General features: G+C 68.9%; 60 protein-coding genes, 1 tRNA gene and 1 pseudogene (2 of these 62 only partly in view). 43 read left to right on the forward strand and 19 right to left on the reverse strand.

The window, feature by feature from the left end; genetic code table 11:
* Positions 1–598, reverse strand: partial view of a PhoH family protein gene (locus tag LG388_RS15580; RefSeq protein WP_225783663.1) — the 5' portion only. It extends 341 nt beyond the left edge of the window; the window shows 598 of its 939 coding nt (coding positions 1–598); its start codon is at positions 596–598; its stop codon lies off the left edge, out of view.
* Between the two features lie 41 nt (positions 599–639).
* Between LG388_RS15580 and ruvA the strand changes: the two genes are divergently transcribed.
* The gene (gene ruvA / locus LG388_RS15585) at positions 640–1,221 is read left to right on the forward strand and encodes a Holliday junction branch migration protein RuvA (protein ID WP_225783664.1); all 582 of its coding nucleotides are present in this window, start codon (positions 640–642) and stop codon (positions 1,219–1,221) included.
* 21 nt (positions 1,222–1,242) lie between these two features.
* Here ruvA and LG388_RS15590 read toward each other — a convergent pair whose 3' ends face one another.
* Genes LG388_RS15590 through LG388_RS15615 form a run of 6 tightly spaced genes read right to left on the reverse strand, consistent with a single transcriptional unit; the run spans position 1,243 to position 7,333 of the window.
* Entirely contained in the window at positions 1,243–2,190 is a 948-nt protein-coding gene (locus LG388_RS15590) for a phosphatidate cytidylyltransferase (protein ID WP_225783665.1), read from the reverse strand.
* Positions 2,187–2,924, reverse strand: a complete 738-nt coding sequence (locus tag LG388_RS15595; RefSeq protein WP_225783666.1) for a 1-acyl-sn-glycerol-3-phosphate acyltransferase — start codon at positions 2,922–2,924, stop codon at positions 2,187–2,189. Before LG388_RS15595 ends, LG388_RS15590 begins: the two co-directional genes overlap by 4 nt.
* Before the next feature lie 36 nt (positions 2,925–2,960).
* Positions 2,961–3,395 carry a hypothetical protein gene (locus tag LG388_RS15600; RefSeq protein WP_225783667.1) on the reverse strand — a complete coding sequence of 145 codons (435 nt, stop codon included), beginning with the start codon at positions 3,393–3,395 and terminating at the stop codon, positions 2,961–2,963.
* A complete protein-coding gene (locus LG388_RS15605) occupies positions 3,392–4,762 on the reverse strand; it encodes a phosphatase PAP2/dual specificity phosphatase family protein (RefSeq protein WP_225783668.1) in 1,371 nt (456 codons plus the stop codon). The genes LG388_RS15600 and LG388_RS15605 overlap by 4 nt, the downstream gene beginning before the upstream one ends.
* Positions 4,759–6,690: a bifunctional alpha/beta hydrolase/class I SAM-dependent methyltransferase gene (locus tag LG388_RS15610; RefSeq protein ID WP_225783669.1), complete on the reverse strand. Its 1,932-nt coding sequence runs from the start codon at positions 6,688–6,690 to the stop codon at positions 4,759–4,761. Before LG388_RS15610 ends, LG388_RS15605 begins: the two co-directional genes overlap by 4 nt.
* Before the next feature lie 37 nt (positions 6,691–6,727).
* Positions 6,728–7,333: a CDP-alcohol phosphatidyltransferase family protein gene (locus LG388_RS15615; protein ID WP_225783670.1), complete on the reverse strand. Its 606-nt coding sequence runs from the start codon at positions 7,331–7,333 to the stop codon at positions 6,728–6,730.
* Positions 7,334–7,575: 242 nt separating this feature from the next.
* Between LG388_RS15615 and LG388_RS15620 the strand changes: the two genes are divergently transcribed.
* The 15 genes from LG388_RS15620 (at position 7,576) to LG388_RS15690 (ending at position 21,435) form a co-directional block, all read left to right on the forward strand.
* Complete coding sequence (locus tag LG388_RS15620) at positions 7,576–8,664, forward strand: IS5-like element ISCte5 family transposase (RefSeq protein ID WP_225781276.1); 1,089 nt, start codon at positions 7,576–7,578, stop codon at positions 8,662–8,664.
* Between the two features lie 182 nt (positions 8,665–8,846).
* The gene (ruvB, locus tag LG388_RS15625) at positions 8,847–9,914 is read left to right on the forward strand and encodes a Holliday junction branch migration DNA helicase RuvB (protein ID WP_225783671.1); all 1,068 of its coding nucleotides are present in this window, start codon (positions 8,847–8,849) and stop codon (positions 9,912–9,914) included.
* A 67-nt stretch (positions 9,915–9,981) separates the two neighbouring features.
* The gene (dmeF, locus tag LG388_RS15630; protein WP_225783672.1) at positions 9,982–10,944 is read left to right on the forward strand and encodes a CDF family Co(II)/Ni(II) efflux transporter DmeF; all 963 of its coding nucleotides are present in this window, start codon (positions 9,982–9,984) and stop codon (positions 10,942–10,944) included.
* 121 nt (positions 10,945–11,065) lie between these two features.
* Entirely contained in the window at positions 11,066–11,944 is an 879-nt protein-coding gene (locus tag LG388_RS15635) for a UDP-2,3-diacylglucosamine diphosphatase (RefSeq protein WP_225783673.1), read from the forward strand.
* 372 nt (positions 11,945–12,316) lie between these two features.
* Entirely contained in the window at positions 12,317–13,366 is a 1,050-nt protein-coding gene (locus tag LG388_RS15640; protein WP_225783674.1) for a hypothetical protein, read from the forward strand.
* A gap of 409 nt (positions 13,367–13,775) precedes the next feature.
* Complete coding sequence (locus tag LG388_RS15645; protein WP_225783675.1) at positions 13,776–15,212, forward strand: integrase family protein; 1,437 nt, start codon at positions 13,776–13,778, stop codon at positions 15,210–15,212.
* Positions 15,209–15,811, forward strand: a complete 603-nt coding sequence (locus tag LG388_RS15650) for a hypothetical protein (RefSeq protein WP_225783676.1) — start codon at positions 15,209–15,211, stop codon at positions 15,809–15,811. Before LG388_RS15645 ends, LG388_RS15650 begins: the two co-directional genes overlap by 4 nt.
* 99 nt (positions 15,812–15,910) lie before the next feature.
* A complete protein-coding gene (locus LG388_RS15655) occupies positions 15,911–16,129 on the forward strand; it encodes a helix-turn-helix domain-containing protein (RefSeq protein ID WP_225783677.1) in 219 nt (72 codons plus the stop codon).
* Entirely contained in the window at positions 16,126–16,371 is a 246-nt protein-coding gene (locus tag LG388_RS15660; protein ID WP_225783678.1) for a hypothetical protein, read from the forward strand. The genes LG388_RS15655 and LG388_RS15660 overlap by 4 nt, the downstream gene beginning before the upstream one ends.
* Complete coding sequence (locus LG388_RS15665; protein WP_225783679.1) at positions 16,368–17,186, forward strand: hypothetical protein; 819 nt, start codon at positions 16,368–16,370, stop codon at positions 17,184–17,186. Before LG388_RS15660 ends, LG388_RS15665 begins: the two co-directional genes overlap by 4 nt.
* Complete coding sequence (locus LG388_RS15670) at positions 17,183–17,428, forward strand: hypothetical protein (RefSeq protein ID WP_225783680.1); 246 nt, start codon at positions 17,183–17,185, stop codon at positions 17,426–17,428. The genes LG388_RS15665 and LG388_RS15670 overlap by 4 nt, the downstream gene beginning before the upstream one ends.
* The gene (locus tag LG388_RS15675; RefSeq protein ID WP_225783681.1) at positions 17,376–17,720 is read left to right on the forward strand and encodes a hypothetical protein; all 345 of its coding nucleotides are present in this window, start codon (positions 17,376–17,378) and stop codon (positions 17,718–17,720) included. The genes LG388_RS15670 and LG388_RS15675 overlap by 53 nt, the downstream gene beginning before the upstream one ends.
* Before the next feature lie 30 nt (positions 17,721–17,750).
* On the forward strand, positions 17,751–18,839 hold the full coding sequence (locus LG388_RS15680; RefSeq protein WP_225781276.1) for an IS5-like element ISCte5 family transposase: 1,089 nt from the start codon (positions 17,751–17,753) through the stop codon (positions 18,837–18,839).
* Positions 18,840–19,039: 200 nt separating this feature from the next.
* Positions 19,040–21,169: a toprim domain-containing protein gene (locus LG388_RS15685; RefSeq protein ID WP_225783682.1), complete on the forward strand. Its 2,130-nt coding sequence runs from the start codon at positions 19,040–19,042 to the stop codon at positions 21,167–21,169.
* On the forward strand, positions 21,166–21,435 hold the full coding sequence (locus LG388_RS15690; protein ID WP_225783683.1) for a hypothetical protein: 270 nt from the start codon (positions 21,166–21,168) through the stop codon (positions 21,433–21,435). The genes LG388_RS15685 and LG388_RS15690 overlap by 4 nt, the downstream gene beginning before the upstream one ends.
* A gap of 5 nt (positions 21,436–21,440) precedes the next feature.
* Here LG388_RS15690 and LG388_RS15695 read toward each other — a convergent pair whose 3' ends face one another.
* Positions 21,441–22,802, reverse strand: coding sequence for an IS5 family transposase (locus tag LG388_RS15695; RefSeq protein ID WP_225781640.1), 1,362 nt, complete (start codon positions 22,800–22,802; stop codon positions 21,441–21,443).
* A gap of 183 nt (positions 22,803–22,985) precedes the next feature.
* Here LG388_RS15695 and LG388_RS15700 point away from each other — a divergent pair, with 183 nt between their 5' ends.
* The 7 genes from LG388_RS15700 to LG388_RS15730 all read left to right on the forward strand — a co-directional run bounded on the left by LG388_RS15700 (position 22,986) and on the right by LG388_RS15730 (position 26,543).
* Complete coding sequence (locus LG388_RS15700) at positions 22,986–23,390, forward strand: MerR family transcriptional regulator (protein WP_225783684.1); 405 nt, start codon at positions 22,986–22,988, stop codon at positions 23,388–23,390.
* A 94-nt stretch (positions 23,391–23,484) separates the two neighbouring features.
* Positions 23,485–24,567 carry a phage major capsid protein gene (locus LG388_RS15705; RefSeq protein ID WP_225783685.1) on the forward strand — a complete coding sequence of 361 codons (1,083 nt, stop codon included), beginning with the start codon at positions 23,485–23,487 and terminating at the stop codon, positions 24,565–24,567.
* Positions 24,568–24,579: 12 nt separating this feature from the next.
* Positions 24,580–25,335 carry an HK97 family phage prohead protease gene (locus tag LG388_RS15710; protein WP_225783686.1) on the forward strand — a complete coding sequence of 252 codons (756 nt, stop codon included), beginning with the start codon at positions 24,580–24,582 and terminating at the stop codon, positions 25,333–25,335.
* An 11-nt stretch (positions 25,336–25,346) separates the two neighbouring features.
* Positions 25,347–25,610: a hypothetical protein gene (locus LG388_RS15715; RefSeq protein ID WP_225783687.1), complete on the forward strand. Its 264-nt coding sequence runs from the start codon at positions 25,347–25,349 to the stop codon at positions 25,608–25,610.
* A complete protein-coding gene (locus tag LG388_RS15720) occupies positions 25,610–25,810 on the forward strand; it encodes a hypothetical protein (RefSeq protein WP_225783688.1) in 201 nt (66 codons plus the stop codon). Before LG388_RS15715 ends, LG388_RS15720 begins: the two co-directional genes overlap by 1 nt.
* 137 nt (positions 25,811–25,947) lie before the next feature.
* On the forward strand, positions 25,948–26,154 hold the full coding sequence (locus LG388_RS15725; RefSeq protein ID WP_225783689.1) for a hypothetical protein: 207 nt from the start codon (positions 25,948–25,950) through the stop codon (positions 26,152–26,154).
* A 71-nt stretch (positions 26,155–26,225) separates the two neighbouring features.
* A complete protein-coding gene (locus tag LG388_RS15730) occupies positions 26,226–26,543 on the forward strand; it encodes a terminase small subunit (RefSeq protein WP_225783690.1) in 318 nt (105 codons plus the stop codon).
* A gap of 230 nt (positions 26,544–26,773) precedes the next feature.
* On the opposite strand, the gene LG388_RS15735 is transcribed toward LG388_RS15730, so the two are convergent.
* A tRNA-Met gene (locus LG388_RS15735) sits at positions 26,774–26,850 on the reverse strand.
* 148 nt (positions 26,851–26,998) lie between these two features.
* Here LG388_RS15735 and LG388_RS15740 point away from each other — a divergent pair.
* On the forward strand, positions 26,999–27,643 hold the full coding sequence (locus LG388_RS15740; protein WP_225783691.1) for a sigma-70 family RNA polymerase sigma factor: 645 nt from the start codon (positions 26,999–27,001) through the stop codon (positions 27,641–27,643).
* Positions 27,640–28,968, forward strand: coding sequence for a hypothetical protein (locus tag LG388_RS15745; protein WP_225783692.1), 1,329 nt, complete (start codon positions 27,640–27,642; stop codon positions 28,966–28,968). The genes LG388_RS15740 and LG388_RS15745 overlap by 4 nt, the downstream gene beginning before the upstream one ends.
* 122 nt (positions 28,969–29,090) lie before the next feature.
* Here LG388_RS15745 and LG388_RS15750 read toward each other — a convergent pair whose 3' ends face one another.
* Positions 29,091–29,870, reverse strand: a complete 780-nt coding sequence (locus LG388_RS15750; RefSeq protein ID WP_225783693.1) for an enoyl-CoA hydratase — start codon at positions 29,868–29,870, stop codon at positions 29,091–29,093.
* A 301-nt stretch (positions 29,871–30,171) separates the two neighbouring features.
* Between LG388_RS15750 and LG388_RS15755 the strand changes: the two are divergent.
* Positions 30,172–30,402 (forward strand): annotated as a pseudogene (locus LG388_RS15755) (DUF2325 domain-containing protein); the annotation flags it as partial.
* Between the two features lie 21 nt (positions 30,403–30,423).
* Here LG388_RS15755 and LG388_RS15760 read toward each other — a convergent pair.
* The 3 genes from LG388_RS15760 to LG388_RS15770 all read right to left on the reverse strand — a co-directional run bounded on the left by LG388_RS15760 (position 30,424) and on the right by LG388_RS15770 (position 34,247).
* The gene (locus tag LG388_RS15760) at positions 30,424–32,286 is read right to left on the reverse strand and encodes a M61 family metallopeptidase (RefSeq protein ID WP_225783694.1); all 1,863 of its coding nucleotides are present in this window, start codon (positions 32,284–32,286) and stop codon (positions 30,424–30,426) included.
* Positions 32,286–32,993 carry a DsbC family protein gene (locus tag LG388_RS15765; protein ID WP_225784397.1) on the reverse strand — a complete coding sequence of 236 codons (708 nt, stop codon included), beginning with the start codon at positions 32,991–32,993 and terminating at the stop codon, positions 32,286–32,288. The genes LG388_RS15760 and LG388_RS15765 overlap by 1 nt, the downstream gene beginning before the upstream one ends.
* Before the next feature lie 123 nt (positions 32,994–33,116).
* Complete coding sequence (locus LG388_RS15770) at positions 33,117–34,247, reverse strand: FAD-dependent monooxygenase (protein ID WP_225783695.1); 1,131 nt, start codon at positions 34,245–34,247, stop codon at positions 33,117–33,119.
* 134 nt (positions 34,248–34,381) lie between these two features.
* Between LG388_RS15770 and LG388_RS15775 the strand changes: the two genes are divergently transcribed.
* Together LG388_RS15775 and ychF are read left to right on the forward strand one after the other, a co-directional pair.
* The gene (locus LG388_RS15775; RefSeq protein ID WP_225783696.1) at positions 34,382–35,281 is read left to right on the forward strand and encodes an MOSC domain-containing protein; all 900 of its coding nucleotides are present in this window, start codon (positions 34,382–34,384) and stop codon (positions 35,279–35,281) included.
* Between the two features lie 80 nt (positions 35,282–35,361).
* The gene (gene ychF / locus LG388_RS15780) at positions 35,362–36,453 is read left to right on the forward strand and encodes a redox-regulated ATPase YchF (RefSeq protein WP_225783697.1); all 1,092 of its coding nucleotides are present in this window, start codon (positions 35,362–35,364) and stop codon (positions 36,451–36,453) included.
* A 28-nt stretch (positions 36,454–36,481) separates the two neighbouring features.
* Here ychF and LG388_RS15785 read toward each other — a convergent pair whose 3' ends face one another.
* Positions 36,482–37,201 carry a ComF family protein gene (locus LG388_RS15785; protein ID WP_225783698.1) on the reverse strand — a complete coding sequence of 240 codons (720 nt, stop codon included), beginning with the start codon at positions 37,199–37,201 and terminating at the stop codon, positions 36,482–36,484.
* Positions 37,202–37,333: 132 nt separating this feature from the next.
* Between LG388_RS15785 and LG388_RS15790 the strand changes: the two genes are divergently transcribed.
* From LG388_RS15790 to LG388_RS15825, 8 genes are all read left to right on the forward strand, one after another.
* Positions 37,334–38,251, forward strand: coding sequence for a biotin synthase (locus tag LG388_RS15790; RefSeq protein WP_225783699.1), 918 nt, complete (start codon positions 37,334–37,336; stop codon positions 38,249–38,251).
* Between the two features lie 258 nt (positions 38,252–38,509).
* Entirely contained in the window at positions 38,510–38,986 is a 477-nt protein-coding gene (locus tag LG388_RS15795) for a DUF2244 domain-containing protein (protein ID WP_225783700.1), read from the forward strand.
* Between the two features lie 66 nt (positions 38,987–39,052).
* On the forward strand, positions 39,053–40,222 hold the full coding sequence (gene coxB / locus LG388_RS15800) for a cytochrome c oxidase subunit II (protein ID WP_225783701.1): 1,170 nt from the start codon (positions 39,053–39,055) through the stop codon (positions 40,220–40,222).
* 39 nt (positions 40,223–40,261) lie between these two features.
* On the forward strand, positions 40,262–41,896 hold the full coding sequence (gene ctaD, locus LG388_RS15805) for a cytochrome c oxidase subunit I (protein WP_225783702.1): 1,635 nt from the start codon (positions 40,262–40,264) through the stop codon (positions 41,894–41,896).
* Between the two features lie 23 nt (positions 41,897–41,919).
* Positions 41,920–42,030 (forward strand): cytochrome oxidase small assembly protein, encoded by a 111-nt coding sequence (locus LG388_RS15810; protein WP_225783703.1) that lies wholly within the window; start codon positions 41,920–41,922, stop codon positions 42,028–42,030.
* Positions 42,031–42,043: 13 nt separating this feature from the next.
* Positions 42,044–42,670 carry a cytochrome c oxidase assembly protein gene (locus LG388_RS15815; RefSeq protein ID WP_225783704.1) on the forward strand — a complete coding sequence of 209 codons (627 nt, stop codon included), beginning with the start codon at positions 42,044–42,046 and terminating at the stop codon, positions 42,668–42,670.
* Positions 42,667–42,897, forward strand: a complete 231-nt coding sequence (locus LG388_RS15820; RefSeq protein ID WP_225783705.1) for a DUF2970 domain-containing protein — start codon at positions 42,667–42,669, stop codon at positions 42,895–42,897. Before LG388_RS15815 ends, LG388_RS15820 begins: the two co-directional genes overlap by 4 nt.
* Positions 42,898–42,959: 62 nt before the next feature.
* Entirely contained in the window at positions 42,960–43,841 is an 882-nt protein-coding gene (locus LG388_RS15825) for a cytochrome c oxidase subunit 3 (protein WP_225783706.1), read from the forward strand.
* A gap of 116 nt (positions 43,842–43,957) precedes the next feature.
* Here the strand turns inward: LG388_RS15825 and LG388_RS15830 are convergent, their stop codons facing one another.
* On the reverse strand, positions 43,958–44,182 hold the full coding sequence (locus LG388_RS15830; RefSeq protein WP_225783707.1) for a twin transmembrane helix small protein: 225 nt from the start codon (positions 44,180–44,182) through the stop codon (positions 43,958–43,960).
* A 53-nt stretch (positions 44,183–44,235) separates the two neighbouring features.
* Here LG388_RS15830 and LG388_RS15835 point away from each other — a divergent pair, with 53 nt between their 5' ends.
* From LG388_RS15835 to LG388_RS15860, 6 genes are read left to right on the forward strand one after another with little or no spacing between them, the layout of a single operon-like run.
* Entirely contained in the window at positions 44,236–45,108 is an 873-nt protein-coding gene (locus tag LG388_RS15835) for an SURF1 family protein (RefSeq protein ID WP_225783708.1), read from the forward strand.
* Positions 45,065–45,778 (forward strand): hypothetical protein, encoded by a 714-nt coding sequence (locus tag LG388_RS15840; protein WP_225783709.1) that lies wholly within the window; start codon positions 45,065–45,067, stop codon positions 45,776–45,778. Before LG388_RS15835 ends, LG388_RS15840 begins: the two co-directional genes overlap by 44 nt.
* The gene (locus LG388_RS15845; RefSeq protein WP_225783710.1) at positions 45,775–46,992 is read left to right on the forward strand and encodes a heme A synthase; all 1,218 of its coding nucleotides are present in this window, start codon (positions 45,775–45,777) and stop codon (positions 46,990–46,992) included. The genes LG388_RS15840 and LG388_RS15845 overlap by 4 nt, the downstream gene beginning before the upstream one ends.
* A complete protein-coding gene (gene cyoE / locus LG388_RS15850) occupies positions 46,989–47,885 on the forward strand; it encodes a heme o synthase (protein ID WP_225783711.1) in 897 nt (298 codons plus the stop codon). Before LG388_RS15845 ends, cyoE begins: the two co-directional genes overlap by 4 nt.
* Positions 47,882–48,580, forward strand: coding sequence for an SCO family protein (locus tag LG388_RS15855; RefSeq protein WP_225783712.1), 699 nt, complete (start codon positions 47,882–47,884; stop codon positions 48,578–48,580). The genes cyoE and LG388_RS15855 overlap by 4 nt, the downstream gene beginning before the upstream one ends.
* Before the next feature lie 16 nt (positions 48,581–48,596).
* Entirely contained in the window at positions 48,597–49,445 is an 849-nt protein-coding gene (locus tag LG388_RS15860) for a DNA alkylation repair protein (protein WP_225783713.1), read from the forward strand.
* 72 nt (positions 49,446–49,517) lie between these two features.
* On the opposite strand, the gene rpoH is transcribed toward LG388_RS15860, so the two are convergent.
* Complete coding sequence (gene rpoH, locus LG388_RS15865; RefSeq protein ID WP_225783714.1) at positions 49,518–50,462, reverse strand: RNA polymerase sigma factor RpoH; 945 nt, start codon at positions 50,460–50,462, stop codon at positions 49,518–49,520.
* Positions 50,463–50,828: 366 nt separating this feature from the next.
* Positions 50,829–51,872 (reverse strand): SDR family oxidoreductase, encoded by a 1,044-nt coding sequence (locus LG388_RS15870; protein ID WP_225783715.1) that lies wholly within the window; start codon positions 51,870–51,872, stop codon positions 50,829–50,831.
* 421 nt (positions 51,873–52,293) lie between these two features.
* Here LG388_RS15870 and LG388_RS15875 point away from each other — a divergent pair, with 421 nt between their 5' ends.
* Positions 52,294–52,614, forward strand: a complete 321-nt coding sequence (locus LG388_RS15875; protein WP_225784441.1) for a hypothetical protein — start codon at positions 52,294–52,296, stop codon at positions 52,612–52,614.
* Positions 52,615–52,691: 77 nt separating this feature from the next.
* Here the strand turns inward: LG388_RS15875 and LG388_RS15880 are convergent, their stop codons facing one another.
* Positions 52,692–53,258: a diguanylate cyclase gene (locus tag LG388_RS15880; protein ID WP_225783716.1), complete on the reverse strand. Its 567-nt coding sequence runs from the start codon at positions 53,256–53,258 to the stop codon at positions 52,692–52,694.
* A gap of 39 nt (positions 53,259–53,297) precedes the next feature.
* On the reverse strand, positions 53,298–53,363 hold the 3' portion of the coding sequence (locus tag LG388_RS15885; RefSeq protein ID WP_225783717.1) for a DUF2474 family protein. It continues 84 nt past the right edge of the window; 66 of the gene's 150 nt are visible here — the last part of the coding sequence; its start codon lies beyond the right edge, outside the window; the stop codon is at positions 53,298–53,300.

Here is a 53,363-nt window from a genome sequence, read left to right on the forward strand (position 1 = left end):
CCTTGTTCACCTTCTCGAAACCCATCAGGTCGTAGAGCGCGTCGTACAGCGGTCGCAGGTACGGGTCCACCTTCTGCGTCAGGTCGCCGGGCAGGAAACCCAGGCGCTCGCCGGCCTCCACGGCCGGACGCGTGAGCACGATGCGCTGCACGGCCGAGCGCTCCAGCGCGTCGACGGCGCAGGCCACGGCCAGGTAGGTCTTGCCGGTGCCGGCGGGGCCGATGCCGAAGGTGATGTCGTGGTCGGCGATGTTCTGCAGGTACACGCTCTGGTTGGGCGTGCGTGCGCGCAGGTCGTTGCGGCGCGTGCTCAGCACCAGGGCGCCGTCGGCGTCTTCGGCCAGCATGCTGTCGCCCGCCAGCGTGAGCTGCACCATGGCCGCGTCCAGCGGTCGCTGCGCCATCTCGTAGAGCGCCTGCAGCGTTTCCATCGCGCGCGTGGCCCGGGCCTTGGGCCCGTCGACCTTGAAGACTTCGTTGCGGTGGGCGATCTTCACCTCCAGCGCCTCCTCGATGCGGCGCAGGTGCGCGTCCATGGGGCCGCACAGGTGCGCCAGGCGGGTGTTGTTCGGGGGGGTGAAGCTGTGGCGGAGAATCACGCGGTTTTCGTCCAGAGGCCGGAAGACGGCCAGAAGCTTCGATGATAGGCAAACTCACCGGCACGCTTGCCGAGCGCAACCCGCCGCAGATCGTGATCGACTGCCATGGCGTCGGCTACGAAGTCGATGTGCCGATGAGCACCTTCTACAACCTGCCGCAGCTGGGCGAGAAGGTGTCGCTGCTCACGCATTTCGTGGTGCGCGAGGACGCGCAGATCCTCTACGGCTTCGGCACCGCCGGCGAGCGCGCGGCTTTTCGCGAACTCATCAAGATCAGCGGCGTGGGGCCGCGCACGGCCCTGAGCGTGCTCTCGGGCATGAGCGTCAACGAACTGTCGCAGGCCATCACGCTGCAGCAGGCCGGCCGGCTGGTCAAGGTGCCGGGCATCGGCAAGAAGACGGCCGAGCGCCTGCTGCTGGAGCTGAAAGGCAAGCTCGGCGATGCGCTGGGCGGGCCGGCTGGCGCCGCCCAGCCCGCCAGCGACGTGCAGGCCGACATCCTGCAGGCACTGCTGGCGCTGGGCTACAGCGACAAGGAAGCCGCCGCTTCGCTCAAGGCCCTGCCCCAGGACGTGGGCGTGAGCGAAGGCATCAAGCTCGCGCTCAAGGCGCTGGCCAAGTAGCCGTTGCGCGGCCCCTGGCCGCTACGGCACCCACCAGAAGCGCAGCGCGTGGAAGTAGATCGGCGCGGCGAAGATGACCGAGTCGAGCCGGTCCAGCATGCCGCCGTGGCCCTCGATCAGGGTGCCCCAGTCCTTCACGCCGCGGTCGCGCTTGATGGCCGACATCACCAAACCGCCGAAGAAACCCATGACGCAGAGGGTCAGCGCCATCAGCGCCGCCTGCCAGAAGGTGAAGGGCGTGGCCCAGGCCAGCAGCGCGCCCAGCAGCGTGGCGCTGGCCACGCCGCCGATCAGGCCTTCCCAGGTCTTGGACGGCGACAGTTCGGGCGCCACTTTGCGTTTGCCGATGAGCTTGCCCCAGATGTACTGCAGCACGTCGCTGCCCTGCACGACGATGACGAGAAAGGCGATCAGCAGCAGGTTGCGCCCTTCGAAGCCCGGAATCTGCAGCGTGAGCAGCGCCGGCACGTGGCTGATGCAGAACACGCAGACCATCAGGCCCCACTGCACCTTGGCCGTGCGTTCCAGGAAGCGCTTGGTGTCGCCGCCCACGGCCGACAGGATGGGCAGCACGAGGAAGGCGTAGACCGGGATGAAGATCGAATAGAGGCCGTACCACTCGATCCACACCAGGAAGTACTGCACCGGCAGCCCGATGTAGAACGCCGCTGCGATGGCGTGGTGGTCACCGCGGCGCGTGTAGGCCAGGCTGATGAACTCGCGCAGCGCGTAGAAGGAGATCAGGTAGAACAGCAGGATCACGCCGCCCTTGCCGAAGGCGAAGGCCAGGCCGATCACGGCCACCATCACCCACCAGGCGTTGACGCGCGCGTTGAGGTTGTCGATGACGCTGTGCGGCGCACCGTGCGCCACCTGCCGCTTGAGCAGCCAGCCGATGGCCGAGGCGAGGATCAGCACCCCCGCGACGCCGCCGAACAGCATCAGCGTGGTCTGCGTCTGCGGGCTCATGGCCGGCCCTCCGGCGCGCCCGGGGCCGCGGGCGCGGGGTCGGCCACGGGCTCGTCGCGGTCATGCTCGGGCCGCAGGTCCAGCATGGCCTGGCGCGCCCGGGCCAGGAAGGCGGCCTTGTCCTCGCCGTCGGCCAGCGCGATGGGCGCGCCGTAGCGCACCGAGCAGGCCAGCGGAATGGGCACCAGCGTGCCCTTGGGCAGCACGCGCTTGAGGTTCTCGATCCACACCGGCACCAGCCGCACCTGTGGACAGGCCTTGGCGATGTGGAACAGCCCGCTCTTGAGCGGCAACATGATTTCGTCGCCCGTGTTGCGCGTGCCTTCGGGGAACATGATCAGCGAATCGCCGCCATTGAGCGCCTCGGTCATCTGCTCGACCGGGTTGGGGCCACCGGCCGAGCCGTCGCGCTTGATCATCAGCGCGTTGAACACGTCCTGCCCCACAAACTGCCGGGCTTTGGATGCCATCCAGTAATCCTGCCCCGCCACCGGCCGCGTGACGGCCCGCAGGTCGGGCGGCAGCGTGGCCCACAGCAGCACGAAGTCGCCGTGGCTGGTGTGGTTGGCAAAGTACAGCGTCTGCTCGGCCTTGGGCGTGGTGCCGGCCCACACGGCGCGCACGCCCGTGAGCAGGCCGGCCGCGCCGATGATCAGCCGCCCCACGCAAGAGGCCAGGAAGCGGCGCGCCAGCACGCGCAGCGGCGGCGCGTCGGAGCGGAGGGCGTCTTTCATGTCATTCATGCGGGGCGTCCTGCCGCGCGCCGCGCGTCATTTCAGCGTCTCCGTGATCAGCGCCAGCACGAACATCGCGCTCTGGCAGGCCACCAGCACGCCATGCCGTTGCAGCAGTTGGCGCGTGGCACGCATGCGTTCCTCCAGGCCGCGCTCGGGGCGCGGCGCGGTGCGCAGGCCCAGGCGCTCCAGGGCCACGTCCAGCGACAGCAGAGACACCACGCGGCCCTGGGCCAGCCCGTCGAAGAGGCGCTCGTCGAAGCGCAGGCGGAAGGCGAAATAGCGCTCCAGCAGGCCCAGCAGGGCCGTGGCGCCGAAGCACAGCGTGGCCGTGAAGCCCAGGTCGGGCAGCACCAGGGCCAGCACGGCGGCCGAGATGGCGCTGAGCGCGAAGCCCCACAGCGCCAGCAGGGCGGCGGCATGCAGCAGGGCGGCCAGGGTTGCGCATTGGGTGCGCTCGTGTTCGGTCATCTTCGCGGGTGCTCCTCCGCCCCCGAGCTTAGCGCGGCCAGCGCGGCCAGCCAGCGCTCGCGCAGCACGACCTGCGGGCGCGCGGCGCGCACCAGCGCCTCGGCGGCCTGCGGCGCACGGCCCTGCAGCACCAGCAGGGCGATCAGCGCCGCGGCGCTGCGCGAAAAGCCCAGCGCGCAGCAGACCCACACCTCGCCGCTCGCGGCGCCTTGCGCCTGCGCGCGGCGGCGCTGCGCCTCGATCAGCGCGGCCGCGCGGCGCAAACGCCCGGGCGGCGGAACGACCAGGTCGAGCAGCGGCAGGCCACGCGCGCGGCCGGCCTGGCGCGCCCGTGCGGGCGGCTGCAGCTCGGCGCTCAGGCTCAGCAGGTGCGGGCGGCCGGCGGCCTGCCATTCGGCCGTGCTGGGCAGGCGGCCCAGGCGCAGGCCGGGCGCCACTTCCACGCTGGCGGGCAGGCGGCGCGTCCACAGCCAGGCGTTGATCGCTGCGCCGGCCCGGTACGGCGCATACAGCCAGCGCGCGGCCCAGGCCATGCGGCCCTGGCTGTCCATGGCGAAGCCACGCGCACCGAAGCCCAGGTAGTTGAGCGCCACCAGCGCCAGCGACGCGGTGGGCCAGGCCAGCCACAGGCCGGCGCCGCCAAGCCACAGCGCCAGCGCCAGGCACAGCGCCGCGCCCACGCCATAGAAGCCGGCCAGCTTCAGCCGCTGCGGATCGCGCGCCAGCCGCCACGCGCGCGGCAATGCCACCTGGCGTTCCAGCGGCCACAGCCACACGCAGACCAGGCCCAGCAGTGCGCCGGTCGGGATGTCGATGAAATGGTGCTGGTAGGTGGTCAGCACCGAGCCGCAGATGGCCAGCGCCCACACATGCAGCACCGCGCGCGCCCAGCGCGCGTGGATCAGGCGCCGGTACCAGTCCCACAGGATCACGGCCAGCGCGATGTGCAGCGAGGGGGCCTGGTTGTAGGGCTGGTCGAAGCCGCGCAGCGCGTTGAACAGAAAGGCCGGCGCGCCGCTGACCTCGGGCTGGCCGAAGCTGAAATGCAGCGGCCACAGCGCGAAGCAGCTGACGGCGATCAGCTGGGCCGTGAGCAGGCGCGCCGCATGCCGGTCGACGAGGTGCTTCGTGCGGGCCAGGAACGGCGACAGCGCATAGAACGCGTTGATGGACCAGTACGGAAAGATGGTCCAGGCCCAGAAGGGCATGCCGCGCTCCCAGTCGAACACGACCGAAGGCACGTGGGCGCGCGTGCCGGCCCACCAGTTGGCCAGTCCGTAGCTCAGGTAGAACAGCGGCCCGAGCAGCGCCAGCCAGGCGGCGGCGCGCTTCCACGGCCGGCCCGGCGGCCTTGGGCGGGCACTCATCGCACGACGCGCTGCGCCAGGGAGACCGTGAAGATGCCCCAGCGGTCGATGCGCTGGGTGATCTTGCGAAAGCCGGCCTCTTCGACCAACTGGTCCATCTCGGCCTGCGTGCGCCGGCGCATCACCCAGGCCAAGGGCGGCCCTTCGGGGGGTGTCGCGACGCGGGCATCTGCGGGCTCGGGCGGGCTGCTGCGTTGCAAATGCTCGCCATGGCTGGGGCCATGGCTGTGCTTTGCGCCTTGCATCCCATCCCGATCCGCAGCGCCCGCTTTCCGCTCACCCCCCGAAGGGCCGCCCGTGCCCCGCCGGTGACTGGTGAGCGCGCGCGCGATCATTTCCAGCTGCGGGTGCCAGGGCTGGCCCGTGTAGACCAGGTAGCCGCCGTCTTCCACCGCATCGCCCACGCCGGCCAGCGAGCGCCGCACCATTTCGTTGTCGGGGAAGAGCTCGTACAGGCCCGACACCACGGCCAGCGTGGGCCGCGGCATCACGCTGGCCAGGCTCACGCGGTCGAAGGCGTCGGCCTGCACGAACTGGGCGCGGTCCTGCAGCTCGCGCTCGGCGATCAGTTTCTGTCCGTCGCGCACGTTGATGTCGCTGTAATCGCGCAGCAGGATGGAGTGCGCCTTCACGGGGCTGGCGGCCACGGCGTCGAGCACGTAGCGGCCGTGGCCGGCCGCGATGTCCATCAGCCGCACTTCGCGGTGCGCGGCGGCCAGGCGCTCCATTGCGTCGCGCAGCAGCTCTTCCACATGCAGCTTGCGCTGGCGGATGCCGCGCCATCCGATGGAGTCGAGGTACGTGCGGTCGATGGCCTTGCCGATCAGCGGTGCGCCGGCGGGCTCGTTGCGGTACACATAGTCCAGCGTGCTGCCCGAATCGAAGCCGGTTTCATGCCCCAGTGCCACGCCGCGCGACAGCGCGCCGCCCAGCCTGAGCCCGGCGCGCGTCGCGGCCCAGTACAGCCCGCGCGGTGACAGCGGATGCAGCGGGGCGGCCAGCGCGCGCGACTCCTCGGCCGTGGCGCCCTGCTGGTCGGCGCCGCGCAGGTCCACCGGCGCGGCCGGCGTGTCGAAACCCTGCAGGATGAAGCGGCGCACCGAGCTCACGGCGCCCGCGCGGTCCTTCTCGCCCAGCGTGTCGTGGAAGAAGCCGGGCAGCTCGATCTTCTCCTTCACCGCGCTGCCCAGGCGCTGGAAGAACTGGTGCTGCGGCTTGGAGTGCACCACCCAGTCAGCGCCCGAGATGAGCAGCTGCGTGGGCAGCACGATGGCGTTCGCGTCCTGCACCACGCGTTCGGCGGCCTCGTACAGGTCGAGCAGGATGTTGACGGCGATGGGGCGGCTGATGAGCGGGTCGCTGTCGTAGCTGGCGATGCGTTCCGGGTCGTGCGTGAGGAACTTGGCCTTCACGTAGCTGTTGACGAAGAACAGCCCGCGCAGCTTGTGCATCAGGGCCAGCCCCGGTCGCGCGAAGGGCACGTAGAGCTTGACCTTGAAAGCCGGCGAGGCCAGCGTGAGGCCGCGCACCTTGGGCGCGTAGTCGTGCGCCCAGGTGCTGATGAGCACGGCGCCCACGCTCTGCGCGACGACGTGCATGTCTTCTTCCCGCACGCCGTGGCGGCGCGTGATGTGCTCGACGAAGGTCTGCACGTCGCGCACCGAATGCGCGAAGCTGGGGCTGTGGCCGCGCTCGCCGGGCGAGCGGCCGTGGCCGCGCGCGTCCCAGGCGTAGAAGTCGAAGTCCGGCAGGTCGAGTTCGTCGACCAGGTGCGCCATGCGCGCGCCATGCTCGTGGCCGCGGTGGAACAGCAGCACCGCGCCCCGCCGCTGCGCGCCCGGTGCCGGCACGGCCGGCCAGTGGCGGTAGAAGAGCGACACGCCGTCGTGCGTGTCGAAATGCAGTTCCTGCGCGGTACGAGAGGTCATGAAGGGGACGGTGTGTGACAGGCTCGGAAAAAGGGGCTCAGGCACCGGCCTCGGCCAGCGCACGGCGCACGCGGTTGACCGTGGTCCAGGCCACGAGCACCGTCAGCAGCGGCATCAGCAGCGCGGTGAAGCCGGGCAGCGGGCCGCCCAGCGCAACGTAGAGCCCCAGCGCGCCGAAGGCGAAGGCGCGGTCGCTCTTGCCCATCGGGCCGTCATAGCGGCGGCTGGCGCCCACGGTGGGCCCGAGCGCGCCCGCGAACTCGCTGAGGCCCGCGGCCACGATCAGCGCGCCCACCCAGAAGGCGCCCAACGGCTCGACCAGCGCAAAAGGCGCGTAGAGGGCGGCGTCGGACACCACGTCCGTCAGTTCGTTCAGGAAGGCGCCCAGCCGGCTCTGCTGGCCGTGTTCGCGCGCCAGCATGCCGTCGATGGCGTTGAAAGCCATGCGCAGCAGCATCCACAGCGGCACCAGTGCGAAGGCCCAGCGCCCCGGCGCGGCAAAGAAGAGCCACAGGCCCAGCGCCACGGACACCACACAGGCGGTCACCGTGACCTGGTTGGCCGTCACGCCGGCCCTGGCCAGGCGCCGCACCCCCGGGCGCAGCAGGGCCTGGAAACGGGGCTTGAGTTCGTAGATGGACATGCGCAGGCGGTCAGGCGAACGAGCCGAAGCAGCGGTGGCGGGCGATTCTGCCAGCCGGCCGGCCCGGCCTTGGCGCCAGGATGTACCGGTTTGCAAGCGCGAGGCCGAGGGTATCTTGGGACGCTACCGCGCGCCCGGCAGGGAATGCGGCAGGCTCTAGCAGGCCGTTGAAAAATCCCCTGCGAGCGTCCGCGTCGGCCGCTACGATCTGAAGCCATCCCGGAACAACTGCGACAAGAAAGATGAGAGGCAACCAAGACTTCCAGGGGGCGATGTTTAGCTACATCAGCCTTGAAGAAAGAGTGCCAGCGGCACACCCGCTGCGCAAGTTGCGCGCCGTGGTGGATGCGCTGCTGTCGAGCATGAACAGCGAGTTCGAAGCGGTGTACGCCCGCCGTGGCCGCCCCTCGGTGCCGCCGGAGATGCTGCTCAAGGCCTTGCTGCTGCAAATCCTGTTCTCCATCCGCAGCGAACGCCAGCTGGTCGAGGCGGTCAACTACAACCTGCTGTACCGCTGGTTCGTGGGCCTGAACATTGAAGACAAGGTCTGGGACCACTCCACCTTCAGCGCCAACCGCGAACGCCTCTTCAACGAAGACCTGGCGCGCGCCTTCTTCGAGCGCGTCAAGCTCAGCGCCCAGTGGGGCCGGCTTGCCAGCGACGAACACTTCAGCGTGGACGGCACGCTGATTGAGGCCTGGGCCTCGCACAAGAGTTTCAAACGCAAAGACGACGACAGCGGCACGCCACCCGGACGCAACCCCGAGGTGAACTTCAAAGGGCAGGAGCGCTGCAACGACACCCACGCCAGCACCACCGATGCCGATGCCCGGCTGTTCAAGAAGAGCGCGGGCGACAAATCTCGCCTGTGCCACATGGGGCACATCCTCATGGAGAACCGCAACGGGCTGATCGTGGATGTGGAGATCACACATGCCAGTGGCACCGCCGAGCGCGAGGCGGCGCTGGCGATGCTCAAACGCCGGGGAAACAAGAACAAGCGGGCCACGGTCGGGGCCGACAAAGGTTACGACAGCCAGGCCTTCATCAAGGGCTGCCGAAAGCTCAAAGTCACGCCACACGTGGCGGCCAAGGACAAGCACTCGGCGGTCGATGGCCGCATCCGGCGCCACGAGGGCTACAAGACCAGCCTCAAAGTGCGCAAGCGCATCGAGGAGGCCTTTGGCTGGATCAAGACAGTGGGTGGTCTGGCCAAGACCAAATTGATCGGTCAGGCCAAGCTCGCGGGCCAGGCGCTGCTGTGCTTTGCCACCTACAACCTGGTGCGCATGGGCAGTCTGGGCGGCTGGTGGGACGCGCATCATGCGTGAACCATGGGATACGTGCGCCCGGAACGGGCAAAACGGCCTGCAAACAGGCCGAAATGGCCGCTCCAATCGCTGCGCAGGCCAGTTTGGGCGATCCGTTTCTTCGAAATCCACGACCCTGGCGCGTTCGATGAGCATTTTTTCAACGGCCTGCTAGACTCAGTGCTGACTTACTGTGGCCTCGCATGAGCATCCAGACCGACGATTTCGACCCCCCCGCACGTCCGCGCGTGGTGTCTGCCGCGCCCGCCTCGCCGCAGGAAGAGGCCATCGAGCGCGCCCTGCGCCCCAAGCTGCTCGACGAGTACGTGGGCCAGGCCAAGGTACGCGAGCAGCTGGAAATCTTCATCGGCGCGGCCAAGAAGCGCGGCGAGCCGCTGGACCATGTGCTGCTCTTCGGCCCGCCCGGGCTGGGCAAGACCACGCTCTCGCACATCGTCGCGGCCGAACTGGGCGTGAGCCTGCGCCAGACCAGCGGCCCGGTGCTCGAAAAGCCCAAGGATCTGGCCGCGCTGCTGACCAACCTGGAAGCGCACGACGTGCTCTTCATCGACGAGATTCACCGCCTCTCGCCCGTGGTCGAGGAAATCCTCTATCCCGCGCTGGAGGACTACCAGATTGACATCATGATCGGCGAAGGCCCGGCCGCGCGCAGCATCAAGCTGGACCTGCAGCCCTTCACGCTGGTGGGCGCCACCACGCGCGCGGGCATGCTGACCAACCCGCTGCGCGACCGCTTCGGCATCGTGGCGCGGCTGGAGTTCTACACGGCCGAGGAACTGACGCGCATCGTCACCCGCAGCGCCGGCCTGCTCAATGCGCCCATCGATCCGGACGGCGCTTTCGAGATCGCGCGCCGCTCGCGCGGCACGCCGCGCATCGCCAACCGGCTGCTGCGCCGCGTGCGCGACTATGCCGACGTGAAGGGCGACGGGCGAATCACGAAGGACATCGCGCATCTGGCGCTGGCCATGCTCGACGTCGACCCGCAGGGCTTCGACCTGATGGACCGCAAGCTGCTCGAAGCGGTGATCCACCGGTTCGACGGCGGCCCGGTGGGACTGGACAACGTGGCGGCCGCGATCGGCGAGGAGAGCGGCACCATCGAGGACGTGATCGAGCCCTACCTGATCCAGCAGGGCTACCTGCAGCGCACGCCGCGCGGGCGCATCGCCACCTTGGCGGCCTACCGCCACGTGGGCGTGGCGCCGCCGGCCGGGCGGCAAGGCGAGGGGGATCTTTTCGGGGCCTGAGCCCCGGCGCTGCCGGCCGCCCATGCCGGCGCCGGAGCCGTGCGCCCTTGCTTACACTGGGTCGACCATGCACACGAGCGACCTGCGCCCCTGGCAGCACAGCCACCAGTTCGACACCGGCAACGCGTCGGCCGAGCGCAGCACCCGCGTGGTGCTGGCAATCACCGCCGTGGCGATGCTCGTGGAGATCGGCGCTGGCGCATGGTTCAACTCCATGGCGCTGCTGGCCGACGGCTGGCACATGAGTTCGCATGCGGTGGCCATCGGGCTGAGCGCCTTCGCCTATGCGGCGGCGCGGCGCTACGCCCGCGACCCCCGCTTCGCCTTCGGCACCTGGAAGATCGAAGTCCTGGGCGGCTTCGCCAGTGCGCTCTTCCTGCTGGGCGTGGCCGCGCTGATGGTGGTGGGCTCGCTGGAGCGCTTGTGGTCGCCGGCGCCGATCCATTACCGCGAGGCGATCGTGGTGGCCGTGCTGGGCCTGGTGGTCAACCTGGCCTGCGCACGACTGCTGCATGCGGGGCACGGGCATGAGCATGGGCACGATCACCACCACGGGCATGGCCATGCGCACGGCCACGGCCATGACGACCACCACCACGACCTCAACCTGCGCTCGGCCTACCTGCACGTGGTGGCCGATGCGGCCACCTCGGTGCTGGCCATCGGCGCGTTGCTGGGCGGCTGGTTCTTCGGCTGGGCCTGGCTCGACCCGGCGATGGGGCTGGTGGGCGCCGCGCTGGTGGCGCTGTGGGCCAGGGGCCTGCTGCAGGAGACGGCCAAGGTGCTGCTGGACCGCGAGATGGACCACCCGGTGACCGATGAAATCCGCGAAGGCATCGAGACCGCGCTGGCCGATTCCGAAACCCGTGTGGCCGACCTGCATGTGTGGCGCGTGGGCCGTGCGGCCTACGCCTGTGCCGTCACGGTGGTCACGCATTCGCCCACGCTGACGGCCGACCAGGTGCGCGCGACCTTCGCCATGCACGAGGAGATCCGCCATTCGACGGTGGAGATCCAGCGCTGCGGCTGAGCCGCCGCGGGCCGGCCCGCCGGGGCGCCGCCTGTTCGGCGCTCGGGCCGTGGGGCCATGTCACGGCCCCGTCATGACGCCGACATGACGCCGTCACGGCCGGCGCCGAAGCTGCCGGCTCATGCAACGCGACGACGCCTTCCTGCGCGCATGGCGCGACACGGCCGGACGGCCGCCGGAGCCGGATGAAGCGGCGGGCGGGCCGCCGCCACTGCGCTTTCGCACGCTCTGGATCTCGGACCTGCACCTGGGCACACCCGGCTGCCAGGCGCGGGCGCTGCTCGACTTCCTGAAGAACACCGAATGCGACACGCTGTTCCTGGTCAGCGACATCATCGACGGCTGGCAGCTCAAGCGGCACTGGTACTGGCCGCAGGCGCACAACGACGTGATCCAGAAGCTGCTGCGCAAGGCGCGCAAGGGCACGCGCGTGATCTTCATCCCGGGCAACCATGACGAGTTTGCGCGCAAGTACCTGCACCACAACTTCGGCGGCATCGACGTGGCCGAGGAATGGATCCACGAGACCGCCGACGGCCGCAAGCTGTGGGTCATGCACGGCGACCTGTTCGACGGCGTGATCCAGTGCGCCAAGTGGCTGGCCTACGTGGGCGATTCGCTCTACGAGTTCACGCTCAAGCTCAACCGGCACCTCAACAGCCTGCGTGCGCGCCTGGGGCTGCCGTACTGGTCGCTCTCCAAGTACCTCAAGGGCAAGGTCAAGCGCGCCGTGAGCTACGTGGGCGACTTCGAAGCGGCCGTGGCGCGCGAGGCGCACAAGCGCGGCGTGCAGGGCGTGGTGTGCGGCCACATCCACCATGCCGAGATGCGCGACATCGACGGCATCCTGTACTGCAACGACGGCGACTGGGTGGAAAGCCTCACCGCCTTGGCCGAGCAGGCCGACGGCACGCTGCAGATCCTCGACTGGGCGCAGCACATGCGCGCCGCAGCCGGCGCGGCGGCCCGGCGCACCCCTGTCGTCCAGGCGGCGGGCTGAGGCCCGGCCTGCCCCTGCGGAGCTGCGCGGGAGCGCGCGCCGGCCGATTGGTGAGCGGATGTGAACAGCCGATGGCCCGATTGACCCCAGATGCAGAAGGGGCGCGGGTCTGCCGGCGTCTTCCTCGGCCGGTGCGCCGCCGGTCCGCTGGCGTGCGCCCAGGCGTCGCCGGCCTTCTCGCGCTTGCCGCCGCGCGGCTAGCGAGGCGCAGGGGCGCGGCCTGTAGGTCGAGGCCGCACCTACCAAATCCAACGCCCCGAAACATGCGGCGCCGCACGAGCGCCCTAGCATGGGCTTTCCCCTGTGCCATGTTCGTGGCTCGCCCAGCGAAGCACGGCATGGCATTCCACTTTTCAGACGGAGAGCCTTGTTTTGACCGATCTTGCACAGAACCCGACGCTGGCCATCTACGACACGCGGCTGGACCAGAACAACCTGCCCTTCAAGGTGGGCGGCACCCCCTCGACCGCCGTGCGCACCGACACGAGCTGGATCGTGAACACCACCGAAGGCGAACTGGGCTACACCACCACGGTTTCCGGTGAAGGCCTGACCTACGACCTGGCCGGCAACCTGAGTGGCGGCACCATCACCGGCATCCAGGTGATCGAGAAAGAGCCCGGTGAACTGATTGGCGACCTGCTGTACCGCGTGGGCGACGGGTTCTCCGTGAACGTCGCGGACATCGACCCCGAAGCCGGCCTGGCCGGCGTGCTGGCACAGGGACTGGCGCAGGGAGCGAACGTCGCGGTGCCGGTGGGCGCCGTGGGCACGACGGCAGCGGTGCACGGCTACGCGGGCGATGACTACTTCGTGGCCGGCGGGCTGGACCTGGAGACCTTCAACGTGGACGGCGGCGATGGCATCGACACCATGGGGCTGGTGCATGGGCAGAACCTGCCCTCGCTGACCCAGACGCCCTTCGGCTGGTCGCTGCAGAACTTCGACACGCAGATCAACCTGGCCAACGTGGAGCGCGTGCAGGGCATCGACCCCTTGAACCCGAGCAACAACATCAGCCGGGCGCTGGATCTGGATGGCAATGCCGGTGACGCCGCACGGCTGATCGGCACCTTGCTGGGCGACGAAGTGCTGCAGAACGAGGCGCTGGTGGGGGAAGTGATCAGCTATGTGGACCAGTTCGGCCTGTCGGGCACCACCCAGCAGCTGGTGGATCTCGGCGTGGTCGATGCCATCGTGGGCGGTGCCGATTCCCAGTCCTTCATCCGCACGGCCTACGAAAACGTCATCGGCACCGAGCCGTCCCAGGCAGAGCTGGCCGAGTTGGCGGGGCTGATCGACAACGGCATGTACACCAAGGCCCAGGCGCTCGACGCCATTGCCGGCCTGGACCAGACGGCGCAGGCCATCGACCTGGTTGGCCTGAGCCAGACGGGGCTGGAGTTCACGCCTTTCGGTTGACGAAGCACTGCAGGCCCGGGAAGCCGGGCCGGCATTCATCTCATGTTTGCGCAGGTGCGGCATGAGGCGAACCGGTTCAGTGCCTACGATGCCTTTGCCCTTGACTCCCTCAAGTGCCGTTCATCGGCCCCGGCGACGGCTCCAAAGAAAAACCCGCCGGACGCATCGCGTGACGGCGGGTTGATCAAGTCCTGACGGACGATGTCTGGTGGCGCTTCACGGACTCGAACCGCGGACCTGTGGATTATGATTCCCTGAATGTAACAATTCACCCGTGTTGATTGATGTAGATAGAATCTATGCAAATCAATACGTTAGGAGAGTGATGCTGGATGTTTAGCCAGCCGATGTGTTGATCGGCGTTGCTCTTTTATGGGGTAATTCTCTTACATCCGCCGTTACATCGAGTATGGCCAAGGTCGCGTTCACGGCTCCCCGGGTGGCTGGCTTCAAGTGCCCGGCCGACAAGCAGCAGGCGTTCCTATGGGATGCCACGGCCCCGGGCCTGGGGTTGCGCGCCACGCCCGCCGGCAAGCCTTCTTATGTCTTCCAGGGGCTGTGCCAAGGCAAGACCATTCGCATCACCATCGGCAGTCCGGCAGCGTGGACGATCCCCAATGCCCAGGCCAAGGCTCGCGAGCTGCAGCGTCAGATTGATGAGGGGCTCGACCCCCGGGAGGTGCGGCGCGAGGCCCAGGCAGCTCAAGAGCAGAAGAGGGCGGCCGAAGCTGCCGCCGCCGAGCAGGCGCGTAAGGACGCGGCCGCTGCGGCCTTGACCGTTGGCGAGGTGTGGGCCGTCTACCTGGAGGCTCGGAAAGAGCACTGGGGCGAGACGCACTACAAGGATCACGTCAAACTGGCGCGGGGCGGCGGCGAGGTCGCCAAGCGCGGCACTCGGGGTAAGGGCCTGACCATCCCCATGCCGCTGCATCCGCTCATGGCTCTGCCGCTGGGCACCCTGGATGCGCCCACCATCGAGGCATGGGCCGCCTGCGAGGCGAAGACCCGCCCGACCAGCGCGCGCCTGTCTTGGCGGCTGCTGAAGGTATTCCTGAACTGGTGCGCTGAGCAGCCGGAATATGCCGGCTTACTGCCCGTGAAGAACGCGGCGGCCACGCGCAAGACCCGCGAGGCGCTGGGCAAGCCCAAGGCGAAGAAAGACACCCTGCTACGTGAGCAGTTGCCGGCCTGGTTCGCGGCGGTGCGCGGCATCAGTAACCCGACCATCGCGGCATCGTTGCAGGTCATGCTGCTGACGGGCGCGCGTCTTGGCGAGGTACTGACCATGCGCTGGGCGGACGTGAACGTGAAGTGGCGCGGGCTGACGATCAGGGACAAGGTAGAAGGCGAGCGAGTCATCCCCCTGACGCCCTACGTGCAGGCGCTGCTGGCTGGCCTGCCGCGCCGAAATGAGTGGGTCTTCGCCAGCACGCGCACCGTGGACATGGACCCGAAGAACGTTCGCCGCCGTGCACGGCGAGCCGAGGCTGGCGGTGTCGAGCCTGCGGCAGGCGATGTGAAAGAGGCCAGCGAGTCGGGCCACATCAGCGAGCCGCGCAGCCATCACAACTGCGCATGCCAGACTGCCGGCATTGACGGGCTCACGCTGCACGGCCTGCGCCGCAGTTTCAAGAGCCTGACCGAGTGGCTGGAGATACCGGCCGGCGTGGTTGCGCAGATCATGGGCCACAAGCCCAGCGCCACGGCGGAGAGGCATTACACCGTGCGCCCGCTGGACCTGCTGCGAGTGCATCACGAGCGCATCGAGGCGTGGATATTGGAGCAGGCGAGGGTGACTATCGACGCCAAGGCCGAGCCCGGCAAAGCGCACTTGGTGGTCGCATGAGCCGTGTAACGCTGACCAGCGTCAGCGGCAAATTCCGCTCCGTAATCGACACGGCACCCATTGCGTCCATAGTCGTGGACCTGAATATCGACGGTACGGAATTTGCAAAGTGGGTAGGTTCAATGGCTTGCGAATACCATGCAGGGGAGCATTACAAAGCGCCGGCTACAAAGGCGGCCGACCGAGAGCTTGCAAGCTATATCGGCGCGCTGGACAAGATGGAGAAAATCCTTTCCGGCCATAGCTTCGGGTCCGAGGCCGAGGCTGGATTTATTCATCTACTGCTATCGAATGGCGCGGGCCTTCAAGAAGCCGTCAACTCTCGCAAGGTGCTGCGCGGCACCATCAAACAAGAACTTGCGGCTGCGCTTCGGGTTCAGGAACTTGCAGGCCGGCAGCAGTCGGCTGGAGGAAGGCCAGCCGCAACCCGCCGCAACGGCATCTTGAACGAGATTGTGAAAGTCCTGCGTGGCGCCGGAGCATCGGCCCGCGACGCACGAGGCCGGGCCGAGCGCATATTGATCGCCTGCCGCATCCCGGTCCCGACCGGCGAGCGCGCGGTTCGACGGGTGGAGCCGAAGCCGGGGGACAAAAACTAGGCTTTTTTCTGCCCGGTTTTTGTCCATTACGAAAGAGCGGCGCATCCAAATAATTCGGAACCTTCACAAACAACTGCCGCACGGCAGGGAAGGTCCCGAATGTTCGTCAACGCTGAGTTTCCGCCGCTGGGGTCGGTAACGCGCCCCACAGTCCCCACGCCGCAAGCGGCGCACTACGTCAACCGCAAGCCACAAACCTTGCGCGGCTGGGCTTGCTTGGAAAACGGCCCCATCCGTCCTATCCGTATCAATGGTCGCCTGGCCTGGCGCGTCGCCGACATCAAACGCCTGTTGGGCGTCGAAACGGAGGCAGCATGAAAAACGCCCGACGGACCGAAGTCACGTCGAGCGCTACCGTGGAAGGCGCGCACATTGTCGCCGACGGCGGCGCCGAAAACAAGGCTGAGTACACGGTCAAAGCGCAGGCCGCACTGGCTGGCATCGCGGTGTACGCGCTGAGTAGCGGGGGCTACGTTGTCGGCCGCTGGGGCTGGGGCCGCGAACTGCCCGACCTGCGCGCCGTGGTGCAGTTCCTGAAGATGCAAGGGGTGACGCTGTGATCACCTGGACCCTTGCCATCAGCGCCGAGCGCGCTACACTGCCCGCAAGCCTTTCCGAAGGCCCGGTGCCTGAGAAACACCATTGGTTCAGCGGTTGCAAGCCCCACCGACAAGCGGGCTTTTATCACGTCCATTTTCTGGGGACTGGTGCGCTTGCATCTGTCCCTCATGGTTTCGGACGGGATGGGCAAAAGGGCAACCTGCGCCGCACGGCTGAACCCGTGTTTTTCACATCCCGTCCACCTTCTACTGCGATGAAAACGCGGCAGGCGGTGGCTTCTAGTCTCGTTCAGGAGCTTGAAACCATGTCCCGTACCACGCCCAAGAAGGGCAAGTCCACCCGCGCCCAGTCCATCACTACCATCGAGCGCAACCCTGCGCTGCCGTTCGTTGTCACGCATCGCGGCCTGCGCGGTGCGTGCGTCGGCTTCGACTACTTCCACGTCGAGCCCGGCCGACACTATTTCGAAGGCTATCAGCAGGGCCTTGACGCGGCGGCGGCGATGTTGGCCGAGGTCAAGGCCGGTGGCGAGGGCGCCAGGTACTTGGCCGCCGTGTTGAAGACGGCGGCCAAACGCGCCGACGACAAGAACCCGGCTGTCGATGGTGCTGCCCATGGCTTCATGGCCGTCGTTTGTGAAGCAGTCCGTTTCACCGCCAAGCGCGGCGCGTGGGAGGGCTACTTCGAGGACAAGACCCGCGAGAACGCCCGCTGGGTCGAGATCGAGAACCGCCACCACGCCGAGCGCACTGCCCGCGCCATCGCAGCCCGCAAGGCCAAGAAGGCTGCCAAGGTCGAAGGAGGTGCGCAATGACCGCCGTCTTCAAGCCCAACAAGCACCGCTTGCCCGGCGTCAGCCACGACAGCACGGCCACCCTGGAGAACGGCGTCAATTTGAGCGTGCGCGCAACCGCCGAGCTGGACGAAGTGGAGGTGGCCCGCGCCACCGGCGACAGCTACATCGTGATCCGCCTCGCAGCGGCCGACGCTCGCGCCCTGGCGCATGAACTGCTGGCCGCTGCTGACGCGCAAGGAGGTGCTGATGGCGCAGCCTAATCTCGCCCACCTCATCGAGCCCGTGGCCCGCCAGCTTTGGGGCGAGCCCAACGAACTGCACTCCAAGCCGGGCAATCCGCGCTGGGGCACCAACGGCAGCAAGCATGTCGAAGTCGCCAAGGGCTTCTTCGCCGACTACGAGGTCGGCGTCCGTGGTGGCGTGCTCAAGCTCATCGGCCACGTGCTGGGCAGCACCGACCGCAAGGTGCAAATGCAGTGGCTGCGCGACAAGGGCTTTATCAGGCCGTTGAAAAATCCCCTGCGAGCGTCCGCGTCGGCCGCTACGATCTGAAGCCATCCCGGAACAACTGCGACAAGAAAGATGAGAGGCAACCAAGACTTCCAGGGGGCGATGTTTAGCTACATCAGCCTTGAAGAAAGAGTGCCAGCGGCACACCCGCTGCGCAAGTTGCGCGCCGTGGTGGATGCGCTGCTGTCGAGCATGAACAGCGAGTTCGAAGCGGTGTACGCCCGCCGTGGCCGCCCCTCGGTGCCGCCGGAGATGCTGCTCAAGGCCTTGCTGCTGCAAATCCTGTTCTCCATCCGCAGCGAACGCCAGCTGGTCGAGGCGGTCAACTACAACCTGCTGTACCGCTGGTTCGTGGGCCTGAACATTGAAGACAAGGTCTGGGACCACTCCACCTTCAGCGCCAACCGCGAACGCCTCTTCAACGAAGACCTGGCGCGCGCCTTCTTCGAGCGCGTCAAGCTCAGCGCCCAGTGGGGCCGGCTTGCCAGCGACGAACACTTCAGCGTGGACGGCACGCTGATTGAGGCCTGGGCCTCGCACAAGAGTTTCAAACGCAAAGACGACGACAGCGGCACGCCACCCGGACGCAACCCCGAGGTGAACTTCAAAGGGCAGGAGCGCTGCAACGACACCCACGCCAGCACCACCGATGCCGATGCCCGGCTGTTCAAGAAGAGCGCGGGCGACAAATCTCGCCTGTGCCACATGGGGCACATCCTCATGGAGAACCGCAACGGGCTGATCGTGGATGTGGAGATCACACATGCCAGTGGCACCGCCGAGCGCGAGGCGGCGCTGGCGATGCTCAAACGCCGGGGAAACAAGAACAAGCGGGCCACGGTCGGGGCCGACAAAGGTTACGACAGCCAGGCCTTCATCAAGGGCTGCCGAAAGCTCAAAGTCACGCCACACGTGGCGGCCAAGGACAAGCACTCGGCGGTCGATGGCCGCATCCGGCGCCACGAGGGCTACAAGACCAGCCTCAAAGTGCGCAAGCGCATCGAGGAGGCCTTTGGCTGGATCAAGACAGTGGGTGGTCTGGCCAAGACCAAATTGATCGGTCAGGCCAAGCTCGCGGGCCAGGCGCTGCTGTGCTTTGCCACCTACAACCTGGTGCGCATGGGCAGTCTGGGCGGCTGGTGGGACGCGCATCATGCGTGAACCATGGGATACGTGCGCCCGGAACGGGCAAAACGGCCTGCAAACAGGCCGAAATGGCCGCTCCAATCGCTGCGCAGGCCAGTTTGGGCGATCCGTTTCTTCGAAATCCACGACCCTGGCGCGTTCGATGAGCATTTTTTCAACGGCCTGTTATTGCAGACAGCGACAAGCTCGGCAAGAAAACTTCCCGGACCAAAGTCATGGAAGTCATGCAAGTCATGGCCGAGCCCAAAGCGGCGCCCACCAAGGCCGCGCCGAAGCTCAAGACCGCCAGCAAGATCGTCGCCACCTACGACTACCGCGCCGAGGACGGCACCGTCCTGTTCCAGGTGGTTCGCATGGAGCCCAAGACCTTCCGTCAGCGGCGCCCGGATGGCGATGGCTGGAGCTGGACCGTGAAGGGTGTGCGGGTGGTGCCCTACAACCTGCCGTTCATGCAGTCCCGGCCAAGCGCCCCCGTTTTCGTGGTCGAGGGCGAGAAGGACGTGGACCGGCTCACCAAGCTGGGCGTGGTCGCCACCTGCAATGCGGCCGGCGCCGGTAAGTGGACCGACGAGCACGCGCAGTTCCTCAAGGGCCGCCGCGTCGTGATCCTGCCCGACAACGACGACGCCGGCCGCAAGCATGCGCAGAAGGTGGCCAAGTCGCTGCGCGGCATTGCCGAGGTCAGCATCGTGGAGCTGCCCTGCCTGCCTGAGAAAGGCGACATCAGCGACTGGCTGGACGCTGGCGGCACCGTCGAGGCCCTGGCCCAGCTGATCAGCGAGGCGCCGAAGGCACCCGAGGTGCAGGGTGATGACGACGCGCCGGAAAAGGAGCGGGAGAGCCAGGCCGACCAGGTGGTGAAGTTCGCGCAGGCACGCTATGAACTGCTGCACGACGACCAGAAGAACGTCTACGCCCGCAGCATGTCCAGCGGCATCGTGTGCAGGGTGACCAGCCGCGCCTTCCGGGATGACATCTATGCCGCGTTCTTCGAGGCCCGCGGCAAGGGCATCAAGGCTGCCTCGTTCAGTGAAGCGCTGGACACGCTGACGGCCCTGGGCGTGAACAGCGGCGAGCCGGAGAAAGTCTTCCTGCGCACCGCCCACCACGACAGCGGGTACTACATCGACCTTTGCCAACCGAACAACTCGCAGGCCATCCACCTGAGCGCGGCCGGCTGGCGGGTGGTCGCCAAGCCTCCCGTGGTGTTCGTGCGCGGCGAGGCCATGCAACCCCTGCCGCATCCAGTGGCCGGCGGCACGCTGGGCATGCTGTGGGAGCTGCTGAACGTGCCCGAAGACGCCCGCCTGCTGGTGGTCGCGTTCATCGTGGACGCCTACCGCACGGACGGCCCGTATGCTGGCCTGGAACTTTTGGGCGAACAGGGCAGCGGTAAGAGTCTCACGGCGAAGTTCATCCGGCGCTTGATCGACCCGAACGCATGCGATCTGCGCGGCGCGCCCCGAAGCGTCGAGGACATTTTTGTGGTGGCAGGCCACTCCCACCTGGTGACCTTCGAGAACATCAGCCACCTGCACGGCACCATGCAGGACGCGCTGTGCATCTTGTCCACGGGCGGTGGCATCGCCAAGCGCACGCTGTACTCCAACGATGAGGAAAGCATCATCAGCGTGCAGCGGCCCTGGATCATCAACGGCATCTCGGCAGCCGTCACGCAGCAGGACTTGCTGGATCGCGCCGTCACCATCGACTGCCCCGTGATCGAGGAGCGAGGCACCGCCACCGGCCTGAACGCCACGTTCGAGAAGAACCACGCCATGCTGCTGGGCGCACTCATGGACGTGGCCGCCAAGGCGCTGGAAATCCTGCCCCGCATCCGGCTGTCGCCCAAGGACCGCCCGCGCTTGGCCGAGTTCGCCATGCTGGGGATGGCTGTGGCGCAGGCGATGGGCCACGAGCCGCAGGAGTTCATGCGCCAGTTCACTGCATCGCGCCGTGAGTCCATCGCCCGCGTGCTCGATGCATCGCCGGTCGCCAGCGCCGTGCTGGAGTACGTGGACAAGAACCCCAGTGGCATCGAGGCCAGCGCGAAGGACATCTTGTCGCGGCTGGAGGACTTCAAGCCCGTGGGCGCTGACGCCTGGCCCCGCAGCCCCAAGGGCCTGGGCGATGCACTGCGGCGTGCAGCGCCTGCACTGCGGCAGATGGATGTGGAGTGCAAGAGCCTGGGCAACACGGGCGGCAAAGTCCGGTGGTCCATCAAAAAGAAGCCGATTGCAAGTCATGGAAGTCATGAAGTCATGGCATCGCCCGATTCAGGCCATGACATTGATGACATGCATGACTTTGGTTCGGCAACTTTTGTTGATGAGGTGCCACTGTGAGCGCCGCCGATACGTTGATTCGTGCGCGTGCGGCCGGTGTTGAGATCGTGGTGCGCGACGGTGAGCTGAAGGCACGCGGCCCCGCCGAAGCCTTGGCAACCTGGGCACCTGCGCTACGCCCGCACAAACACGAGCTGCTGGCCCTACTGACGGCCGAGCCCGAACCCCGGCCCGACTGGCGCCTGCTGGACATGGCTTATCAGCAGCATCACTTCAACTGCCCGCAGTGCATCGCGGCCGGCAAGGGCTACGGTAGTCAGCCCTGAACAATTCAGTTGTCAGCTACAGATAGGCTGACGTCGCCAGGAGCGGCCAGCAGTGCGGCGATGACCGCCTGCATCGATAACCCGAATCGGGCGCAATAAAGCCGCAGCGCGGCCAGGATCAGGCGCAGGTTATGCCCGGCACCGCACATCACCGCGTGCAGCGCATCGCCCAGCGCACCCTTGAGCGGGTTGCGGCCCAGCCGCCCGTCCATCTTCATGTGCCCAATGGCCGGTTCGATGGCGCTGCGCCGCTTGATCATGGCCCTGAGCGTTCGGGTGATGCCCCGCTTTTGGCCCGACATCAGGATGCGCACACCTTCAACTTTCACACCCCGGTAGCCCTTGTCCACGATTGCCGTGGCGGGCGGCCTGTCCGTGCCAGTGAGGATGCCCACCTGCTCCAGTGTCTCAGCCAGGGTGTGGCCGTCGTAGGGGTTGCCCGGCATGGAGCGCATGCCCACCACCAGGCCTTCCTTCAACGTGGTAGCGATGCTGACCTTCACGCCGAACTCGTACGGTGTCCTGGCTTTGCCTTTGCTGATGCATTCGACCTCGGGCGCGTGCAGGGCGTACAGCTTGTTCTTGTCCTTCGTGCGTTGACTGAGGATGCGGCCGGTGCGCTGCAGCAGGTCTTGGACCTTGGCCTGGGCCGCTTCGGGCAGCATGTGCAGTTGGCGGGCCACCTCGCGGTGCACGCGGCCAACCCGGGTGCGCAGTGTGCGAACGGCCTTGTTCATGCGCTTGAACTGCTTGGCGTGGGCGTAGCGCCCGATCTGCGCGGCCAGCCGTGGGGCGATGCGGTTGTAGTTCTGGCGCAGTTTCAGCCCATTGCCCTCGGCCACCTTGACCAGGTGCTGGCGGCTTCGCTCCAGCAGGCGGCTGTCGGTGGGGTGAGCGATAGCCTTGGGCATCACCGTGGTGTCCACGATCACTTGCTGCACGCTGGCTTTCTTGATGACGCCACCACGCCGGGCGGCATCGATGCTGGCCGCCAGCAGCATCTCCACGCCTTCTTCCCCAACGCGCTTTCTCCAGCGCGTCAGGCTGGACGGGTCAATGGGCAGCTCGGTCTGCAGGTAGGTCTCGCCGCAGAAGAACTGCCAGTATGGGTTCTCCACCCAGGTGTTGACCACCGCCTCGTCGGAGGCATCGAAGGTGTGCTGCAGGTACAGCAGCCCGGCGACCAGGCGCGGCGCCAAGGCGGGCCGCCCGCGCCCCGAAGTGAACGACACCGCGAACGTGCGCTCGATCTCGGCCCAGTCGATCAGCGCGCCCAGCCTGACCAGCGGATGCTTCATGTTGATCTGCTCGTCCAGTCGTGGACGAAACAACTCGCCCGTTTGCGGCTGCGAAGGCTTCGGACCCATCGGACTCCCCGGAGAAATTTGCAAGAAAACAGGCACTGGCAAGACCATACCTTGCAAATCCCGCGCCCATCAACTCGAAGAACAACCAGTCAGATCAAGGGCTTGCGAGTTGTTCAGGGCGGACTACGGTAGTCGCTGCGCGGTGGGCCTGATGTTGTGGAGCACGTATCAGGAGGCCATCAAATGATGCCGCTTGCTGATGCCGCCCGCGAGCTGGGCGTGGCGCCGGTCACGCTGAAACGCTGGCGCAAGCTGGGCTGCCCCTGTGTGCCTGGCCGGCGCGGGCGTGGGCATGCCGCGCTGTACGACCCCGATGCCATCAGAACCTGGCGCGCTGCCCATGGGCGAGAGGCTGCGATGCTGGAGATCGCCGCCGCCGCGCCTGGCGTACTCGCTGATGCCACGCTGGACGCCTTCAACCAGATCGACGCGCCGGACAAGCGCCGCCAAGCTGGACTGCTGGCCGGGACGTGGTACGTCCTGACCACCGCCCTGCTGGACCACTTGCGCACTACCTGTGCCGAAGTGCCCGAGCTTGCAGGTGTCCCCGGGCCCGTCGAGCGCCTGCGAAAAATCGCCGCGGCCTGATCCATTTAGGCCCGCTTCTTCATGCTGGTGGCACATCAACCCGCCGCCCGGCACCCGTCCGCCTGGTGGCACATCCTGAGAAAGGAGCCCTCCCATGGACGCACTTCAACAAGCTGCACTGATCCGCGCCCGCAGCGCCCTGGACCTTGCCGCTGGCAGTCCTGTTCGCCAGCCCGGCCTGCTGGCATCGCGCTATCTCAAAAGCATGGCCGGCGCCGACGCGCCCGGCCAGGCCGCACGGTTCGCCGAGGAACGCCGCTATGGCGACACCATCGTCAAGGCCGCACTTGGCGCAGCATCCACATCCAGCGCACCAGCCCTGCAAGAAATTCATGCCGACTTTCTGGCCGCTGTTCGCGCCCGCAGCCTAGTGGGTCGCCTGCTGCCCCGCCTGCGCAAGCTGCCACCGAAAACCCCGACGATCCGGCAGACTGGCGGCACCAGCGCAACATGGGTGCCCGAGGGTGCATCTATCCCGTTGACGGCAGGCACGTTCGCCAAGGATGCCCAGCTTCAGGCGCTGAAGGTGGCAGGTATCGCGGCCACTACTCGCGAGTTGGCCCGCGCTGGCATCGCTGACACCCTCATCGGCGACGACCTGATCCGGGCGTGCGCCGCTGCCGTTGATAGCAAGTTCGCCAGCACCGATGCGGCCGTGACCGGCACATCGCCCGCAGGTGTCTTCAACGGGGCAAGCGCTGGCGCATCGGCAGGCCCTGGTGCAGACGGTGCCCGTGCCGACGTGGACACCCTGCTGGCCGCCCTGGTTGGCAACATCGATAGCGTCGTGTTCATCACCAACACCCGCTGCGCCGCGCAGCTCGCCATGCTCGATCTGGCCGCTATCAATCCGAGCGGCGAAAGCACCCTGGCCGGCCTGCCGCTGTACTTCAGCGATGCCGTCCCGGCCGTGCTGGGCCTGGTGGACTGCGCCCGCATTGAGCTGGTGGGCTTTGACGAGGCCGAGCTGGACGTGTCGCGGGAAGGCGCCCTGCAGATGGACACCGCACCGACCGGCAGCAGCATCGGCACGCCCGTTGCCACGCAGCAGGTTAGCCTGTGGCAGACGGGCACGGTCGGCCTGCGTGGCGAGATCGGCGTGAACTGGCGTGCCGCGCCTGGTGCCGCTGCCTTCGTCAGTGGTGTGGACTACAGCCCCGTGCCGGCGTCGAGCTGATCGGAGGTCGGCATGCAGCAAGAAACGCTACTGCGCCTGAAGTCCGCCGGCGACCCTTGGAGCTTCACCGGCTGGGCATCAACGCCAGACGTTGATCTGGTCGGCGACATCGTGGAGCCGAGCGGCGCCCGCTATGAACTGCCGCTGCCGCTGCTGTGGCAGCACAAGCATGACGAGCCTGTCGGGGCCGTGCGTGACGCGCACGTCTCGCACGCGGGCATCCGCGTCACCGGCAGGATCACCCCGGAAGCGCAGCGCGGCACCGAAGCGCAGGCCCTGCTGCGCGATGGTGCCTTGGCCTTGTCAGTGGGCTTCATGGCCGAGAAGTCCGAGCCGCTGCCGACTGGCGGCCGTCGCTTCACCGCCTGGCGCTGGACGGAGCTGTCGCTGGTCAGCGTGCCCGCTAACCCACAAGCCAGGATCGGCAAGGGCCTGGTGCTGGGCAGCAAGCCCGAGGCCAAGGCAGTACCGGCGCCCCGGCCCGCAGTTCAGGCAGTGGGCGACGTCGTGACCACGCAGGCGCTGGAGCTGTTTGGCGCGGCTGTCGGCCAGGCTATCAACGAAGCCACGCGGGCGCTGCATGAGCGCATCAAGGCGCTGGAGTCACAGAAGGCCCTGCACTTTGCGGGCGTGTTCCAGCGTGCGATGAGTTACCCGGCTGGCGCGACCGTGAAATCAGGCGATGGTGTGTTCGTCGCCTTGCGCAACATCGAAGCAGGCAAAGCCGAGCCGCAACGCCAGGGCAGCGGCTGGGATCGACTGGCATGAAGGGAGAACCGATGACTGAGAACATGACCGCCATCGTCCTGTTCAAGCTGGCCCTGGCTGCTGGCGCAGGGGACTATCCCCATGATGCCGTGGCCCGCCTGCGCTTCGAGATCGAGCAACGCGCCACCGCCATCGGCCTGACCTGCATCGATGTCGAGTTGCGCCAGGACGGTAACGACCTGCTGGCCGAGTGCATCTTCGACATGCAGGACGACGAGGGCAGGCCCTGGGCGCAAGCGCTGTCGGTGTCGTTGGACGACGGAGGGCTGCGCTGATGGTCCAGCGTCACGACGATCGCAAGGTCTTCTGGATGTGCCGTGACCGCCGCTTGTTCGCCCGGAAGCCAGCAGACCCGGCAGGCGCATGGGTCATCGAGGATCACGGCCGCGTGGTGTTCGATGGCACCGCAGCCGAGTGCATCCGCTGGCTGGCGGCCGCGCCCTTGCCTGACCCCTTCAGGGCGCTGAAGGCTTGATGACCTTCGGGGGGGCCTCTGGCATTTCAGCGGCATCGACCATGGAAACCGGACGGCTCCAGTCGCTTCAACGCTAACCCGGATTTTTGCCCCTGTTTTGTGTGCGCCCGCCTGCGCATGCGCGAGAGGAACAGACTATGACTGCACCGGCAACTTTGCCCAAACCGCTGAAGACCCGCATCAACCGCTTGGCGCACCTGCTGGGCACCCAGCACGCCGAGCGCGAGAGGGCCGCGATCATCGCCCGCCTGGTCGCCCTGCGCAAGAGCGGCGCCGGGTTTGCAGAGCTTGATGCCGAGCTATCCCGCCTGGAGGCAGCGAGCCAGGGGGCGGGCGCTTCCTGATTCTGGACGAACCGACCCGGGAAACCTCACCGGTTCCCCACGCGCAGAACATTTCTCCCGCCACGAACAAAATGATGACGCCCACCAGCCTCAAGCCCCGCCAACGCGCCTTCGTAGATGGTGTTCACCGTGGCCTGTCCCTGGCGGCGGCAGCCCGTCAAGCCGGCTACGCGGCCGGCAGCGCCAGGCAGACCGGCAGCAGGCTCATGCAGCACCCCGCCATCATCGAGGCCCTGGAGCGCCGCAGGGCGGGCTACACCGGCATGCCGCCCGTCACCGACGATCCCCGCGAGTTCTTGATCTGGTGCATGTACGACCTCGAGCTTTTGGGCATGCGTGAGCGCATCGGTGTGGCCGCGTTCCTCATGGCGTACCCCACGCGCGCCTGATGGCTTATCTTGAGGTGGCGCAGCTTGCGCCACTTTATCGAAGCCACCCCGAGGAACGCATCGGCCTGCGGATGCAGGCGGCCAAGGCGCTGTTGCCGTTCTGGCATAGGTGCGTCCACTAAAAACTCTCTTACATCCGCCGTTACATCGAGTGAAGGTAGGGCCTGAAAAGAGAAAAGCCCGCTACCGTTTGGATAGCGGGCTTTCCAGCAGCCATGCGGCTTTTTGTCTGGTGGCGCTTCACGGACTCGAACCGCGGACCTGTGGATTATGATTCCATCGCTCTAACCGACTGAGCTAAAGCGCCGAGCCCGCCATTATAGGCAGATTTTTGCGGGTTGTGGCAACGGGTTGGTTTGAAGCGCAGTCCCGCAGGTTGCGCGCCGATGCCGGGCGCCTGAGGCAGCCCCGCCTGCCGCTTTCGTTCGTACAAGGCTGGTGACAATGCACGCACCATGCAATTGCCGCCCGCCTTCGCCGATGCCGGCCGCCAGACCCTGGCGGACGACCAGCTGATGCTGGCCTATGCGGCCGGCGATACGGCCGCCTTCGACCTCCTGTACGCGCGCCACGAAGGCGCCTTGCTGCGCTTCGTGCGCCGGCTGCTCGGACCGCGGCTGGCGGCGCAGGCCGACGAGGTGTTCCAGGACACCTGGTTGCGCATCATCTCGGCGCGCGCCTCCTTTTCGCCGCAGGGCGCCAGCTGGCGCACCTGGGCTTTCACCATCGCCCACAACCTGGCCATGGACCGGCTGCGCGTGAGCGGGCGTGAGGTGACGATGGAGACCCACGGTGACGACGACGAGGAGGCGCCCGCACCCTGGCTGCGCGCAGCGGCCGGCGCCGCGGCGCAGCCCTCCGCCGAAGACCTGGCTTTCTGGCGTGCGGCGGGCCGCCGCCTGCTGGCCTGCCTGGACGAATTGCCGGCCGAGCAGCGCGCGGCCTTCCTGCTGCAGCACGAGGAAGGCCTGAGCGTGGACGCCTTGGCCCGGCAGCTGGGCCTGGGCTTCGAGACTGCCAAGAGCCGGTTGCGCTACGCCCTGCAGAAGCTGCGACCCTGCATGGCGCGCTACCTGTCGGTGCTGGAGGCCCACGCATGACGCCCGCCCCGCACAGCGGCGATCTGGCGCCCGACCCGCATCTGCGCCGCATGCTGGCCCATGCGCCCGATGCGCACGCCGATGCGAAGCCGGCTGCGGCCACGCGGGCGGCGATCCTTGCGGCGGCGCACCGCGCCGTGGCCCCAACCGGCGGGGCGGCACGGCCGGCCGCGGGCCTGTCGGCCTGGCTGCTGCATGGGCTGGACCGCCTGCTGCCGCGCGCTTCCGTGGCCTGGACGGGGGCACTGGCCACGGTCGTGCTGGCCACCTTCATCACGCTGATGTGGCAGGGCGAGCCGGTGCCGCAGGCGCAGCCGGACGCCGACCCCGGCTCGATGAGGAGCCGGGCGCCGACGACCGAGCGAGCGCCGGCGCCCGCAGCCGTGCCAGTGCCAGCGCCAGCGCCAGCGCCAGCGCCAGCGCCAGGACGGCCTTTGGCGCCGCCCGTGCCATCGACCGCACCCGCTGCGCCGCCTGGGGCCGAAATGACGGAGGCCGCGCAGGCCGAGCGGCGCGCGGCGGCAAGGACCGAGGCCGAAGCGGTGCGGGCCCCCTCGCGTGCGGATGCGGCGCCGTCCGCAGCGCCGCCGGCGCGTTCGCGCGCCCCCACACCCGCGCCTGCCCCAGAGGCCCCGGAGCGAGCGGGTGCAGCGGAAGGCCGAACGGCGGAGCGCGCCGAAGCACGCGCCAGCGCCGCCGCCCCGGCCGCGCCACCGCCGCCCGCCGCCCTTCAGGTGCCTCGAATGGCCGGGGCGCCGCCGCCTGCTGCCATCGCCGAGGCTGAACGCCGCGCGGCCGCATTGCCTCCTGGACTTGCCGCCCCTGCGCCTGCACCGGCTCCGGCTCCGGCTCCGCCAATTGCCCGTGCGCCCGAAGCGCCCCTGTCGAGGCGCGCCGAGCTGGCGCCCGCCGCGCCGCCTGTGGTCGGGGGCGCCGCGCGGGGCGCGCAGGAGTCCCTCGCCAGCGGACCGGCCGCAGCGTCCCGGGGCTCCCAGCCCTGGCAGCGCTGGACCCAGGTGCGTCTGGCCGACGCGCAGGGCCGGGCGCTGACGCTGGACCGGGCGCAGGCCGAGGACCTCACCGACCTGCTGTCGGCCGTGCTGCCGGCCGCCGCTGCGCCGGCGCGCGATGCCGCCTTGCCCGCAGCGGCCGACGGCCGGCTCACGCTGCTGCAGGACGGCCGGCCGCTGGGCACGCTGGAGCTGGGCGGCGCCGGCCTACGCTGGCACGCAGCCGGTGCAGCGCCCGTGTTCGCCGAGCCGCCGGCCGCGGCGCTGCAGGCCCTGCGTGCCTGGCTGGCGCAGGCGGCGAGCCGCGCGCGCTGAGCTTCGTCGCGCCGTCCGTCGCCCGCGCCGCGGTGCTCGACGAAAAAGGCCGCGCCCCCTAGGGTGCGCGGCCTTGGCAGAAGCGCGTCGGGCGGACTCGTCCAGAGGCCGCCCCCGCGCTTTCACTGGTGCTTGAAATCCGCCTTGCGCTTGTTCACGAAGGCGTCCATGCCTTCCTTCTGGTCGGCGGTGGCGAAGAGCGCGTGGAACAGCCGGCGCTCGAACATCACGCCGTCCGACAGGCCGCTCTCGAAGGCGCGGTTCACCGATTCCTTGGCCGCCATCACGGCGATCTGCGAGAAGTCGGCGATCGTGAGGGCCGCGCCCAGGGCCTCGTCCATCAGCTTGTCATAAGGCACCACGCGGCTCACCAGCCCGGCGCGCTCGGCCTCGGCGGCGTCCATCATGCGGCCCGTGAGCGCCATGTCCATGGCCTTGCTCTTGCCCACCGCGCGCGGCAGGCGCTGCGTGCCGCCGGCGCCGGGGATCACGCCCAGCTTGATCTCGGGCTGGCCGAACTTGGCGTTGTCGGCGGCGATGATGAAGTCGCACATCATGGCCAGCTCGCAGCCGCCGCCCAGGGCGAAGCCGCTCACTGCGGCGATCACCGGCTTGCGGATGGAGCGGATGGTTTCCCAGTTGCGCGTGATGTAGTCGCCCTTGTAGGCGTCGACGAAGCTGTACTTGGCCATGGCCCCGATGTCGGCGCCGGCGGCGAAGGCGCGTTCGCTGCCCGTGACGATGATGCAGCCGATGGCCTCGTCGGCGTCGAAGGCCTTCAGGGCCGCGCCCAGTTCGTCCATCAGTGCGTTGTTCAGCGCGTTCAGCGCCTTGGGGCGGTTGAGCGTGACGATGCCGACCTTGCCGGCTTCGGTGCGCACTTCGATGTTTTCGTAGCTCATGCGGTCTCCGGGGGGAAGAAAAACGGGAGGAGGGTCAGGGTGGGCGCTGCCGCCGGGGCAGGCGCCAAGCGGGCCCACTATACCCAGCACGGGGGTGCGTGCATCGACCATCATTTGAGAATTGTTCTTATCTAGAATGCCGCGCAGATGGAGTCGCCAATGGAAGAGCATGCCGTGTTGATGGGCGCCTATGCCAGGGCGCAGGAGCGCTGTTCGCGCCTGCTGGCCGAGCAGGCGTCGCAGAGTCGAAATCGCCGGCGGTCGCTACCTGCACCAGCGTGCCGACCTGCTCGAAACGGCCGACGAGGCGGCCATCGAGGCCAGCCTGCGCGCCGCCGACCTGGTGATCTGCCAGACCGGCTGTGTGAGCCACGGCGCCTGGTGGCGGGTGCAGGACCATTGCCGCCGCACGGGCAAGCCCTGCGTGATGGTCGGCGCCGAGGCACCGGCGGGGCAGGCCGCGCAGAAAGTGAAGTGGCTGCGCCGCGCGGATGAAGACGCGGCGCCGGCACCGGTCGGGAACGCGGGCTGAGCCCGGCCGCGCCGGCGGGGCTCAGCGCCGGTTGAGCAGCCAGGCCGAAAGCTTGGGCGCGTCCTGCGGCGCCAGGCGCAGCGTGTGCTGGGGCGCGGGCAGCGCGAGCGGCAGGCGCAGCAGGCGGCGGTCGCGGGCCACCAGCGCCGTGGCTTTCTTCGCGTCACCCAGGTACAGCCCCAGGTCGTCGAGCCTGCGCAGCCGCCAGCCCTCGGCCGCGCGGCCGCGGCCCGCGGGCAGTTCCACGCCCAGCCATTCGTCGCCGGCCGCGAAGCCCGCCTTCTCGGCCGCGCCGCCGCGCAGCACCACCTTGACCTGCACGCCGCCCGCGTCCTCGTCCACCCGCAGGCCCAGCGCCTGGGCGCGCTGCGCGGGTTCGTCGAGGGCGGCCACGCCGTGCGCCTGCAGCAGTTCGCGCAGCGGCAGTTCGTCGGTGCCATGCACCCATTGCGCCAGCTCGGGCGCGAAGGAGCGGCCGCCGACATCGGCCAGGGCCTGCGCGATGGCGGTCTCGTCGATGGGGCCGCCCTCGCTGCGCTTCCACAGCAGGCGCATCACGTCGTCCAGCGTGCCCGGGCCTTCGCTGCGCAGCGTCAGGTCCAGGCACAGCGCGACCAGCGCGCCCTTGGTGTAGTAGCTCACCGTGCTGTTGGGCGTCTGCGCATCGGGCCGGTAGTACTTGATCCAGGCGTCGAAGCTCGCTTCGGCCACCGATTGCACGAGGCGCCCCGGCGTCTGCAGCACCTGGTTGGCCGTCTTGTTGAGCAGCTTGACGTAGGTGGCGTCGTCGATGCGGTCCGCGCGGCGCAGCAGCAGGTCGTCGTAATAGCTGGTGAAGCCCTCGAAGAACCACAGCAGGCGGGTGTAGTTCTCCTGGGTGTAGTCGTAGCGCGCCAGCTCGGCCGGGCGCAGGCGCTTGACGTTCCAGGTGTGGAAGTACTCGTGGCTGATCAGGCCCAGCAGCGTGGTGTAGCCCTCGGCCTGCTTGGGCAGGCCCTTTTGCGGCAGGTCGGCGCGGGTGCAGATCAGCGCCGTGCTGTGCCGGTGTTCCAGGCCGCCGTAGCCGTCGCCCACGGCGTTGAGCATGAACAGGTAGCGGTCGTGCGGCGGGCGCTGCGCGGCATGGCGCGCATGCGCGTCGGCCCTGTCGCCGTGCCAGAAGCGCAGCTGCGTCTCGCAGATGGCCAGGGTGTCGGCGATCAGCCGGTCGCCGTCGAAGGCCGCGGTGGCACCGGCCACCACGAAGCGGTGCGGCACGCCCAGCACCTCGAAGTCGGCGCTCCAGAAGGCGCCCAGCTCCACGGGGCTGTCGGCCAGCTCGTCATAGTCGGCCGCCTGGTAGGTGCCGAAGCCGTGCCGGTCCGCCTTCAGCGGGCGCAGCGCGGTGGCGCATTGCCAGCGCTCGGCCGTCGCGCCGGCGGCGGGTGCGCCGACGTGCAGCGTGCAGGGCACCTCGGTCTGGCCTTCCACGCGCAGGCACAGGCTGGTGCCGTTGAAGAAGCCGCGCTGCGCATCGAGCCAGGCGGTGCGCACGGAGGGGTCGAAGGCGCAGACCTCGTAATGCAGCTCCAGCGGCTGGCCCGCCACGCCATCGATTTCCCACGTGGCCTTGTCGAGCTGCCGCACGGCGGGCTGGCGCCGGCCCTGCGTGGCGCGCAGCTTCTGCAGGTTCCTGGCGAACTCGCGCAGCAGGTAGCTGCCCGGGATCCAGGCCGGCAGGCTCACGCGCTGCGGGGCGGCGGGCGCCTCGATGCGCAGCGTGACGGCGTAGAGGTGGGCGTGCAGGTCGGCGCAGCGCACTGCGTAGTGCACGCCAGCGCCCGCGGGCTTTGCGGCGGCGGACGCGCGGGCGCGGCGGCGGGAGGCCGTTTGCGGCGCGGCCATCAGTTGGCGGCCGCCAGCATCTTCTCGACCTGCGCGGCGGGCAGGGCGCCCGGGGCGCGGCTGCCGTCCGCAAAGATCAGCGTCGGGGTGCCGGTGATGTTGTACTTGCGCCCGAAGGCCACGTTGCGTTCCAGCGCACTGGTGTCGCAGCTGGCGCTGGCCGGCTTCACGCCGTCCACCATCCAGGCGGTCCAGGCCCCGGCCTTGTCCTTGGCGCACCAGATGTCGCGCGACTTGGCCACCGAGTCCGAGCCCAGGATCGGGTAGAGGAAGAGGTAGACCGTCACGTCGTTCACGTTGCGCAGGTCCTTCTCGAAGATCTTGCAGTAGCCGCAGTTCGGGTCTTCGAACACGGCCAGCTTGCGCTTGCCGTTGCCGCGCACGATCTTGAAGGCGTCCTTGAGCGGCAACTGGTCGAACTTCACGGCGCTCAGTTCGGCCACGCGTTCCTCGGTCAGGTTCTTGCGGTTCTTCACGTCCAGCAGCGAGCCCTGCAGCAGGAAGCTGCCGTTCTCGTCGGTGTAGAACACGTCGAAGCCCACCCGCACTTCGTAAAGGCCCGGCATGGGCGCCTTGCGCACCTCGTCGATGTGGGCCAGCTGAGGGATGGAAGCGCCCAGGTTCTTGCGGATCTCCGCTTCGCCGGCATGGGCGCCGGGCAGCAGCAGCGAGGCGAGGGCCAGGGCCGCGAAGGCGGTGCCGGCCAGCCGGCGCCGGCCTGTGCGCAAGAGGGGGTGAGGGGCGGGGCGCGGGCGCGGTGCAGGGTCATGATGGGTTCTTGGTGGACGGGGCGCGCCCGAAGGTTCTCGGGGAAGGGCGGGCCGGAAGGTTCAGGCCAGGCCCATGGCCTGGCGCGCGACCCAGCGCTTGACCAGCGGCAGGCGGTCGAAGCCGCGCATGCCCCAGTTGCGCAACTGGGGCAGGGGCTGTGCGGTCTGCGAGAACAGCTGCTGCAGCCCGTCCGTGGCCAGGCCCATGGCCAGCACGTCGGCGCGGCGTGCGCGTTCGTAGCGGCGCAGCAGGCGGGCGTCGCCGGCGCTGCGCCAGTAATCGCGCTCCTTGAGCACGCGGGCCAGCTCGGCCACGTCCGCCAGGCCCAGGTTCAGCCCCTGTCCGGCCAGCGGATGCACGGTGTGGGCCGCGTCGCCGGCCAGCGCCCAGGCGCCGCCGCCCTGGTCGACGGGCAGGCGGCCCACCCAGCGCTCGGCCGTGGCGCGCTGCAGCGGCCAGGCCACGCGCGGGCTGGTCAGCGTCAGCGCACCCAGCGCGTCGGCGCAGGCGGCGCGCACGCCGTCGCAGAAGGCGGCTTCGTCCTGGGCGACCAGCCCGGACGTGCGGAACTGCTCCACGGACCAGACCAGCGCCACCTCGTGGCCGGCCTCGCCGCCCAGCGGCAGCAGCGCCAGCACCTCGCCGCGGTCGTTGAACCACTGGCGCGCCACGGCGCCGTGCGGCAGCTCGGCGCGCAGCCGCGTGGCGATGGCCTGCTGCGGATAGCGGGTCACGTCGTAGGCCACGCCCAGCGCCTCGCGCGTGGCGCTGGCCTTGCCTTCGCAGATCACCGTCAGCGCGGCCTTCACGGGCTCGGCCACCACGTCCACCTGCGGCGAGAAGCGCACGGCCTCGGCCAGCCGGGCCTCGAGCGCGGGCACGTCCACGATCCAGGCCAGCGCATCCACCGCCTGCTGGCCGGCCTCGAAATGCACGCGGCCGCCGTCATCGCCATGCACCAGCATCTCGCGCACGGCGGTCGCGTGGTCGGCGTCGGGCCAGGCGCGCAGCGATTCGAGCAGCCGCTGCGAGCGGGCGTTGAGCGCGTAGGCGCGCACGTCCTCGGGCCGCGGCCCTTCGCGCGGCGGCGCCACCAGGGCCACGCGCACGCGCTCGCGCGCCAGCAGCAGCGCCAAAGTGTGGCCGACGATGCCGGCGCCGCGGATGCAGACCTCGGGGGGAAGAGCCATGCGGGCATTGTAGAAGTGGGCCTGCCGTGCTGCAGCGCCGCAGCCCCAGGGCCTTGCCGGTGGATGCGGCCATTGCGAGGCCCTTTCACCGCTGCGTCCACAATGCGCGCTGTTCTCTGCCTGCCGCCGATGCCATGAGCTTTCAAGACGCCGCTTCCGTCACCGAATTCGACCTGCGCGCCACCATCGCGCGGCTGATCGTCTACCCGGTCAAGTCCTGCGCGGGCGTGGACCTGCCCGAATCGCTGCTCGTCGAGACCGGCCTGGAGTTCGACCGCGCCTGGATGGTGGTGGACGAGGCCGGCGAATTCGTGAGCCAGCGCGAGCTGCCGCGCATGGCGCTGATCCGGCCGCAGATGAAGCACACCGAGATGGTGCTGCGCGCGCCCGGCATGCTGGCGCTGCACATCGCCTACGACCGCGTGGAAGCGCCGGTGCAGGCCACCGTCTGGAAGGACACCGTGGCCGCCTTCGACATGGGCGACGTGGCGGCGCAGTGGTTCAGCGATTTCCTGTCGGCGCCCGGCCACCCGAGAAAGCTGCGGCTGGTGCGCTTCGACCCCGCGCACAGGCGCCTGTCCAGCCGCAAATGGACGGGCGAGGTGGAGGCCGAGGTGCAGTTCGCCGACGGCTTCGCCTTGCTGGTGGCCGGCGACGGCTCGCTGGCCGAACTGAACGAACGCCTGGCCGCGGCGGGCCATGGCCCCGTCGGCATGGAGCGTTTCCGCCCCAACATCGTGCTGGCCGGGGTGGCGCCGCATGACGAAGACCGGCTGGAGATGATGCACGTGCGCACCGGCGAAGGCGTGGCGCGGCTGCAGCCCGTCAAGCCCTGTTCGCGCTGCCCCATCCCTGACATCGACCCCGCCACGGCCGCCAGCAGCCCCGAAGTGGGCGACACGCTGCGCAGCTACCGCGCCGACCCGCGCGTGGACGGCGCGATCACCTTCGGCATGAACTTCATCGTGCGCGAAGGGGTGGAGCACCTGCTCAAGGTGGGGCAGGTGGTGCAGGCGAACTACCGTTTCGATTGAGCGCTGCGGGCGCTGGCGGCGGCGCCCGCGCGTGGGGCGGCTCGTAGAATCGCGGGTTTCCCTGCGTCCCTGGAACCGTCATGAGCCTCCAATGCGGCATCGTCGGCCTGCCCAATGTCGGCAAGTCCACCCTTTTCAATGCGCTGACCAAGGCGGGCATCGCGGCCGAGAACTACCCCTTCTGCACGATCGAGCCCAACACCGGCGTGGTGGAGGTGCCTGATCCGCGCCTGGCGCAGCTGGCCGAGATCGTGAAGCCCGAGCGCATCGTGCCGGCCATCGTCGAGTTCGTGGACATCGCCGGCCTGGTGGCCGGCGCCAGCACGGGCGAAGGCCTGGGCAACAAGTTCCTGGCGCACATCCGCGAGACGGATGCCACGGTCAACGTGGTGCGCTGCTTCGAAGACCCGAACGTGGTGCACGTGGCCGGCCGCGTCGACCCCATCGCCGACATCGAGGTGATCCAGACCGAGCTGTGCCTGGCCGACCTGGCGACGGTCGAGAAGGCCTTGCAGCGCCACGTGAAGGTGGCGCGCTCGGGCGACAAGGACGCGCAGAAGCTGGTCGGCCTGCTGGAGCGCTGCCAGGGCGCGCTGAACGAGAACACGCCCGTGCGCGCGCTCGAGTTCACCAAGGAAGAGCGGCCGCTGGTCAAGAGCTTCAGCCTGATCACGGCCAAGCCCGCGATGTTCGTGGCCAACGTGGCTGAGGACGGTTTCGAGAACAACCCGCTGCTGGACCGGCTGACCGAGTACGCGACCCGGCAGGGTGCGCCCGTGGTCGCCATCTGCGCCAAGATCGAGGCCGAGTTGTCCGAGATGGACGAGGAAGACCGCCAGATGTTCCTGGCCGAGCTGGGCCAGGAAGAGCCGGGCCTGAACCGGCTGATCCGCGCGGCGTACAAGCTGCTGGGCCTGCAGACCTACTTCACGGCCGGCGTGAAAGAAGTGCGCGCCTGGACCATCCGCGTCGGCGACACCGGTCCGCAGGCCGCGGGCGCCATCCACACCGATTTCGAGAAGGGCTACATCCGCGCCCAGACCATCTCCTTCGACGACTACATCGCCTACAAGGGCGAGCAGGGCGCCAAGGATGCGGGCAAGATGCGCGCCGAAGGCAAGGATTACGTCGTCAAGGATGGCGACGTGATGAACTTCCTGTTCAGTTCCTGAGCGGCTTCGGCCCGGCGCGGCGCCGCTGTCAGGCGGTGCGCGCCAGCACCAGGGCCGACACCCGCGCGGCCCCGGCATCGCGCAGCGCCTGTGCGGCGCTGGACAGCGAGGCGCCGGTGGTCATCACGTCATCGACCAGCAGCAGGCGCGCGCCACGGACCTCGGCAGCGCGCAGCGGATCGACGGCGAAGGCGCCGCGCAGGTTGCGCAGACGCTGCGCGCGGTTCAGGCCGCTCTGCGCGGGCGTGTCGCGCAGCCGCAGCAGCAGCCGCGCATCGACGCGGTCCGGCGCCAGGCGGCGCGCCAGTTCCAGCGACTGGTTGAAGCCGCGTTCGCGCAGCCGGCGCGCATGGAGCGGCATGGGCAGCACGCGGTCGGCGCCTTCCAGCGCCTGTTCGGCCCAGGGCATGCTGTGCATCAACAAGGCCAGCGGCGCCGCCCAGCCGGCCTGGCCCTCGAACTTGAAGCGTCCGATGCAGTCCGTCCAGGGCCAGTCGTAGTCGCAGGCGGCCAGGCAGAGGTCCAGCGGCAGCGGGTGGCGCAGGCATTCGCCGCACCGGGCCACGCCGGCCGGCACGCGCAGCGCGCAGCTGCGGCAGCGCGGCACGGGCTGGGCGAAGCGCGCCACGCAGGCGTCGCACAGCACGCGCGCCGGCCAGGCATGGCACACCGCGCATGTGCTGGGCAGGGCGCCCAGCCAGGCGCCCGCGCGGCGCGCAAGGCCATGGGCGGCGGCAAGCAGGGGCATGGGGTGCTCAATATACTGGCGCCCCTTGTCCGCCGCCCGGGGCGCGCAGGCGTTTTCGCCAAGTCTTGCGCACGGGAACACCGGCGTGGAAGCGCCGGCCGCGGCGCTGCCCCCGATTCCGTCCTTCTTCCGATGCCCTCCACCCCTGAACGCCGACCGCCCAGCCTCGACGCCGTGGCGGCGCAGCGCTGGGCGCGGCGCGCGGCCGGCGACGCCTCGCCCTGGCTGCACGAGGAGGTGGGCCGGCGCATGGAAGAGCGGCTGCAGTGGATCAAGGCGCAGCCGCGCCATTGGGCCGACTGGTCGCCGCTGCGCGGAGGCCGCGAGGCGCATGCCCGGGTGGCGCAGCGCTACCCCAAGGCCCAGGGTTGGCTGATCGAGCCCGAGCCCAGCCTGCACGCGGCCACCGCCCAGGCCTTCGGCACCGCGGGTGCCTGGTGGAAGCCGCAGCGCTGGCTGGGCGGCAGCGCCCCGTCTTCGGTGCTGGCGCGCGTACCCGAAGGCGGCGTGGACCTGCTGTGGGCCAACATGGCGCTGCACATGGCGGCCGACCCCGAGGCGCTGATCGCCGAATGGCACCGCGGCGTGGCGGTGGACGGCTTCCTGATGTTCTCCTGCCTGGGGCCCGACACCCTGGGCGAGCTGCGCGCGCTCTACCAGGCGCAGGGCTGGCCGCCGCCGGACCATGACTTCACCGACATGCACGACTGGGGCGACATGCTGGTGCATGCCGGATTCGCCGAGCCGGTGATGGACATGGAGCGCGTGGTGCTGACCTGGTCCACCCCCGAGGCCGCGCTGGCGGAACTGCGCGGTCTGGGCCGCAACCTGCATGCGCAGCGCTTCGGCGCGCTGCGCGGCCGGGCCTGGCATGCGCGGTTGCGCGAGGCGCTGGAGGGCTTGCGCCAGCCCTCGGACGGCCGCATCGCCCTGACTTTCGAGATCATCCACGGCCATGCGTTCCGGCCCGCGGCCCGGGTGGCGCTGGCGCCCGAAAGCGCGGTGCCGCTGGGCGACATGCGGGCCATGCTGCGCGGCCGGCGGCCCTGAGGCGCGGGGCGCGGCCCGCCCTCGCTGGCTCCGCGTGGGCCTGGTGGCGCCCGCGCATGCGCTGCGTCTGAAGGCCCCGCCAGGCGCCGAAGCAGGCGTCGCGCAGCGGACGCCATGGGGTTGTGCCCTGTGCTGGATCAAAGAAACGCGTGGCTACAATGCAAAGCTGCGTGAACCTCGGGGGATGGTCCCCTGACCCCTGACCGCCCGGGATCACCCCGTGCCCCGGGCCGCATCCCCGATTTGCAGAACTCGCCTGTGCCGAATCCTGTGTTTCGCTTCGCCACCGTTTCGGGCCAGAACGTGCACTGGTTCCTGAAGCGCAACTGCTCGATCACGCCGAGCCAGTTGGGCTGGCTCTATGCCTCGCTGTGCGCCGTCTCGTTGGGGATCGGTACCGTCTTCTGGCTGCAGGGGGCTCACCTGGTGCTGCCGCTGGCCTGGCTGGAACTGCTGGCCGTGGGCATTGCCTTTCTCCTTTACGCCCGCCATGCCACCGATGGCGAGCGCATCGCGCTGCAGGAAGGGCGCCTGATCGTCGAGCTCGAAACCGCGGGCACCGTCGAGCGGGCCGAATTCCTGCCGCACCAGGTCCGGGTCGAGCCGAGGGACAGCGACCGCTCGCTGATCGAGGTCTCGGACCGGGGGCGTTCCGTGCAGGTGGGGCGCTACGTGCGCCCCGAGTTGCGCGCCGCGCTGGCGAGGGAGATCCGCATGGCCTTGCGCGGCGCCTGAGGCGCCGCACGGGCCCGCGTCTGCGGTGCCAGTGGATTGTTTGGAAGCCTTGAAGAAGTGAACACGATGAAGAGCATTTGGAGCAAGCCGGCATCGATGGTGCTGGCGGCCGGCGCGGCGTTCAGCGGCGCGGCCCATGCCGTGAACGATCTGCCGGGTGGCCCGGCCGTGCGTCAACTCAACCTTCCCGTGGGTGTGACCAAGGTCGCCGAGGAGCAGTACGCCCTGCACTGGGCGCTGATGATCCTGTGCACGGTGATCTTCGTCGGCGTCTTCTCGGTCATGTTCTATTCGATCTGGAAGCACCGCAAGTCGGTGGGCCACAAGGCGGCCAACTTCCATGAATCGGTGGTGGTCGAGGTCATCTGGACCGTCATCCCGTTCATCATCGTGATCCTGATGGCGCTGCCGGCCACCAAGCTGCTGGTCGCGCAGAAGGACACCACCAACGCCGACCTGACCATCAAGGTCACCGGCTACCAGTGGAAGTGGGGCTACGACTACCTCAACGGCGAGGGCGAGGGCCTTTCCTTCATTTCCACGCTCGACAGCTCGCATCGCGCGATGTCTGATGCGGGCGCCAAGGGCGAAGTTCCCGCCGATTACCTGCTCAAGGTCGACAACCCGCTGGTGGTGCCCGAGAAGCAGAAGATCCGCATCATCACCACCGCCAACGACGTGATCCACGCCTTCGCGGTGCCGCAGTTCGGCATCAAGCAGGACGCGATCCCCGGCTTCGTGCGCGACACCTGGTTCCGTGCCGAACGCACGGGTGACTTCTACGGCCAGTGCCAGGAACTGTGCGGCAAGGAACATGCCTACATGCCCATTCACGTGAAGGTGGTCTCGGCCGCCGAATACACGGCCTGGGTGGACACCAAGCGCAAGGAAGCCGCGGCCAAGCTGGACGACCCGAACAAGGTCTGGACGCTGCCCGAGATCCTGGCGCGCGGCGAGCGCGTGTACGCCGCCAACTGCGCGGCCTGCCACCAGGCCAACGGCAAGGGCGCCGGCCCCATCAAGCCGCTGGACGGCGCGGCCGTGGTGCTGGACGAAGACCACAGCAAGCAGATCCAGGTGCTGCTCAAGGGCCAGAACAACGGCGCGATGCCGTCGTGGGCCCAGCTGAGCGACACCGACATCGCCGCCGTGGCGAGCTACACCAAGAACAGCTGGTCGAACAAGACGGGCCAGATCGTGCAGCCGGCCGAAGTGCTGGCCCAGCGTGGCAAGTAAGCCGCGGCCGACGAAGAACAGTCAAGGAAGACAGTCCCCATGAGCGCAGTCCTCGATCCTCACGGCCACGCCTCGCACGGCGACCACGCACACGACGAGCACCACGACCATCCGCACGGCTGGCGCCGCTGGCTGTTCGCCACCAACCACAAGGACATCGGCACGCTGTACCTGCTGTTCAGCTTCACGATGCTGATGGTGGGCGGCGTGCTGGCGCTGCTGATCCGCGCCGAGCTGTTCCAGCCCGGCCTGCAGCTGGTGAACCCCGAGCTGTTCAACCAGTTCACCACCATGCACGGCCTGATCATGGTGTTCGGCGCCATCATGCCGGCCTTCGTGGGCTTCGCGAACTGGATGATCCCGCTGCAGATCGGCGCCTCCGACATGGCCTTCGCGCGCATGAACAACTTCAGCTTCTGGCTGATGATTCCTGCCGCGATCATGCTGGTGGCCTCGTTCTTCATGCCCGGCGGCGCGCCCGCGGCCGGCTGGACGCTGTACGCGCCGCTGACGCTGCAGATGGGCCCGTCCATGGACGCCGGCATCTTCGCGATGCACATCCTGGGCGCCTCGTCCATCATGGGCTCGATCAACATCATCGTGACCATCCTGAACATGCGCGCCCCGGGCATGACGCTCATGAAGATGCCGATGTTCTGCTGGACCTGGCTGATCACAGCCTACCTGCTGATCGCCGTGATGCCCGTGCTGGCCGGCGCGATCACGATGACGCTGACCGACCGCCACTTCGGCACCAACTTCTTCAACCCCGCGGGCGGCGGAGACCCGGTGATGTACCAGCACATCTTCTGGTTCTTCGGCCACCCCGAGGTCTACATCATGATCTTGCCGGCCTTCGGCATCATCAGCCAGATCGTGCCGGCCTTCGCGCGCAAGAAGCTGTTCGGCTACGCCTCCATGGTGTACGCCACCAGCTCGATCGCCATCCTGTCCTTCATCGTGTGGGCGCACCACATGTTCACGACCGGCATGCCGGTCACGGGGCAGCTCTTCTTCATGTACGCGACCATGCTGATCGCGGTGCCCACGGCGGTGAAGATCTTCAACTGGATCGCCACCATGTGGCAGGGCTCGATGACCTTCGAGACGCCCATGCTGTTCGCGGTCGGCTTCATCTTCGTGTTCACCATGGGCGGTTTCACCGGCCTGATCCTGGCCGTGGCGCCGGTGGACATCCAGCTGCAGGACACCTACTACGTCGTGGCCCACTTCCACTACGTGCTGGTGGCCGGCTCGCTGTACGCCATGTTCGCGGGCGTGTACTACTGGCTGCCCAAGTGGACCGGCGTGATGTACAGCGAGGCGCGCGGCAAGCTGCATTTCTGGTGGTCGCTGATCTCCTTCAACGTCACCTTCTTCCCGATGCACTTCCTGGGCCTGGCCGGCATGCCGCGCCGCTATGCGGACTATCCGATGCAGTTCGCCGACTTCAACGCGGTGGCCACGGTGGGTGCCTTCTTCTTCGGCTTCGCGCAGGTCTATTTCTTCCTGTTCATCGTGCTGCCCGCCATGCGCGGCAAGGGTGAGCCGGCGCCGCAGAAGCCGTGGGAAGCCGCCGAAGGCCTGGAGTGGGAAGTGCCCTCGCCGGCGCCCTTCCACACCTTCGAGACCCCGCCCAAGCTGGACGCCACGGCGACCAAGATCGTGGCCTGAACCGCCGCACGCCCGCAGACTCCATGACGCCCGAGCAGAAGCGCAACAACCGCCGCATGGCCATCACGCTGGCGTCCATCGCCGTGATGTTCTTCATCGGCTTCATCGTGCGCATGGTTTGGCTGGGCCGCTGAGCAAGGAGCTGGCATGTCCCTCGGTCGAACCCTGCGCCGCGAGAACGTCCGCCTGGTGGGCAAGCTGGCCGTGGTGGCGGCCGGCATGTTCGCCTTCGGCTATGCGCTGATCCCCATCTACAAGCACGTGTGCGAGGCGCTGGGCATCAACGTGCTCTCGCGCAACGAGTTGCAGGTGCCCGGCGGGGCGAAGGGCGGCGCGGCCGTGCGCGTGCCCGACAACACGCAGGTCGACCGTTCGCGCTCCATCGTGGTGGAGTTCGACGCCAACGTGCGCGGCCCGTGGGACTTCAAGCCCGAGCGCCGGTCCATGGTCGTGCACCCGGGCGAGCTGAACACGGTGATGTACGAGTTCCAGAACGTGCAGAACCGCCGCATGGCCGCGCAGGCCGTGCCCAGCTATGCGCCGCGCCAAGCCACGGCCTACTTCAACAAGCTCGAGTGTTTCTGTTTCAGCGAGTACACGCTGGAAGCGGGCGAGAAGAAGCAATGGCCGGTGGCCTTCGTGATCGATCCGCGGATCTCGAAGGATGTGAAGACGATCACCTTGTCGTACACCTTCTTCGAGGTCGGCGGGCGCACGCCGGCCGCGCCCACGGCCGCGGTCGCGGCACCGGCCGCGAAGGAGCCCCAGTCATGAAGGCGGCGCCCGAGCGCAAGCGGGCCGAGGAGGCGCCCGCCAAGGGGTCCCTCTGGCGCACCGTTTCGGCGGTGGCCTGGGGCTTCTTCGGCGTGCGCAAGAACAGCGAATACCAGAAAGACATCGCGCGCCTGTCGCCGCTGCACATCATTGCGGTCGGCTTCGTGGCCGTGCTGGTGTTCATCGGCGTGCTGGTCGCGCTGGTGAAACTGGCGGTGGCGGGTTGAGGCACGCCCCCATCGCCGCGAATGCAGAGCCATCCAGAGAAGAGAAAAGCCCAGGAGCTGACATGAGTTCGACGACCCACGGTGCCACGCCCTATTACTTCGTGCCCGGACCTTCGCGGCATCCGCTGATGGCAGCCATCGGGCTGTTCTTCGTGATCCTCGGCGCCGGCCAGTGGGTCAACGGCCATGCCTGGGGCGCCTATTCGCTGGCCTTCGGCCTGCTGTGGTGGTTCGTGGTTCTCTACCAGTGGTTCGGCGATGCCGTGCGCGAGAGCGAGGGCGGCCAGTATGGTCACAAGATCGACCTCTCCTACCGCTGGAGCATGAGCTGGTTCATCTTCTCGGAGGTGATGTTCTTCGGCGCCTTCTTCACCGCCCTGTGGTGGACGCGCACCCACGCCCTGCCCAACCTGGGCAGCCTGGACAATGCCCTGCTGTGGCCCGACTTCAAGGCCGTCTGGCCCACCCTGCAGGCCGGCGCGACCGGCTCGCCGGCCGGCATCATCGAGCCCTTCCAGACCGTCGGTCCCTTCTGGCTGCCGACCATCAACACCGCGCTGCTGCTGACCTCGGGCGTGACGCTGACCATCGCGCACCACGCGCTGCGGGCCGACCACCGCGCGCAGGCCGTGCGCTTCATGTGGTTCACCGTGATCCTGGGCATCATCTTCCTGTGCGTGCAGGGCTACGAGTACTTCCACCTCTACACCGATCTGAACCTCAAGCTCAGCTCGGGCGCCTACGGCTCCACCTTCTACATGCTGACCGGCTTCCACGGCCTGCACGTGTTCGTGGGCATGCTGATGCTGCTGTTCATCACCCTGCGCCTGCAGCGCGGCCACTTCACGCCCGAGCGCCACTTCGGCTTCGAGGGTGCGGCCTGGTACTGGCACTTCGTGGACGTGGTGTGGCTGGGCCTGTACATCCTGGTCTACTGGATGTGAGGCGGGGCGGCCGGGGCCGCCCGCAGTCGGCGGCCGCGGTCCGGCCCAGGAAAAAAGCGCCGTGAGGCGCTTTTTTCATTCGGCGCAGCCGGGCAGGCCGCGGAAGTCCGCGGGCCTCACTTGCCGACCGGCAAGCCGCCTGGCTGGATGTAGCCCAGCTTCCAGGCGATGAGAATGCAGAGGAACAAAAGGACCGAGAGTCCGATCCGAACGGTGAGTGCGCGCGCCATGCCGCCCCCCTTGCCTGCGCCCTTCTGGCTGTTGCCGCGCAGCATGTGAAACAAGGCCCAGGCCAGGCTCCCCAGGATGCCGACGAAAGCCAGGGCAACAAGGTATTTCATGATTCTGATTATCGGCCGCGCGTTTTCCCTGCGGCCATCGCCCTGTTGTTGCCATGCGTGAGATCGAGTTGACGAGCGACGGCACCCCGAAGCGCCCCATGGGCCTGCGCTTCTGGGTCATCACCGTGGCCGCGCTGGCCCTGATCGCACTGACCGTCTCCCTGGGCCGCTGGCAGCTGGCGCGCGCGGCCGAGAAGGAAGCGCGCGCCGCCCGCATCGAGGCCCAGCGCGCACACCCGCCGCTCGACTGGACGGGCCTGCAGGCGGTGGAGGACATCCGTACCGAAATGGACCGCCTGGTGCGCCTGCGCGGGCTGTGGGTGCCCACGCGCACGGTGTACCTGGACAACCGGCAGATGCATGGCCGCCCCGGCTTCTATGTGCTCACGCCTTTCGCCGTGGAAGGCACCGAGCAGACGCTGATGGTGCAGCGCGGCTGGGTGCCGCGCAATTTCCAGGACCGGATGCAGTTGCCCGAGGTGCAGACGCCGCCCGGGCTGGTGGAGATCACGGCGCGCATCGCGCCGCCGCCCGCGCAGCTTTTCCAGCTCGGCAAGGAGGAGGGCGCGCCGCCCCCCGCCGAGGCGGATGGGCAGGCGCCACCCTCGACCGACGCGTCCAGCAGTCCGCCCGCGCCCTCCGCGAGCGACCCCGCCGCAGCCGCAGCCGCGCCGGGGGCATCGCGCATCCGGCAGAATCTGGCGCTCGACGCCTTCCGCGTCGAAACCGGCCTCCCGCTGCGCGTGGATCTGTCCTTGCAACAGGTCGGCCCCGCGTCCGAAGGGCTGGACCGCGAATGGCCCGCCCCGGCGCTCGGCATCGAGAAGCACTACGGCTACGCCTTTCAGTGGTTCGGTCTAGCGACCCTCGTCACCGTCCTGTATGTCTGGTTCCAACTCATCGCCCCCCGCCGCCGCCGTGGCTGACGAGCCCCTGGGCCTGACCGTGCACAACCTGCCCACGCCGCGCGAGGCGATGCAGGAAGTCGACCCCGCGCGCCGCACGCGCGTGGGCCGCTGGAAGATGCTGGCGGTGCTGCTGTGCTGCGCGGCGCCGGTGATCGCGTCCTACTTCACCTACTACGTGATCCGCCCCGAAGGCCGCAGCGTCTTCGGCCAGCTCATCGATCCGCAGCGCCCGGTGCCGCCACTGCCGGCGCGCACGCCCGCGGGCGAGACGGTGAACCTGCAGTCGCTCAAGGGCCAGTGGCTCCTCGTGGCGGTGGCCGACGCCGCCTGCGACGCGCTGTGCGAGCAGCAGCTGTACCTGCAGCGGCAGCTGCGCGAGGTGGTGGGCCGCGAAAAGGACCGCATCGACCGCGTCTGGCTGGTGACCGACGATGCCCCGGTGCCCGACCGTCTGGCCAACGGCCTGCACGGCGCCACGGTGCTGCGCGTGCCGCGCGAAGCCCTCGCGCAATGGCTGCAGCCGGAGGCCGGGCACACGCTGGCCGAGCATCTGTTCGTGGTCGACCCCATGGGCAACTGGATGATGCGCTACCCGGCGCGCATGGACATGAAGGCGGCCGGCAAGGCCAAGCGCGACATCGACCGCCTGCTGCGTGCCTCTTCCTCCTGGGACAACGCCGGCCGATGAGCGACGCCCAACCCCTCTACGACCTGGCGCCCATCGCCTGGCTGCTGGGCGTGGGCGCGCTGATCGCGCTCGGCCCGGTGCTGTGGATCTGGCGCCGCAACGCGGGCGCCGGGGCCGCGCGGCGGCTGCATGCGCTCACCGTGCTCACGCTCTTCCTGACCTTCGACCTCACGCTCTTCGGCGCCTTCACGCGGCTGACCGATTCGGGCCTGGGCTGCCCCGACTGGCCGGGCTGCTACGGCAACGCCAGTCCCTTCGGCGCGCGGCACGAGATCGCGATGGCCCAATCGGCGCAGCCGACCGGCCCCGTCACCCATTCCAAGGCCTGGATCGAGATGGTGCACCGCTACCTGGCCACCGGGGTGGGGGCGCTGATCCTGGTGCTGGCGCTGGCGACCGGGTGGGCGCGGCGCGCGCAGCGGCGCACGCTGCACCGCGCGCCGGACGCCGCCGTGCTCAGCACCTGGTGGCCGGCGGCCACGCTGGTCTGGGTGTGCGTGCAGGGCGCCTTCGGCGCACTCACCGTGACCTGGAAGCTCTATCCGGCCATCGTCACGCTGCACCTGCTGGGCGCGGTACTGCTGCTGGCGCTGCTGTGCATCCAGGCCGTGCGCTATCAGCAGGTGGCACAGCAGCGCTTGCCCGTGCCGGTGCCCGGCGCCTTGCGCGCGCTGCTCGGCGCGGCGCTCGTGCTGCTGGTGCTGCAGATCGCCCTGGGTGGCTGGGTCAGCACCAACTACGCGGTGCTGGCCTGCACCGAATTCCCGGCCTGCCAGGGCAGCTGGTGGCCCCCCATGAACTTCCGCCAGGCCTTCGAGATCTGGCGCGAGCTGGGCGTGGACCGCTCGGGCACGCCCATCGAATTCGCCGCGCTCACGGCCATCCACTACACGCACCGGCTCGCGGCCTATGCCGTGTTCGCCGTGCTGATCGTGCTGGTGTGGCGCCTGGCGCGGGTGGCGGCGCTGCGCCAGCAGGCCCGCTGGCTGGGCGGACTGGCGCTGCTGCAACTGGCCACGGGCCTGGGCAACGTGCTGCTGGGCTGGCCGCTGGCCGCCGCCGTGCTGCACACCGGCGGCGCGGCCGCCATGGCCGTGGTGCTGACCTGGGCCTGGTGCGAAAGCCGCCGCGCGCCCCAGCCGCAGTCGGGGCGGCAGCCGGCGCCCGCCGCACCAGCGTCGGCCGCGTCCTTGTCTTCGGGAGTGCATTCATGAGTGCCGCCGCGCCTGCCGTCAGCACCCCTGTGCTGCGCCAGTTCTACCAGCTCACCAAGCCCAAGGTGGTGCAGCTGATCGTCTTCTGCGCCCTGATCGGCATGGCGCTGGCCATCCCGGGCCTGCCCACCGCCGAGCAGTGGCTCACGCTGGCGATGGCCTGCCTGGGCATCTGGCTGGTGGCGGGGGCGGCCGCGGCCTTCAACTGCCTGGTCGAGAAGGGCATCGACGCCAAGATGAAGCGCACCGCGTGGCGGCCGACCGCACGCGGCGAACTCAGCGATGGCCAGACCCTGGTCTTTTCCACCGGCCTGTGCGCGCTGGGCTCGGCCCTGCTGTGGTTCACGGTCAATCCGTTGACCATGTGGCTGACCTTCGCCACCTTCGTCGGCTATGCGGTGATCTACACCGTGGTGCTCAAGCCGCTCACGCCACAGAACATCGTGATCGGCGGCGCGTCGGGCGCCATGCCGCCGGTGCTGGGCTGGGCGGCCATCCGCGGCGACGTGGGGCCCGAGGCGCTGATCCTCTTTCTCATCATCTTCCTGTGGACGCCGCCGCATTTCTGGGCGCTGGCGCTGTACCGCGTGGAGGACTACCGCAAGGCCGGCCTGCCCATGCTGCCGGTCACGCATGGCAACGCGTTCACGCGCCTGCAGATCCTGCTCTACACGCTGATCCTGTTCGCGGCCTGCCTGCTGCCCTTCATCTACGGCATGAGCGGCTGGCTGTACCTGGCCGTGGCTTTCGCCGTGAGCATCGGCTTCTGCGCCTACGGCTTCGCGCTGTGGCGCAGTTATTCCGACGCGCTCGCGCGCCGCACCTTCCGCTTCTCGCTCATCCACCTCAGCGTGCTGTTCGCGGCGCTGCTGATCGACCACTACCTCCGATGAACAAGACATGGCTTCCACGCGCCGGCGCTGCGCCAGCTCGGCGGCCCGAGGGCGCGGCGCTTGACCCGGCGCCACCCAGCGGACCACGAAGACGCGCCCTGCACCTGCTCGCGCGCGGCGCCGGCGCGGCCGGTGCGCTGGCGCTGCTGGGCCTGGCGGGCTGTTCGGAAGCCAAGCCCAGCTTCAACGCCATCGACCTCACGGGCGCGGACTATGCGCGCGACTTCAGGCTGACCGACATGAACGGCCGCGAGCGCACGCTGGCCGACTTCAGGGGCAAGGTGGTCGCGGTGTTCTTCGGCTTCGCGCAGTGTCCGGACGTGTGCCCCACGACCATGCTGGAGATGAAGCAGATCAAGGACAAGCTGGGCGCCGACGGCGACAAGCTGCAGGTGATCTACATCACCGTGGACCCGGCGCGCGACACGGCCGAGGTGATGAAAGCCTACATGGAAGCCTTCGATCCCGGCTTCCTGGCGCTGATCCCCACGGCCGAGCAGCTCGCCGCCACGGCCAAGGACTTCAAGGTCTACTACAAGAAGGTGGACGGCAAGACGCCCGGCAGCTACACCATGGACCATTCGGCCGCCACCTACCTGTACGACCCGCAGGGCCGCTTGCGCCTCTACGCGCGCTACGGCACGCCGGTGGACGCCATGGCGGCCGACATCCAGGCCTTGCTCAAGCAGGGTTGAAGGCGCGGCGCCTGCCATGGTCGAACACCTGCGCGCCCGCAAGGGCGCCTTTCGCATCGCGCTGATTCCGGCCGAGGTGCTGGACGCGTTGAACGACGGCCTGCTGGAAACCGTCAACCTCAACGAGTTCCTGGCGCTGGACGTGGCGCGCCTGTCGCGGGCCGTGGCCGCGCAGGTCGGCCTCGATCCGGCGCACGAACGCCTGGCCGACACGCTGGCCATGCTCGAGGCCTTCAAGCCCATGCAGCGCCACACGCACATCGCACGGGCGCTCTACGACATGACCGCTGCCCATGCGCAGCGCGATGCGGTGGCGCACCGGCTGGCCACGCACGCGAGCGACGCCGCGCGCAGCTGGGCCGTGCAGTGGCTGCAGTTCGCGGGGCAGCCGCTGGTCGACCGCCTGCAGGCGGTGCACCGCTTCGCGGCCGACCCGCATTTCGGCGTGCGCGAATTCGCCTGGATGGCCGTGCGCGACGGCGTGATCGCCGACCTGGACGGCGCCCTGGCTGCGCTGCAGCCGTGGGTGGCGGATGCCGATGAGAACATCCGCCGCTTCGCCAGCGAGCTCACGCGCCCGCGCGGCGTCTGGTGTGCGCCCATCAAGGCGCTGGGGGCCGAGCCCTGGCGTGCCCTGCCGCTGCTGGAGCCGCTGCGCGCCGACGGCAGCCGCTACGTGCAGAACTCGGTGGCCAACTGGCTCAACGACGCGAGCAAGAGCCAGGGCGCCTGGGTGCGCGAACTGGGCGCGCGCTGGCTGGCCGAAAGCCCGACGCCGGCCACGCGCTACATCGTCAAGCGGGCATTGCGCACGCTGGACAAGCCGGCCCGCGCCGTGGCCGAAGTGGATGCCGACGACGCCTGAAAAGACGAAACCCGGCACGCAGCCGGGTTCGTTCGAGGTGCGGAACCGCTCTCGCGGCACCTGAAGAAGGTCTCAGGCGTATTCCGCCAGCGCCTTCTTCATCTTCTTCATCGCCGCCACTTCGATCTGGCGGATGCGCTCGGCCGAGACGCCGTAGTCGGCGGCCAACTCGTGCAGCGTCATGCCGCCCGAGCCGTCGTCGTTCACCTTGAGCCAGCGCTCTTCCACGATGCGGCGGCTGCGCGCGTCCAGCGCTTCCAGCGCGGTGGCGATGCCGTCGGTGGACAGGCGGTCGCGCTGGCGCGATTCCAGCTGCGCCGTGGGCTCCTGCGTCGCGTCGGCCAAGTAGGCGATGGGGCCGAAGCTCTCTTCGCCGTCGTCGGCCGGGCCGGGGTCGAGCATCACGTCACCGCCCGACAGGCGGGTCTCCATCTCGATCACTTCCTCGCGCTTGACGTTGAGCTGCTGCGCGACCTGATCGATCTCGTCGGTGTTCAGCGTCTCGCGGTGGGTGTCGGCGTCCAGGGCCGCGGCATCGGCCTTGAAACCCTGCTTCATCGAGCGCAGGTTGAAGAACAGCTTGCGCTGGGCCTTGGTCGTCGCGACCTTGACCATGCGCCAGTTCTTCAGGATGTACTCGTGGATCTCGGCCTTGATCCAGTGCATGGCGTAGCTCACCAGACGCACGCCCTGGTCGGGGTCGAAACGCTTCACGGCCTTCATCAGGCCGACGTTGCCTTCCTGGATCAGGTCGCCGTGCGGCAGGCCATAGCCCAGATACTGGCGCGAGATGGAAATGACCAGGCGCAGGTGCGACAGCACCAGCGCGCCGGCCGCTTCGAGGTCGTTGTGGTCCCGCAGGCGGCGTGCATAGCCCTGCTCTTCCTCGAGCGTGAGCAGCGGCAGCCGGTTGGCGGCGGAAATGTACGCATCCAGATTGCCAAGCGAGGGCACCATGGCCCACGGGTTGGCCACGGCCAACTGGTTGGCAGCAGGGGCTCCGGACAGGCTTGTCATTCGGGTTTCTCCTTGGTAGCGGGGCATGTTAGCACTCGGTTAGAGAGAGTGCTAAACCAGCGGTTCCCCAATAATAAAAGGGGCGTTGATAGTTTTGTTTGATGGCCGGATGCGGCGAAAGTTCCGCGGCGCGCCGGCGAGGCCAGGGCTGAGGCTTCAGTCTAGGGACGGGCTGCGGGCCGGGTGTCAGAAGATGCCGCCTGGGCAGGGGTGGGCGGGAAATCGGTGCATGAAAGGATTGTGAAGGCCCGCCAGGGCGCATGAACGCGCGACGGATGAACTGTTTGTTGCGACGCCGGAAACAATCGGGCCTCAGCGGCCGGGTGCGCAAGCCCAGCGGCTGCCGCGCCGCCGCCGCCACCGGGCTCAACGACGTCGGGCGCGTGCCATCAGCACCAGGCCCAGGGTGGCCAGGCCCGCCGCCGCCGCCCAGCCCCGCGGCGACAGGCGCCGTGCGTCGCGAAATCCGCCTTCGACGGCGTGCGTGCGCGAGCCTTCGAACAGGTTGCCCGCATCCGGCACGGCCGGCTTGGCGGCCGCCAGGGCGCGCCGCGTGAGGAGACCCATCACGCGCGCCACCGCATCCGGGGCCAGCGCATGCGCGAAGATGCCGGGCAGCGCCGGCGCACCCATATAGGTCTTCGCGCGCGGGCGCGGGCTGGCGCTCAGTTCCACCAGCACGCGCGCCACCCGCTGCGGCTCGATCAGCGGCGCGGGCGGGCTCACCTGCCGGCCGCTGTAGTTGGCGCCATGCCGCATGCCCGGGCTGTCGACGAAGGTGGGATAGACCTCGCACACGTGCACGCCGGGGGCATCGGTGAGTTCGCCGCGCAGCGCCTCGGAAAAGCCCCGCAGACCGAACTTGCTGGCGGTGTAGGCGGCCGCATAGGGCGTCGGAATCCAGCCTCCCACCGAGATCATGTGGATGAGCGTGCCCCGGCCGCGCCGGCGCATCGCACCCAGGATGGCGTGCGCGCCATGCAGGTGGCCCAGCAGGTTGGCCTCGATCACGCGGCGGTGCGCGTCGAGCGGCGTTTCCTCGAAGCCGCCCACGGCGCCGACGCCGACGTTGCTGATCCACACGTCCACCGGTCCGAAAGCCTCCAGCGCCTGGTGGGCCAGCGCCTTCACGCCCTGCGGGTCGGTCACGTCGGTGGGAACGGCCAGCGCCTGGCCGCCCCGGGCTCCGCACTGCAGCACCAGGGCGTCCAGCGCCTGCGCGGAACGCGCGGCCAGCACCAGCCGGGCGCCTTCGGCCGCCATCGCGAGCGCGGTGGCGCGGCCGATGCCGCTCGATGCGCCGGTCAGGACGATGGTCTTGCCGGCCAGCCGCGGGCGCACGGTGAAGGGCGGCGGGCTTGTCGCGCCGTTCGTGCGGGCGCGGTCAGGGGCGGGGGAATCCGGGATCATGGGGAGCACTCCTTGGCAACGGGGCATGGCTTCGGCGATGCATGGGTTCGCGCAAGATCGCCCGGCGCCCGCCGGGGGACTGCCCGCGGCCACGCTGTGCACGCGTCGGACGGGCGCGCCGACCCGCGGCCCGGGCGCCGTGGCGCTTCGCGCGTGGACGAAAAAACGCCCGCCCGGGTGGGCGGGCGAATGGCCCGGCATGCGGGCCGACCACGAAGGCGGGAGACGGTTGTGCCGACGGGCGCGGGCGGCGCAGGTAGGCCGAGCGCCCGTGGCGGTGCTGGTGCGCAGCCCGCCCGCCTGTCCGGCCCGCTCGCGGCCGGCGCGCCTGCCGCCTGCCGCCTGCCGCCTGCCGCGGGCACGCGGATTGCCGCAGGCCATGACCCGCAGGCGCATCCGGCGGGCCTTCATGGAGAGGCGCATGAGCAAGAAGCATGATTTCCTTCGCGACGAGCAGTCGCGCCAGAAGCACCCCGACAAGCCGCAGGTCGGCAGCCCGGCCGCCGTGCAGGAGGGCCAGGCGGGCGAGCGCGCGGCGGCGCACGCGCAGCAAGGCGGCGCCGGCAAGGTGGCCAACGACCACAACCAGGCCGGCCACCAGGCGCCGACCCCCACCCACCAGGCCCGGCGCACGCCGCAAAGCCGGAACGACCGGCAGTCCCTGGGACCCGGGCCCCAGAACCAAGTGTCCGCCCGAAAGGGCGGCGGGGGCGCAGGCCGGGTCCCGCGCGGAAGCGGCTGAGGCGGCGGCGTGCCGCAACGTGCGCAGGGCGCAGGCTGCCGGCGCCGGTTCGGGCGCTGACTGGCCTGCGCCGCGTCTCAGGGCGCCTCGGCCGGGCGCCCGGGGCCGCGTCGCCGGCCGGCGTGGCGCCGGCACCGCCACCATTCCTCCAGGTAGCACAGCGCCACCGCCGCGCCCAGCGCATGGGCGGCCGCCAGCGGGAACGGCGACAGGCCGGGGTCCTTGAGCGTCCATTGGGCGCCACCGAAGCACCCGCTCCCTGCGGCGGGTCGCAGCGCGTCGGCATGCGCGCTGACCAGCAGCGCCAGCCCCACGAGCGGCAGCAGTTCCTGACCGCTGTGGACCATCTGTTCCAGCGGGCCCACGCGGCGGCCCTGCGCCGCCCAGCGCAGGTCGGCATACACCGTCAGCTCATGCGCCACGAACAGGAGCACGCAGACCGCGAGCACGGCGGGCGTGAATTCGAACCACAGCACCAGCAGCACCGCCGCGCCCATTTCGGCCAGCATCAGCAGATGGATGCGGGGCTCGCGCGTGCCGGCCGTGAGCTCGATGCGTTCGCGCCGGTGCAGGGCCCAGTCGGCGAGGCCGCACAGCACCCACAAGGGAAAGACGCCGAATTTCAGGAGCCACTGTTCAGGCATCGCAGGACGGCCTTGGCGGGCGGGGCGGGGCTGGCGCGCTCAGCGCGAGAAACCGGTCGCTGCCATGAACCCGCGCAGCAGCAGCGCCAGCGTGCCCAGCGCCGC

The sequence above is a fragment of the Xenophilus sp. Marseille-Q4582 genome, assembly GCF_916700565.1.
Taxonomy (GTDB): Bacteria; Pseudomonadota; Gammaproteobacteria; order Burkholderiales; family Burkholderiaceae_C; genus Xenophilus.

Bases quoted from the DNA above. Each gene is read 5' to 3' on its own strand.
- ruvA (WP_225783664.1), top strand. From the start codon at position 640: ATGATAGGCAAACTCACCGGCACGCTTGCCGAGCGCAACCCGCCGCAG.
- LG388_RS15590 (WP_225783665.1), bottom strand. From the start codon at position 2,190: ATGAGCCCGCAGACGCAGACCACGCTGATGCTGTTCGGCGGCGTCGCG.
- LG388_RS15595 (WP_225783666.1), bottom strand. From the start codon at position 2,924: ATGAAAGACGCCCTCCGCTCCGACGCGCCGCCGCTGCGCGTGCTGGCG.
- LG388_RS15600 (WP_225783667.1), bottom strand. From the start codon at position 3,395: ATGACCGAACACGAGCGCACCCAATGCGCAACCCTGGCCGCCCTGCTG.
- LG388_RS15605 (WP_225783668.1), bottom strand. From the start codon at position 4,762: ATGAGTGCCCGCCCAAGGCCGCCGGGCCGGCCGTGGAAGCGCGCCGCC.
- LG388_RS15610 (WP_225783669.1), bottom strand. From the start codon at position 6,690: ATGACCTCTCGTACCGCGCAGGAACTGCATTTCGACACGCACGACGGC.
- LG388_RS15615 (WP_225783670.1), bottom strand. From the start codon at position 7,333: ATGTCCATCTACGAACTCAAGCCCCGTTTCCAGGCCCTGCTGCGCCCG.
- LG388_RS15620 (WP_225781276.1), top strand. From the start codon at position 7,576: ATGAGAGGCAACCAAGACTTCCAGGGGGCGATGTTTAGCTACATCAGC.
- ruvB (WP_225783671.1), top strand. From the start codon at position 8,847: ATGAGCATCCAGACCGACGATTTCGACCCCCCCGCACGTCCGCGCGTG.
- dmeF (WP_225783672.1), top strand. From the start codon at position 9,982: ATGCACACGAGCGACCTGCGCCCCTGGCAGCACAGCCACCAGTTCGAC.
- LG388_RS15635 (WP_225783673.1), top strand. From the start codon at position 11,066: ATGCAACGCGACGACGCCTTCCTGCGCGCATGGCGCGACACGGCCGGA.
- LG388_RS15645 (WP_225783675.1), top strand. From the start codon at position 13,776: ATGGCCAAGGTCGCGTTCACGGCTCCCCGGGTGGCTGGCTTCAAGTGC.
- LG388_RS15650 (WP_225783676.1), top strand. From the start codon at position 15,209: ATGAGCCGTGTAACGCTGACCAGCGTCAGCGGCAAATTCCGCTCCGTA.
- LG388_RS15655 (WP_225783677.1), top strand. From the start codon at position 15,911: ATGTTCGTCAACGCTGAGTTTCCGCCGCTGGGGTCGGTAACGCGCCCC.
- LG388_RS15660 (WP_225783678.1), top strand. From the start codon at position 16,126: ATGAAAAACGCCCGACGGACCGAAGTCACGTCGAGCGCTACCGTGGAA.
- LG388_RS15670 (WP_225783680.1), top strand. From the start codon at position 17,183: ATGACCGCCGTCTTCAAGCCCAACAAGCACCGCTTGCCCGGCGTCAGC.
- LG388_RS15675 (WP_225783681.1), top strand. From the start codon at position 17,376: ATGAACTGCTGGCCGCTGCTGACGCGCAAGGAGGTGCTGATGGCGCAG.
- LG388_RS15680 (WP_225781276.1), top strand. From the start codon at position 17,751: ATGAGAGGCAACCAAGACTTCCAGGGGGCGATGTTTAGCTACATCAGC.
- LG388_RS15685 (WP_225783682.1), top strand. From the start codon at position 19,040: ATGGAAGTCATGCAAGTCATGGCCGAGCCCAAAGCGGCGCCCACCAAG.
- LG388_RS15695 (WP_225781640.1), bottom strand. From the start codon at position 22,802: ATGGGTCCGAAGCCTTCGCAGCCGCAAACGGGCGAGTTGTTTCGTCCA.
- LG388_RS15700 (WP_225783684.1), top strand. From the start codon at position 22,986: ATGATGCCGCTTGCTGATGCCGCCCGCGAGCTGGGCGTGGCGCCGGTC.
- LG388_RS15705 (WP_225783685.1), top strand. From the start codon at position 23,485: ATGGACGCACTTCAACAAGCTGCACTGATCCGCGCCCGCAGCGCCCTG.
- LG388_RS15710 (WP_225783686.1), top strand. From the start codon at position 24,580: ATGCAGCAAGAAACGCTACTGCGCCTGAAGTCCGCCGGCGACCCTTGG.
- LG388_RS15715 (WP_225783687.1), top strand. From the start codon at position 25,347: ATGACTGAGAACATGACCGCCATCGTCCTGTTCAAGCTGGCCCTGGCT.
- LG388_RS15720 (WP_225783688.1), top strand. From the start codon at position 25,610: ATGGTCCAGCGTCACGACGATCGCAAGGTCTTCTGGATGTGCCGTGAC.
- LG388_RS15725 (WP_225783689.1), top strand. From the start codon at position 25,948: ATGACTGCACCGGCAACTTTGCCCAAACCGCTGAAGACCCGCATCAAC.
- LG388_RS15730 (WP_225783690.1), top strand. From the start codon at position 26,226: ATGATGACGCCCACCAGCCTCAAGCCCCGCCAACGCGCCTTCGTAGAT.
- LG388_RS15740 (WP_225783691.1), top strand. From the start codon at position 26,999: ATGCAATTGCCGCCCGCCTTCGCCGATGCCGGCCGCCAGACCCTGGCG.
- LG388_RS15745 (WP_225783692.1), top strand. From the start codon at position 27,640: ATGACGCCCGCCCCGCACAGCGGCGATCTGGCGCCCGACCCGCATCTG.
- LG388_RS15750 (WP_225783693.1), bottom strand. From the start codon at position 29,870: ATGAGCTACGAAAACATCGAAGTGCGCACCGAAGCCGGCAAGGTCGGC.
- LG388_RS15760 (WP_225783694.1), bottom strand. From the start codon at position 32,286: ATGGCCGCGCCGCAAACGGCCTCCCGCCGCCGCGCCCGCGCGTCCGCC.
- LG388_RS15770 (WP_225783695.1), bottom strand. From the start codon at position 34,247: ATGGCTCTTCCCCCCGAGGTCTGCATCCGCGGCGCCGGCATCGTCGGC.
- LG388_RS15775 (WP_225783696.1), top strand. From the start codon at position 34,382: ATGAGCTTTCAAGACGCCGCTTCCGTCACCGAATTCGACCTGCGCGCC.
- ychF (WP_225783697.1), top strand. From the start codon at position 35,362: ATGAGCCTCCAATGCGGCATCGTCGGCCTGCCCAATGTCGGCAAGTCC.
- LG388_RS15785 (WP_225783698.1), bottom strand. From the start codon at position 37,201: ATGCCCCTGCTTGCCGCCGCCCATGGCCTTGCGCGCCGCGCGGGCGCC.
- LG388_RS15790 (WP_225783699.1), top strand. From the start codon at position 37,334: ATGCCCTCCACCCCTGAACGCCGACCGCCCAGCCTCGACGCCGTGGCG.
- coxB (WP_225783701.1), top strand. From the start codon at position 39,053: ATGAAGAGCATTTGGAGCAAGCCGGCATCGATGGTGCTGGCGGCCGGC.
- ctaD (WP_225783702.1), top strand. From the start codon at position 40,262: ATGAGCGCAGTCCTCGATCCTCACGGCCACGCCTCGCACGGCGACCAC.
- LG388_RS15810 (WP_225783703.1), top strand. From the start codon at position 41,920: ATGACGCCCGAGCAGAAGCGCAACAACCGCCGCATGGCCATCACGCTG.
- LG388_RS15815 (WP_225783704.1), top strand. From the start codon at position 42,044: ATGTCCCTCGGTCGAACCCTGCGCCGCGAGAACGTCCGCCTGGTGGGC.
- LG388_RS15820 (WP_225783705.1), top strand. From the start codon at position 42,667: ATGAAGGCGGCGCCCGAGCGCAAGCGGGCCGAGGAGGCGCCCGCCAAG.
- LG388_RS15825 (WP_225783706.1), top strand. From the start codon at position 42,960: ATGAGTTCGACGACCCACGGTGCCACGCCCTATTACTTCGTGCCCGGA.
- LG388_RS15830 (WP_225783707.1), bottom strand. From the start codon at position 44,182: ATGAAATACCTTGTTGCCCTGGCTTTCGTCGGCATCCTGGGGAGCCTG.
- LG388_RS15835 (WP_225783708.1), top strand. From the start codon at position 44,236: ATGCGTGAGATCGAGTTGACGAGCGACGGCACCCCGAAGCGCCCCATG.
- LG388_RS15840 (WP_225783709.1), top strand. From the start codon at position 45,065: ATGTCTGGTTCCAACTCATCGCCCCCCGCCGCCGCCGTGGCTGACGAG.
- LG388_RS15845 (WP_225783710.1), top strand. From the start codon at position 45,775: ATGAGCGACGCCCAACCCCTCTACGACCTGGCGCCCATCGCCTGGCTG.
- cyoE (WP_225783711.1), top strand. From the start codon at position 46,989: ATGAGTGCCGCCGCGCCTGCCGTCAGCACCCCTGTGCTGCGCCAGTTC.
- LG388_RS15855 (WP_225783712.1), top strand. From the start codon at position 47,882: ATGAACAAGACATGGCTTCCACGCGCCGGCGCTGCGCCAGCTCGGCGG.
- LG388_RS15860 (WP_225783713.1), top strand. From the start codon at position 48,597: ATGGTCGAACACCTGCGCGCCCGCAAGGGCGCCTTTCGCATCGCGCTG.
- rpoH (WP_225783714.1), bottom strand. From the start codon at position 50,462: ATGACAAGCCTGTCCGGAGCCCCTGCTGCCAACCAGTTGGCCGTGGCC.
- LG388_RS15870 (WP_225783715.1), bottom strand. From the start codon at position 51,872: ATGATCCCGGATTCCCCCGCCCCTGACCGCGCCCGCACGAACGGCGCG.
- LG388_RS15875 (WP_225784441.1), top strand. From the start codon at position 52,294: ATGAGCAAGAAGCATGATTTCCTTCGCGACGAGCAGTCGCGCCAGAAG.
- LG388_RS15880 (WP_225783716.1), bottom strand. From the start codon at position 53,258: ATGCCTGAACAGTGGCTCCTGAAATTCGGCGTCTTTCCCTTGTGGGTG.